The 57,671-nt window shown below is 38.0% G+C and carries 51 protein-coding genes (1 of these 51 running past the window's edge); 39 read left to right on the top strand and 12 right to left on the bottom strand.

Going from position 1 to position 57,671, the window contains the following annotated elements; genetic code table 11:
- The first annotated feature begins 197 nt into the window (after positions 1–197).
- The 6 genes from CD33_RS20655 to tsaD all read left to right on the top strand — a co-directional run bounded on the left by CD33_RS20655 (position 198) and on the right by tsaD (position 3,613).
- Positions 198–320 carry a hypothetical protein gene (locus CD33_RS20655; RefSeq protein WP_258516471.1) on the top strand — a complete coding sequence of 41 codons (123 nt, stop codon included), beginning with the start codon at positions 198–200 and terminating at the stop codon, positions 318–320.
- A gap of 163 nt (positions 321–483) precedes the next feature.
- On the top strand, positions 484–840 hold the full coding sequence (locus tag CD33_RS03230; RefSeq protein ID WP_052129948.1) for a hypothetical protein: 357 nt from the start codon (positions 484–486) through the stop codon (positions 838–840).
- Between the two features lie 161 nt (positions 841–1,001).
- On the top strand, positions 1,002–1,451 hold the full coding sequence (tsaE, locus tag CD33_RS03235; protein WP_036198171.1) for a tRNA (adenosine(37)-N6)-threonylcarbamoyltransferase complex ATPase subunit type 1 TsaE: 450 nt from the start codon (positions 1,002–1,004) through the stop codon (positions 1,449–1,451).
- Positions 1,451–2,152 (top strand): tRNA (adenosine(37)-N6)-threonylcarbamoyltransferase complex dimerization subunit type 1 TsaB, encoded by a 702-nt coding sequence (gene tsaB, locus CD33_RS03240; protein ID WP_036198173.1) that lies wholly within the window; start codon positions 1,451–1,453, stop codon positions 2,150–2,152. Before tsaE ends, tsaB begins: the two co-directional genes overlap by 1 nt.
- 2 nt (positions 2,153–2,154) lie before the next feature.
- Positions 2,155–2,604, top strand: a complete 450-nt coding sequence (gene rimI / locus CD33_RS03245; RefSeq protein ID WP_036198176.1) for a ribosomal protein S18-alanine N-acetyltransferase — start codon at positions 2,155–2,157, stop codon at positions 2,602–2,604.
- Positions 2,597–3,613, top strand: a complete 1,017-nt coding sequence (gene tsaD, locus CD33_RS03250) for a tRNA (adenosine(37)-N6)-threonylcarbamoyltransferase complex transferase subunit TsaD (RefSeq protein WP_036198179.1) — start codon at positions 2,597–2,599, stop codon at positions 3,611–3,613. Before rimI ends, tsaD begins: the two co-directional genes overlap by 8 nt.
- Positions 3,614–4,036: 423 nt before the next feature.
- On the opposite strand, the gene CD33_RS03255 is transcribed toward tsaD, so the two are convergent.
- On the bottom strand, positions 4,037–5,995 hold the full coding sequence (locus CD33_RS03255; protein ID WP_036198182.1) for an ABC-F family ATP-binding cassette domain-containing protein: 1,959 nt from the start codon (positions 5,993–5,995) through the stop codon (positions 4,037–4,039).
- A gap of 246 nt (positions 5,996–6,241) precedes the next feature.
- Here CD33_RS03255 and CD33_RS03260 point away from each other — a divergent pair, with 246 nt between their 5' ends.
- The 3 genes from CD33_RS03260 (at position 6,242) to tatC (ending at position 8,024) form a co-directional block, all read left to right on the top strand.
- Positions 6,242–6,874, top strand: a complete 633-nt coding sequence (locus CD33_RS03260; RefSeq protein ID WP_036198184.1) for a redox-sensing transcriptional repressor Rex — start codon at positions 6,242–6,244, stop codon at positions 6,872–6,874.
- 85 nt (positions 6,875–6,959) lie between these two features.
- Complete coding sequence (locus CD33_RS03265; protein ID WP_235863395.1) at positions 6,960–7,178, top strand: twin-arginine translocase TatA/TatE family subunit; 219 nt, start codon at positions 6,960–6,962, stop codon at positions 7,176–7,178.
- An 18-nt stretch (positions 7,179–7,196) separates the two neighbouring features.
- A complete protein-coding gene (tatC, locus tag CD33_RS03270; protein ID WP_036198192.1) occupies positions 7,197–8,024 on the top strand; it encodes a twin-arginine translocase subunit TatC in 828 nt (275 codons plus the stop codon).
- Positions 8,025–8,081: 57 nt separating this feature from the next.
- On the opposite strand, the gene CD33_RS03275 is transcribed toward tatC, so the two are convergent.
- Entirely contained in the window at positions 8,082–8,792 is a 711-nt protein-coding gene (locus CD33_RS03275) for a CPBP family intramembrane glutamic endopeptidase (protein ID WP_036198195.1), read from the bottom strand.
- Between the two features lie 302 nt (positions 8,793–9,094).
- On the opposite strand from CD33_RS03275, the gene groES reads away from it, so the two are divergent.
- The 6 genes from groES (at position 9,095) to CD33_RS03305 (ending at position 16,500) form a co-directional block, all read left to right on the top strand.
- Positions 9,095–9,379: a co-chaperone GroES gene (gene groES / locus CD33_RS03280; RefSeq protein WP_036198197.1), complete on the top strand. Its 285-nt coding sequence runs from the start codon at positions 9,095–9,097 to the stop codon at positions 9,377–9,379.
- A gap of 107 nt (positions 9,380–9,486) precedes the next feature.
- Entirely contained in the window at positions 9,487–11,118 is a 1,632-nt protein-coding gene (gene groL, locus CD33_RS03285; RefSeq protein ID WP_036198200.1) for a chaperonin GroEL, read from the top strand.
- A gap of 722 nt (positions 11,119–11,840) precedes the next feature.
- A complete protein-coding gene (locus CD33_RS03290) occupies positions 11,841–13,955 on the top strand; it encodes an MMPL family transporter (RefSeq protein WP_036198203.1) in 2,115 nt (704 codons plus the stop codon).
- Between the two features lie 68 nt (positions 13,956–14,023).
- On the top strand, positions 14,024–14,695 hold the full coding sequence (locus CD33_RS03295; protein WP_036198206.1) for a response regulator transcription factor: 672 nt from the start codon (positions 14,024–14,026) through the stop codon (positions 14,693–14,695).
- The gene (locus CD33_RS03300) at positions 14,692–16,089 is read left to right on the top strand and encodes a sensor histidine kinase (RefSeq protein WP_036198209.1); all 1,398 of its coding nucleotides are present in this window, start codon (positions 14,692–14,694) and stop codon (positions 16,087–16,089) included. The genes CD33_RS03295 and CD33_RS03300 overlap by 4 nt, the downstream gene beginning before the upstream one ends.
- A gap of 3 nt (positions 16,090–16,092) precedes the next feature.
- A complete protein-coding gene (locus CD33_RS03305) occupies positions 16,093–16,500 on the top strand; it encodes a hypothetical protein (protein ID WP_036198212.1) in 408 nt (135 codons plus the stop codon).
- A 774-nt stretch (positions 16,501–17,274) separates the two neighbouring features.
- On the opposite strand, the gene CD33_RS03310 is transcribed toward CD33_RS03305, so the two are convergent.
- Both CD33_RS03310 and CD33_RS03315 read right to left on the bottom strand, forming a co-directional pair.
- On the bottom strand, positions 17,275–18,474 hold the full coding sequence (locus tag CD33_RS03310) for a copper amine oxidase N-terminal domain-containing protein (RefSeq protein ID WP_036198214.1): 1,200 nt from the start codon (positions 18,472–18,474) through the stop codon (positions 17,275–17,277).
- 448 nt (positions 18,475–18,922) lie between these two features.
- Positions 18,923–21,181, bottom strand: coding sequence for a phosphatase PAP2 family protein (locus CD33_RS03315; protein WP_084591243.1), 2,259 nt, complete (start codon positions 21,179–21,181; stop codon positions 18,923–18,925).
- A gap of 449 nt (positions 21,182–21,630) precedes the next feature.
- Here CD33_RS03315 and CD33_RS03320 point away from each other — a divergent pair, with 449 nt between their 5' ends.
- From CD33_RS03320 to nikE, 9 genes are all read left to right on the top strand, one after another.
- Positions 21,631–22,212, top strand: a complete 582-nt coding sequence (locus CD33_RS03320) for a TetR/AcrR family transcriptional regulator (protein WP_036198216.1) — start codon at positions 21,631–21,633, stop codon at positions 22,210–22,212.
- 22 nt (positions 22,213–22,234) lie between these two features.
- Positions 22,235–22,657 carry a DUF3995 domain-containing protein gene (locus CD33_RS03325; protein WP_036198219.1) on the top strand — a complete coding sequence of 141 codons (423 nt, stop codon included), beginning with the start codon at positions 22,235–22,237 and terminating at the stop codon, positions 22,655–22,657.
- A gap of 76 nt (positions 22,658–22,733) precedes the next feature.
- Positions 22,734–23,879, top strand: coding sequence for an FAD-dependent monooxygenase (locus CD33_RS03330; protein WP_036198229.1), 1,146 nt, complete (start codon positions 22,734–22,736; stop codon positions 23,877–23,879).
- A gap of 307 nt (positions 23,880–24,186) precedes the next feature.
- Complete coding sequence (locus tag CD33_RS03335; RefSeq protein ID WP_309299183.1) at positions 24,187–24,939, top strand: YqcI/YcgG family protein; 753 nt, start codon at positions 24,187–24,189, stop codon at positions 24,937–24,939.
- A 470-nt stretch (positions 24,940–25,409) separates the two neighbouring features.
- Positions 25,410–27,035, top strand: a complete 1,626-nt coding sequence (gene nikA / locus CD33_RS03340; protein WP_036198232.1) for a nickel ABC transporter substrate-binding protein — start codon at positions 25,410–25,412, stop codon at positions 27,033–27,035.
- A gap of 22 nt (positions 27,036–27,057) precedes the next feature.
- On the top strand, positions 27,058–28,002 hold the full coding sequence (nikB, locus tag CD33_RS03345; protein ID WP_036198233.1) for a nickel ABC transporter permease subunit NikB: 945 nt from the start codon (positions 27,058–27,060) through the stop codon (positions 28,000–28,002).
- A complete protein-coding gene (gene nikC / locus CD33_RS03350; protein WP_036198234.1) occupies positions 27,999–28,829 on the top strand; it encodes a nickel ABC transporter permease subunit NikC in 831 nt (276 codons plus the stop codon). Before nikB ends, nikC begins: the two co-directional genes overlap by 4 nt.
- A gap of 19 nt (positions 28,830–28,848) precedes the next feature.
- Entirely contained in the window at positions 28,849–29,679 is an 831-nt protein-coding gene (gene nikD, locus CD33_RS03355; RefSeq protein ID WP_036198235.1) for a nickel import ATP-binding protein NikD, read from the top strand.
- 35 nt (positions 29,680–29,714) lie between these two features.
- The gene (nikE, locus tag CD33_RS03360) at positions 29,715–30,530 is read left to right on the top strand and encodes a nickel import ATP-binding protein NikE (RefSeq protein WP_036198236.1); all 816 of its coding nucleotides are present in this window, start codon (positions 29,715–29,717) and stop codon (positions 30,528–30,530) included.
- A 302-nt stretch (positions 30,531–30,832) separates the two neighbouring features.
- On the opposite strand, the gene CD33_RS19355 is transcribed toward nikE, so the two are convergent.
- Genes CD33_RS19355 through CD33_RS19360 form a run of 3 tightly spaced genes read right to left on the bottom strand, consistent with a single transcriptional unit; the run spans position 30,833 to position 32,153 of the window.
- A complete protein-coding gene (locus CD33_RS19355; protein ID WP_084591245.1) occupies positions 30,833–31,327 on the bottom strand; it encodes a GGDEF domain-containing protein in 495 nt (164 codons plus the stop codon).
- Positions 31,328–31,333: 6 nt separating this feature from the next.
- Complete coding sequence (locus CD33_RS20915; RefSeq protein ID WP_084591246.1) at positions 31,334–31,528, bottom strand: PAS domain-containing protein; 195 nt, start codon at positions 31,526–31,528, stop codon at positions 31,334–31,336.
- Positions 31,515–32,153: a PAS domain-containing protein gene (locus CD33_RS19360; protein ID WP_052129955.1), complete on the bottom strand. Its 639-nt coding sequence runs from the start codon at positions 32,151–32,153 to the stop codon at positions 31,515–31,517. The genes CD33_RS20915 and CD33_RS19360 overlap by 14 nt, the downstream gene beginning before the upstream one ends.
- Before the next feature lie 304 nt (positions 32,154–32,457).
- On the opposite strand from CD33_RS19360, the gene CD33_RS03370 reads away from it, so the two are divergent.
- Complete coding sequence (locus CD33_RS03370) at positions 32,458–33,066, top strand: TetR/AcrR family transcriptional regulator (RefSeq protein WP_052129957.1); 609 nt, start codon at positions 32,458–32,460, stop codon at positions 33,064–33,066.
- Positions 33,059–34,507 carry a DHA2 family efflux MFS transporter permease subunit gene (locus CD33_RS03375; RefSeq protein WP_036198246.1) on the top strand — a complete coding sequence of 483 codons (1,449 nt, stop codon included), beginning with the start codon at positions 33,059–33,061 and terminating at the stop codon, positions 34,505–34,507. Before CD33_RS03370 ends, CD33_RS03375 begins: the two co-directional genes overlap by 8 nt.
- Before the next feature lie 113 nt (positions 34,508–34,620).
- Here the strand turns inward: CD33_RS03375 and CD33_RS03380 are convergent, their stop codons facing one another.
- Both CD33_RS03380 and CD33_RS03385 read right to left on the bottom strand, forming a co-directional pair.
- Positions 34,621–35,856, bottom strand: coding sequence for a right-handed parallel beta-helix repeat-containing protein (locus CD33_RS03380; RefSeq protein WP_052129959.1), 1,236 nt, complete (start codon positions 35,854–35,856; stop codon positions 34,621–34,623).
- Positions 35,857–36,188: 332 nt separating this feature from the next.
- Positions 36,189–37,088 (bottom strand): TetR/AcrR family transcriptional regulator, encoded by a 900-nt coding sequence (locus tag CD33_RS03385; RefSeq protein ID WP_036198247.1) that lies wholly within the window; start codon positions 37,086–37,088, stop codon positions 36,189–36,191.
- 174 nt (positions 37,089–37,262) lie between these two features.
- On the opposite strand from CD33_RS03385, the gene CD33_RS03390 reads away from it, so the two are divergent.
- From CD33_RS03390 to CD33_RS03420, 7 genes are all read left to right on the top strand, one after another.
- Positions 37,263–38,804: a DHA2 family efflux MFS transporter permease subunit gene (locus tag CD33_RS03390; protein ID WP_052129961.1), complete on the top strand. Its 1,542-nt coding sequence runs from the start codon at positions 37,263–37,265 to the stop codon at positions 38,802–38,804.
- Between the two features lie 237 nt (positions 38,805–39,041).
- Positions 39,042–40,253, top strand: coding sequence for an EAL domain-containing protein (locus CD33_RS03395; RefSeq protein WP_036198249.1), 1,212 nt, complete (start codon positions 39,042–39,044; stop codon positions 40,251–40,253).
- Positions 40,254–40,679: 426 nt separating this feature from the next.
- Positions 40,680–41,900, top strand: a complete 1,221-nt coding sequence (locus CD33_RS03400) for a Fic family protein (RefSeq protein ID WP_036198251.1) — start codon at positions 40,680–40,682, stop codon at positions 41,898–41,900.
- 432 nt (positions 41,901–42,332) lie between these two features.
- Entirely contained in the window at positions 42,333–43,622 is a 1,290-nt protein-coding gene (locus CD33_RS03405; protein WP_036198262.1) for a glycoside hydrolase family 18 protein, read from the top strand.
- A 190-nt stretch (positions 43,623–43,812) separates the two neighbouring features.
- Positions 43,813–46,044, top strand: coding sequence for a YcdB/YcdC domain-containing protein (locus tag CD33_RS03410; RefSeq protein WP_036198265.1), 2,232 nt, complete (start codon positions 43,813–43,815; stop codon positions 46,042–46,044).
- A gap of 217 nt (positions 46,045–46,261) precedes the next feature.
- A complete protein-coding gene (locus CD33_RS03415; protein ID WP_036198268.1) occupies positions 46,262–46,738 on the top strand; it encodes a DUF2243 domain-containing protein in 477 nt (158 codons plus the stop codon).
- The gene (locus CD33_RS03420) at positions 46,739–47,629 is read left to right on the top strand and encodes a cytochrome c oxidase assembly protein (RefSeq protein ID WP_084591247.1); all 891 of its coding nucleotides are present in this window, start codon (positions 46,739–46,741) and stop codon (positions 47,627–47,629) included.
- 32 nt (positions 47,630–47,661) lie between these two features.
- On the opposite strand, the gene CD33_RS03425 is transcribed toward CD33_RS03420, so the two are convergent.
- The gene (locus tag CD33_RS03425; RefSeq protein ID WP_036198271.1) at positions 47,662–49,503 is read right to left on the bottom strand and encodes a DNA ligase D; all 1,842 of its coding nucleotides are present in this window, start codon (positions 49,501–49,503) and stop codon (positions 47,662–47,664) included.
- Between the two features lie 104 nt (positions 49,504–49,607).
- Between CD33_RS03425 and ku the strand changes: the two genes are divergently transcribed.
- The gene (gene ku / locus CD33_RS03430) at positions 49,608–50,450 is read left to right on the top strand and encodes a non-homologous end joining protein Ku (RefSeq protein WP_036198278.1); all 843 of its coding nucleotides are present in this window, start codon (positions 49,608–49,610) and stop codon (positions 50,448–50,450) included.
- A gap of 166 nt (positions 50,451–50,616) precedes the next feature.
- Here the strand turns inward: ku and CD33_RS03435 are convergent, their stop codons facing one another.
- Positions 50,617–51,654 carry a PTS sugar transporter subunit IIC gene (locus tag CD33_RS03435; protein ID WP_036198280.1) on the bottom strand — a complete coding sequence of 346 codons (1,038 nt, stop codon included), beginning with the start codon at positions 51,652–51,654 and terminating at the stop codon, positions 50,617–50,619.
- A 245-nt stretch (positions 51,655–51,899) separates the two neighbouring features.
- On the opposite strand from CD33_RS03435, the gene CD33_RS03440 reads away from it, so the two are divergent.
- Positions 51,900–52,271 carry a DUF423 domain-containing protein gene (locus tag CD33_RS03440; RefSeq protein ID WP_036198288.1) on the top strand — a complete coding sequence of 124 codons (372 nt, stop codon included), beginning with the start codon at positions 51,900–51,902 and terminating at the stop codon, positions 52,269–52,271.
- 238 nt (positions 52,272–52,509) lie between these two features.
- Complete coding sequence (locus CD33_RS03445; RefSeq protein ID WP_036198291.1) at positions 52,510–53,691, top strand: endonuclease Q family protein; 1,182 nt, start codon at positions 52,510–52,512, stop codon at positions 53,689–53,691.
- Between the two features lie 226 nt (positions 53,692–53,917).
- Here the strand turns inward: CD33_RS03445 and CD33_RS03450 are convergent, their stop codons facing one another.
- On the bottom strand, positions 53,918–54,691 hold the full coding sequence (locus CD33_RS03450) for an alpha/beta hydrolase (protein ID WP_036198294.1): 774 nt from the start codon (positions 54,689–54,691) through the stop codon (positions 53,918–53,920).
- A gap of 193 nt (positions 54,692–54,884) precedes the next feature.
- Between CD33_RS03450 and CD33_RS03455 the strand changes: the two genes are divergently transcribed.
- The 3 genes from CD33_RS03455 to hemG form a co-directional block, all read left to right on the top strand.
- The gene (locus tag CD33_RS03455; RefSeq protein WP_036198295.1) at positions 54,885–55,769 is read left to right on the top strand and encodes a LysR family transcriptional regulator; all 885 of its coding nucleotides are present in this window, start codon (positions 54,885–54,887) and stop codon (positions 55,767–55,769) included.
- A 42-nt stretch (positions 55,770–55,811) separates the two neighbouring features.
- Entirely contained in the window at positions 55,812–56,687 is an 876-nt protein-coding gene (locus CD33_RS03460) for a tetratricopeptide repeat protein (protein WP_052129963.1), read from the top strand.
- Between the two features lie 251 nt (positions 56,688–56,938).
- A protein-coding gene (hemG, locus tag CD33_RS03465) for a protoporphyrinogen oxidase (protein WP_036198296.1) crosses the window boundary here: on the top strand, positions 56,939–57,671 show its 5' portion. Its footprint extends 668 nt past the window's final position; the window shows 733 of its 1,401 coding nt (coding positions 1–733); its start codon is at positions 56,939–56,941; its stop codon lies beyond the right edge, outside the window.

Below are 57,671 nucleotides of genomic sequence, written 5' to 3' on the forward strand. Positions count from 1 at the left end.
CCCCTGTGAGAGTAGGACGTCGCTAGGCATACAGAAACCACTGAGTAGTCAGTGGTTTTTTTATCGTAAATAAGCCCGCAACTACTAAAAAACCGAAGGTTGATCGGCGCGGATAAGAAGCAAAAATAATAGCAGTAGAACAAACTCGAGAAGTGGGAGGACCGAGGCTAACAAGGAATCAAGCAGAACGAAGCGCAATGTACTTTGTACATGGCCATCGGCTCAACGCAGATGACGCTGTTAGCCGACGTGTCATCCCACTTCGTAGAATAGCGCCGATGGTAGATGGGGGCACCCCTGTGAGAGTAGGACGTCGCTAGGCCTACAGAAACCACTGAGTAGTCAGTGGTTTTTTATTGTGTTCGTAGATGATAAGATTAAATACATAAATACTAAACTAAAAATCTCTTTTTTCATTAATGTCACATGATAACGCTGGCACATAAATATAGTGGTAGTAAGTCTTTTCTTGGAGTGATGTTAATGAATAAAACACGATTAAGACGAAATATAATTGCCTTATTATTAATTACCATAGTTGCTACCATTGTGCTTATTTCAAAATGGTATTATGAAGTAAATAAATATCACGATATTACGGACATGAATTCATTTCGCTGGCAAATGAATATGAATAAAGAAGAATTCTCAAAACTTGAAAATGGGATGTCGTATCTAGAAGTGGTGGAAGTAGCAAAGGGAGAAGGGGAACTTGTTGAGGAAGGGGTATATGTTTGGAAAGATGAGTTATTGATGACTCAGATATACGAAGTACACTTCCAGGATGGAAAGCTGGAAGAAAAGAGGATAGTTGAAAAGCGGGGTTACTCAAAGCGATAATTCCTAGATCGAGAGTATAGTATATTCAGTTCTCAATTCGATAAAAATATAAATTTTGGAACGAGATTATGTTTATTTTTCGAATAGCAAGGTATAGACTTTGAACATTTAACGCCGTTTAGGTAAACTTATGGTAATGTGATTGCGAGAGGATAGTTAAAATGATATTAGAAAAGGAAGTTATGTCCTTAGAAGAAACACAAAGTTTGGCACAGCGGATGGCACACTTATTGGAAGCTCAAGATACAATTACGCTTGAGGGCGATTTAGGTGCCGGCAAAACGACATTTACACAGGCGCTTGCTAAGGGCCTTGGAATTACTAGAACAGTAAATAGTCCGACCTTTACTATTATGAAGCAATATGAGGGCAGACTACCTTTTAACCATTTAGATGTTTATCGATTGGCAGATAGTGATGAGGATCTCGGGTGGGAAGAGATTTTCTATGGCGATGCGGTAACTGTTGTAGAATGGGCCCATTTAATAGAAGAATATTTACCTAATGAACGGTTGGCAATTGAAATTCATCGAATCGATAACGATAAGCGGAAATTTATATTAAAGCCAATTGGTGTGCGATATGAACAGTTGTGTAAGGAGTTATTTTAATGATTTGGTTAGGAATTGAAACATCGAACTCACCCTTATCAATAGCCATTGTAGAAAATGGACAGATTGTAGAGGAGATCGTACAAAACGAAAAACTAACGCATTCGGTTACCGTGATGCCAACAATAGAAGAGCTTTTCCAAAAAGCTGATGTAAAACCTATAAATCTAGATGCAATTGCTGTCTCGGAAGGACCAGGGTCCTATACAGGATTACGTATTGGTGTAACGGTCGCTAAAACTTTGGCATGGACATTAAAAAAACCATTGGTCGGAGTTTCGAGCCTGCAAGTATTAGCCGCAAATGGACAAGGTTTTAATGGTGTAATTTGCTCGCTCTTTGATGCAAGAAGGCAAAATGTATATGCAGCAGCCTATGATGGCGAAACACTACAGCCATTGATTAAAGACCATCACACTTCGATCGTTGGCTTACTGGAACAATTACATGATTTAAATATGCCGGTATTATTTGTAGGTATTGATGTAGAGAACTTTAAGGAAGTAATTGCAGACCGATTGGGTGAACATGCGTTATTTGCAGATGCATCCCTTGCATTACCTAGGGGTTCCAAGCTTATAGAATTGGCACAAAAACAACCATTATCACAGATTGATGAAGTTCATGGCTTTGTTCCACAATACCATCGTATAACGGAGGCAGAAGCAAATTGGATTAAAGATCAGAAAAAGGGGCAGTAAAAATGGTACTATATCGTAAAATGACCCCAGAAGATGTAGAAGCAGTCCATGAAATTGAGTTAGCTTCTTTTCCAACCCCTTGGACATTAGACTCGTTTCATTATGAAATGAGAGAAAATAACTTTGCTTATTATATTGTTGCTGAAGATGATGATGGCAAGATTATCGGGTTTTGTGGAATGTGGCTAGTCATAGACTCGGCGCAAATAACAAATGTAGCCGTTGTTGAAACAGCAAGAGGTCTCGGCATCGGGGAAGGATTAATGAAAGAAGCAATGCACATCGCCAGAACACGTAATGTGGACGTTATGAGTTTAGAAGTGCGGGTTTCGAACTTTGTTGCTCAAAATCTCTACAGAAAACTTGGATTTTTAGATGGTGGAATCCGAAAAGGATATTATACAGATAATCAAGAAGATGCTCTTGTAATGTGGGTGAATTTAAATGAATGATCAATATATATTAGCAATTGAGACAAGTTGTGATGAAACAGCTGCTGCCATTATTCGTAATGGCACAGAAATAGTTTCCAATGTCGTTGCTTCACAAATCGAAAGCCAAAAGCGTTTCGGTGGAGTTGTCCCTGAAGTGGCTTCACGACACCATGTAGAACAAATTACTATCATTATAGAAGAAACGCTAGAAAAAGCGGAAATGAAGCCTTCCGAATTAACAGCAGTAGCTGTAACAGAAGGTCCGGGATTAGTAGGGGCACTATTAATAGGCATCAATGCGGCAAAAGCCTTTGCCTTTGCGCATAGCTTACCCCTGATTCCGGTGCACCATATTGCAGGACATATTTATGCCAATGCTTTAGTAGCGCCGATGCAATTTCCTTTATTGGCTTTAGTTGTTTCGGGCGGTCATACGGAGCTGGTCTTAATGAGGGAACATGGGAGCTTTGAAGTAATTGGAGAAACCCGTGACGATGCTGCGGGTGAAGCCTATGACAAGGTGGCGCGTGTCTTGAATATGCCTTATCCAGGCGGGCCACATATTGATCGCCTTGCGCATGAAGCGCAAGTTGGGGTTGATTTTCCACGAGCATGGTTAGAAGAGAATTCATATGACTTTAGCTTTAGTGGTTTAAAATCAGCGGTTATTAATTATAAGCATAATATGGACCAAAGAGGGGAAGAAATTGACCCTAAAAAGGTGGCTAAAGGTTTTCAGGATAGCGTAGTGGAAGTATTAACGACTAAAACGTTGCGTGCTGCCCGAGAATTCCAGGTAAATCAAGTGATTGCAGCCGGTGGGGTATCGGCGAATAAAGGTTTGAGAACAAGTTTGGAACAAGCTTTCGAAAAAGAATGTATCTCTTTCACTGTTCCACCATTAAAGCTCTGCACCGACAACGCGGCAATGATAGGGGCAGCTGCATCTTACATGTATAACGCAGGAGTACGTGGGGATCTTGCGATGAATGGTATCCCTGGCAAGGAATTAAAAAGCTGGATATAAATATGTGTACTGTTTCAAAGAAATTTGAAACAGTTTTTTTTAATTCCATATTTTTTGAGTGACTAGATTAGACATCTTTTTGTTAAATTTTTCTGAAAACTTATCCACAGGCTAAGAGCATTTTTTTAAAATTGTCAAGGCGAACATTCGTACTTATGCACAAATTGTGGATAACTTGGGGATAAGATGTGATGAAACTATATATAGTGTCAGTTTTTACACATTGAGATGTGGATTAATAAATTTGAAGTTGTGGATAATGTGGAAAAGTATGTTGATATGTTGATATCACTTAATTATAAGTGTGAATAAATTTGTGGAAATTTTTTATCGAAATTTGTCTATTGACCAAGATATATGTAAATTATTAAGTGATAATAAAAATACCATGTACGTGGGCACATGGTATTTAAGGAGTTTCAATTAAGAGGAAAGAATATTCTCAAGTTCATCATTCAGTTCGAGCCATTGTAATTCAAGTTCGTCATGCTTTGTTTTAATTGAATCAAGTTCTGTTTGGTACTTCATGACTTGTTCGTGGTCCTTGAAAATATCCGGTTCACACAGTTTAGCTTCAATACTTGAAATTTGTTCACTGTATTCCATCATTTTCGCCTCCAATTCCTCCACTGTGCGGCGGATTTGCCGTTCACGTTTTTTGGCATCCTTGTCAATTTGTGAAGTGGAGGCTTTTGATGCCATTGTTGCATCGGTTGTTTTTAAGGAAGTTCTTTGGGCAGCTGCTTTCATTTCCGCCAATTCTGCGAGTTCTTGTTTTTTCTCAAGATAATAATCATAATCACCTAGATATTCAAAAGAACCAGTTCCTGATAATTCGACAACCTTCGTAGCAATGCGATTTATAAAATAACGGTCATGGGAGACGAATAGTAATGTGCCGGGATAGTCAATCAGTGCATTTTCTAAAACTTCTTTGCTGTCCAAATCAAGATGGTTTGTCGGCTCATCCAATACAAGTAAATTGGCTTTTTGCATCATGAGTTTGGCGAGGGCGACACGAGCTTTCTCCCCGCCGGATAATGAACTGACAGGTTTTGTCACATCATCGCCACTAAATAAAAAGCGTCCCAATATTGTACGGATATCTTTCTCATTCAATAGAGGCCATTCATCCCACAGCTCTTGAAGAACAGATTTATTGCCGGTCAGCTTTGCCTGTTCCTGATCATAATATCCAATCTGCACGCTTGCACCATATCGAATATCGCCCGATTGGATCGGCAAATCTTTGACGATGGTTTTAAGTAAGGTTGACTTTCCTACACCATTTGGCCCAACCAGTGCGATACGGTCTTCACGGAATATGCGCAAGTTAATATTTTTCGATACACTTTTTTCTTCGTAGCCAATCATTAAATCGTCAACAGAGAGGACATCATTTCCGCTTTGACGTTCAATTGTAAAGCCGAAATTTGCCGAACGCTCATCGCCATCAGGGGAATCCATCCACTCGGTTCGTTCCAGAACCTTTCGGCGGCTTTGGGCCATTTTTGTTGTCGAAGCGCGGGCAATATTTTTTTGAATAAATGCTTCCAACTTGGCTTTTTCATCCTGCTGGCGTTCGAACATTTTTAGATCTCTTTCATAGTTTTTCGCCTTTCCATCCAAATAAGCACTATAGTTTCCCACATATTTTGTCACATGAGTTCTCGACACCTCATAAACAATCGATACAACCTGGTCCAGGAAGTAACGGTCATGGGATACGATTAAAATGGCACCTTCATAGCCCTTTAGATAGCTTTCCAACCAGCTCAATGTTTCAATATCAAGATGGTTGGTAGGCTCGTCCAGTATTAGTAGATCGGGCTTACTGAGCAAAAGTTTTGCTAATGCCAAACGCGTTCGTTGTCCACCGGAAAGGGAGAGAATCGGTTTTTCGTAATCCTCCGGGAAAAATTGCATGCCGTGAAGCACTGAACGAGTATCTGCTTCATATTGATACCCACCGGCATCCTTAAAGTCATGCTGCAATTGATCATACTCTGCCATTACCCGTGCATAGTTTTCAGCATTTTCGTAAACAGCTGGATCCGCCATGCGTTGTTCAAGAGAGCGTAGTTTTTTTTCTTGGCTTTTCAGTGAGTCGAATATTGTCATCATTTCGTCCCAAATCGATAAATTTGACTCAAGCCCTGCGTGTTGCTCTAGATAGCCAATTTTCACGTCTTTTGGAATGATAATTTCTCCGGAATCATACGACATTTGACCAGCAATAATTTTGAGCAATGTCGATTTTCCTGCACCGTTACGGCCTACTAATGCAACCCGATCTCTATGTTGAACTTCCAATTTTACTCCACTAAGTATTTCATCCGTCACAAAAGATTTATATAATTGATTTACTTGTAAAACAATCATCTTAACACCTCAGTTCTATCCTTAGTGTAATAGATGAAGAAACCTTGCGCAATGCGGATGCTTTACTTCTTTCTGCATGTTTAGTAAGATGAAAACGATTTTGAATTACATTCATTTCACAAGCGTTGACTCAAACCTGCTAAGGAATATTGACTTGGTGGGAGATTATATTAGAGATATAGACTATAATCATTTATACAGATGGGGGTAAACAATTAGTTTGGGAAATAGATTGGGGGATAATGTGTGAAGCAAGACATGAAGATTCCACAGGCAACGACTAAAAGACTTCCGCTCTATTATCGTTTTTTACAAAACTTCGCCAATGATGGAAAGCGAAGGATCTCATCGCAGGAATTGAGTGAAGCAATGAAAATTGACTCTGCAACCATACGAAGAGATTTTTCATATTTTGGCGCTCTCGGTAAAAAGGGATATGGATATGATGTTCTTTATTTGCTTGAATTTTTTAGACAAACACTCGATCAGGATGAAGGTGCAAATGTAGCATTGATTGGTGTGGGGAACTTAGGAAACGCTTTTTTAAAATACAATTTCCAAAAGAATCACAATACAAGAATCGTAGTGGCGTTTGACTCGAAAGCACCCCGAGAAGGGATGGAAGTTAACGGGATACCGGTTTATCATCCGGATCGTCTAGAGGAAATGTATCATGAATATAAAGCAGAGATGGCTATCTTGACTGTATCCTCGCGTTCCGCTCAAATTATGGCCGATCGGTTAGCTGCAATCGATGCAAAAGGGATTTTAAATTTCACACCGGTCCGGTTAAATGTACCGGATTCCATGAAGATGATGAATATCGATTTATCCGTTGAACTAGAAGCTTTAATCTATTTGATACGTAATAGTGATTGACACAAAGTATTAAAATTTATCCATTAGCAAATTGCGACAAGATGAGATAAAATGTACATATAATAGAGGAGGTGGCTACATGGTTATGCATTTAAATGCAATTTCACCATTTGCCGTAGTTATTATTTGTGTAGTAGCCCTGTTGGTTTTTGGACCAAAGAAATTGCCTGAACTAGGTAGAGCGATGGGAACAACGTTGCGTGAGTTCAAAAAGGGAACTAGTGGGTTATTGGATGATGAGGTAGAAAAGAAAAAAAACGCGAGTGTCATCGAACAAAAAGATCTAGAAAAAGAAAACAAGTAAGTTAAGGATGTCTATTTCATGAATCCAAAAGATCTCACTGTTATTGAACATATAGAGGAATTAAGAAAACGCCTATTTGTATGTGCTATTTTCTTTATTCTTTCCTTAATTGTGAGCTTTTATTTTGCAAAGCCGATTATTAAATATATTCAGTATAGCGAACAAGCAGAGCAATTGACTTTAAACGCTTTCAATGTAGGTGATCCACTTACTGTTTATTTGGAAGTTACATTTATTGTGGCGCTCATCTTCACATCGCCCATTCTTCTATACCAGCTTTGGGCGTTTATCACGCCTGGTCTCCATGAAACCGAGAGAAAAGCAACGTTAAAATACATTCCGTATGCATTCTTATTGTTTGTTGTAGGACTAGCATTTGGTTATTATGTTTTATTTCCGAACGTGATGAATTTCATGATGCATTTATCGCAAGATCTTGAAATTCAACAAACAATCGGGATAAATGAATATTTCGGATTCTTATTCAAATTGGTCGTACCATTCGGCATTATCTTCGAATTGCCGGTTGTGATGCTTTTCCTGGCACGCTTGGGAATTTTAGATCCCCAGCTTATGGTGAAAATACGTAAGTATGCTTACTTTGTTTTATTTGTACTCGCTGTACTCGTGGCACCACCAGATATTATTTCATATATTTTGATTTCAATCCCATTATTTGTCTTATATGAGATCAGTATTGTGATAGCACGGATTGGCTACAAAAAATACCGAGTGGCTGAAGAAATGCGTATTCAAGAAGAGAAAGAAATCGCCCAAAAAATCCAGATTGAAGAATTACTGGCTGAACAACGCCGTCAAATTGAAGAAATGACAAATCGACAATAAATTAAAAAGCCTATTTTCAGGAAGATGAACTGTTCCTGAAAATAGGCTTTTTTATTGTTACTGAAAGAGATGGGCATTCATCTGAACTATTGTCACAAAGCCATTCAGCAGCATATGTGCAATAATCGAAGTGAGTATCCGGTGTGTTTTATAATATAAAAACGCAAAAACAAATCCACTAATCGTATATAAAATAATATGTGTAAAGTCCAAGTGAATTAGAGCAAAAATAATCGAACTGATAATTCCTGCTACCCAGAAGTTTTGTGTTTGTACAATGGAACCAAAGATAACACGCCGAAAAACAAGCTCTTCCAAAAAAGGTCCTAAAAAAACTGTAGCCAGTATGATAATAGGGGCAACTTCCGTTAAAAGGATAATTGTTTTTGTATTCTCAGAACCTTGTTGAATGCCTAATCCCGTCTCAATCATCGCTCCTATCGTTTGACCGAGAAAAACTAGGAAAAATCCAATAATGCCCCAACCGATTGAAACAGGAATTGAAGCTTTTTCCCCTTTAAATATATTCCAAAAGTTCTTATTTCTAGAAATTAGGAATATACAAACTAAGAATGCAATTGCAAAAGAGATTGTATTCCACCATCCGGCAAGCGCAATTTCTCCATTTCCATCTTGTGAAAAAAATTGCAGGAAGAATGGCTTAACAAGTGGAATTGTAAATATAAAGCCGGATAAATGCATGACTATGTAAGTGATTAAAACATAAAAGGCCGTTTTTTGGGTCTGGATTTTTGTAGAAGTACTCAATAGTTTAATTCCCTCTTTCTTAATCTAATCTTTAAAGCTTTGTTCTTTCCTAGAGGTATACAGTCATAGTGAAGGCAACCCGCAAAATCAAAGGAGCTATACGATCAGCTTAAACTGCAATTTTTACGAATAATACACTCTATGCTTCTATTGTAGATGAATACAGAAAGAAAACAAAATTTTTTAGGCTTCTCACTTGCAAACGGAAAAATAATTCATTATTATAATAATTGTGTTAGCACTCTTATAGAGTGAGTGCTAATAAGATTATATAAATTATAACTTGTAGGAGGTTGTTTCACTTGTTAAGACCATTAGGTGATCGTATCATTATCGAACTAGTTGAGGTGGAAGAAATAACAGCATCAGGCCTTGTACTTCCAGATTCAGCAAAAGAAAAACCACAAGAAGGTAATGTAGTTGCTGTGGGAACTGGTCGTGTACTAGATAACGGCACACGTGTCGAGCTTGATGTAAAAATGGGAGACCGTATTATTTTCTCTAAATACTCAGGCACAGAAGTGAAATATGAAGGCAAAGAGTATTTAATTCTTCGCGAAAACGATGTATTAGCTATTATTGGCTAATAATTTGAAAGTTAATCTTAAAGCTCCGGGCGCCATACATAATCTTGACGGCGCTCCCATGCTACTTTTGATTTTGAATAGAATAATAAAATGTGGAGGTACGCAAAATGGCAAAAGATATTAAATTCTCTGAAGAAGCTCGTTCTTTAATGCTTCAAGGTGTTGATAAATTAGCAAACGCAGTAAAAGTAACATTAGGACCAAAAGGGCGCAATGTAGTACTTGAGAAAAAGTTCGGTTCTCCATTAATTACAAATGATGGTGTAACAATCGCAAAAGAAATCGAACTAGAAAACCCATACGAGAACATGGGTGCAAAACTAGTGGCAGAGGTTGCTTCCAAAACAAACGAGATCGCTGGTGATGGTACAACGACTGCAACAGTGTTGGCACAAGCAATGATCCGTGAAGGGCTTAAAAATGTAACAGCGGGAGCTAACCCTGTTGGAATCCGTAAAGGGATGGACAAAGCGGTTGCTGCTGCACTTGAAGAATTACAAGCTATCTCTCGTCCAGTAGAAAACAAGGAGGCAATTGCTCAGGTTGCTGCAATTTCTGCTGCTGATGAAGAAGTGGGTGAATTCATCGCCGATGCAATGGAACGTGTTGGTACTGATGGTGTCATCACAATTGAAGAATCTAAAGGGTTCACTACGGAATTAGATGTAGTGGAAGGTATGCAATTCGACCGTGGCTATGTATCTCACTACATGGTAACAGATACTGACAAAATGGAAGCAGTATTAGACAACCCTTATATCTTGGTTACAGATAAAAAGATTTCAAACATCCAAGAAATCTTGCCTCTACTTGAGCAAGTGATCCAACAAAGCCGTCCATTGTTAATTATCGCGGAAGACGTTGAAGGGGAAGCACTTACAACATTAATTTTAAATAAATTACGTGGTACATTTAACGTGGTGGCTGTTAAAGCTCCAGGCTTCGGTGATCGCCGTAAAGCAATGTTGGAGGATATCGCTGTATTAACTGGCGGCCAAGTCATTACTTCAGACCTTGGCTTGGAATTAAAAACAGCGGATGTATCAACATTAGGCCGTGCTGGTAAAGTGGTAGTATCCAAAGACAATACGACAATCGTTGAAGGTGCTGGAAATGCAGATGAGATCGAAGTTCGCGTAAACCAAATCCGTTCTCAAATTGCAGAGACTACTTCTGAGTTTGATAAAGAGAAATTACAAGAACGTCTTGCTAAATTAGCTGGTGGTGTAGCAGTAATCAAAGTTGGTGCTGCAACAGAAACTGAGTTGAAAGAACGTAAACTGCGTATCGAAGACGCACTAAACTCAACTCGTGCCGCTGTTGAAGAAGGAATTGTATCAGGTGGTGGTACGGCTCTATTAAACGTATACGCTGCTGTAGAAAAAGTTACTGAAACAGTAGAGGGCGACGTAGCAACTGGTGTACGTATTGTATTGCGTGCTCTTGAAGAACCTGTACGTCAAATTGCAAATAACGCAGGTCTTGAAGGTTCAATCATCGTGGACCGCTTAAAACGCGAAGAAATCGGCGTAGGATTCAATGCTGCCAATGGCGAATGGGTAAACATGATTGAAGCGGGAGTTGTTGACCCAGCAAAAGTTACTCGTTCTGCATTACAAAACGCTGCATCTGTAGCTGCTCTATTCTTAACAACTGAAGCGGTAGTAGCGGACATCCCTGAACCAGCTGGCGCTGGCGGCGGAATGCCAGATATGAGCGGAATGGGCGGCATGATGTAATCTGACCATTGAACCCTTGATATATAAGGGTTTTGAAGTGGTTTGTTAACAAAATGCTAACATAATTAAAAATAAAAGGAGCTTCTTAAGTAGTTATTAAAACTAACTATTGGGAGGCTTCTTTTTTCATTTCTGTGTAGTATGGCGATAAACTTTTTTTCGTAATTTTAACAGATGAATGTCCAAATCTGTCAATAAGGTACATTATTTCTACAATTGAATTTGGAGGATTTTAACAATTTTATCGAAGTATGTTTATAGAAAGCAAAATGAGAGAGAGTATGAGTTAAACTGCAAAATTAGCTCTGGATTCTCTATATAACAAGTATAAATGGTAGTGATTTTATTGGAGGTGCAAAATGTCTAGTATAACAATTTTACGAATGGACGCACAGATTCTTACTATCAACAAGGTGATTTGCCGTCACATAGACAGCCTTGCCACTACGTCAAGAGGCGTAGTTTTGCAAGACATCCTGTCTCAATTTCGTAACTTTGTTCAGCATGTATGTTCGCCGAATTCTCTCAGATGACAAGGTACCCAAAATGATTCTGGGCACAGTGAAATGGTATCTCCTATGACTGACAATAAAATGTTGGATGATACATACATTCGATAAGCAAAAAATTAGTTTCTAGACAAATGTAAACAAAAGTTGATATTAAATTTATCTTCTATTAGTAGGATTACCCTTGAGAGATACTAAAGGAGGTTTACTTTTTTGAGAAAATTGCTATTTCCTATTACAGATTGGGTTTCAACTAAACGGGGAGTGTGGATTACGATTATTGCTTGGCTGGTCCTGATGGTTGGGTTAAGTGCGGGGCCAAAGCTTGGTGAATATAAGGTAACGAATTTTCAATCGCTTCCGGATGAAGCGCAATCGATTATCGCTGAGAAAAAAGCTGAAGAGCTATTTCCAAATAAGCAAGGGACAGTAGGAATCCTAGTATTCCATAATGAAAAAGGTAACATTAATCCTGATGAGGTTACACAAACACTTACTGCTATCTTAGAAGAAGGTATTAAAGGAATTGAAACGATTATTAATATTAGCGAACTTCCTCCTCCAGCGTTAAAGGGGTTTATTTCTGAGGATGGTTCAACGATGATTGTTCCGATGGAATTAGAACAGGGCATTGGTAATAGTGAATATGCCGAAATTAATGATAAGGTTTCTAAAATAGGAAACAAAGCTGCAAATGAGTTTGAAAATGTTTCCTTTTATATAACGGGTCCGGTTGGTATTGCTGGGGATACACTCAAGCTTTTTGAACAAGCGGACTTTGTGTTATTAATTGCTAGCATTGGAATTATTTTAGTATTACTGATTGCGATTTACCGCTCACCGTTACTAGCATTCATCCCTTTATTTGCAACCGTTATTGTCTATCAGGTTGTGAATCAAAGTGTAGCCTTGCTAGGTGCAGGCGGGTTAGAGATCAATAACTCCACCACTTCGATTATGAGTATTTTGCTTTTTGCTGCCGTAATTGATTATTCACTATTTGTTTTCTCCCGTTTCCGTGAGGAGCTTAATAAGGTAGAAAGCAAATATGAAGCCATGAAACAGGCGATGCGTGCCACAGGGGAACCTTTATTTTTTGCTGGCGGCACGGTGTTAGCAGCTATGTTAATCTTATTCTTCGCTAGTTTCCGTGACTATCAAAACTTTGCACCGATCTTTGGTCTTGCCATGTTCATTATTATATTAGCATCGGTTACGTTGGTGCCTGCGTTATTTACTCTATTTGGCCGCAGAGCATTTTGGCCGAGAGTGCCGAAGTACGGTCAAGAAAAAGAAATTAAACATGGAATTTGGGCACCTATTGCGAAGTTTGTGGTGAACAAGCCCGGTATATCCGGAGGAATCGTAGGGATTTTTCTTTTGATCACTGCTTTAAATGTATTTAATCTTCAGTTTGAGTTTGACACGGTTAAAAAGTTTCCTAAGGATTTACCGTCTAGCGTTGGGTATGAAATCGTAGAGTCACGATATGACAAAGGGGAACTAGCTCCTACAACACTGTTAATTGAAAGTGATGAAACGTTGGCAGAAACAGACGTAACTGCGATTACCGAAAAACTAAAAGAATATGATGGGATTGCATCCGTCCGAATGACTGCTCAATCAGAAGACGCTAAGGCTGTAAAGCTTAGTGTGGTACTAGACATGAATCCATATTCTACGGAAGCGATGGATCTGTTACAAGATTTACGTGAAGATTCACCGAATCTATTAAAAGAATCTTCTCTATCCGGCGAAGTACACTTTAGTGGTGTGACTGCAAAGCTGGTAGATGAACGAGAAGTGAATAATAAGGATATCTTTACGATTGTATCACTAGAAACATTACTCATTCTCGTTCTTTTATTCGCCCTGACACGTTCTATTAAAATGCCTATTTATATGATGGCGACCATTTTGCTTTCCTATGTTTCTGCTTTAGGTCTTGGCATATTTCTAGTGGATGTCTTGTTTGATTATGAAGCATTGAGTACGCGTGTACCTGTCTATGCTTTCATCTTCTTAGTGGCTTTAGGGATTGATTATAATATTATCCTTGCCTCTCGATTTATGGAAGAACGGAAAAAACACCGAGTGAAAGAGGCTCTTGAAATCGCCATCCGAAATACCGGTGGTGTCATTTCATCAGCAGGAATCATTCTAGCTGCAACGTTTGCTGCGTTAACCACGATGCCAATTGCTGACCTTTTCGTATTTGGCTTTATGGTGGCCATTGGAATTCTGATTGATACCTTCCTCGTTCGGGGAATGCTGCTGCCAGCTTTAATCCTGCTATTTGAAAAAGACAAGCAAGTCTCTCATAATTAATAGGTAGTAAAAAAAGGATACAAAGGACTTCTTGTCATTTGTATTCTCCCTTTTAGGAGGTTCTGCAAATGAAGATTCTGGTTGTAGATGATGATGTTTACATTCAACAGCTTGTATCGATCCACTTAAGCCGAGAAGGCTACCAAGTATATCGAGCGAACCATGCTGAAGAAGCGTTGCATGTGTTGGAAGAAAAGAGTGTTGATTTAGCCATTGTTGATGTAATGATGCCAGGAATGAATGGTTTTGAATTAACAAAGACATTATCAGCTGATTATGATCTTCCTGTTATCCTCCTGACGGCCAAAGGGCAGATGGATGACAAAGAGCAAGGCTTCTTAGCTGGCTCTGAGGACTATATCGTGAAGCCATTTGAGGTAAAGGAGCTTCTCTTTCGTGTTGCCGTCGTGTTAAGACGCTTCGAACGTGTGATGGAAACGATCATCAAAGTAGGGAATCTTACGATTGATCGGAAGAACTTTGAATTAATAATCAACCAAGAAACCGTCCTTCCACCTCTAAAGGAATTTGAAGTATTAAGTTTATTAGCTTCACGCGCCAATAAGATTACACCTAGAGCCTTTTTAGTGGAACAAGTATGGGGTGTTGATTATGAAGGCGGAGAACAAACGCTCAATACACATATTAACCGAATCCGGGATCGTTTAAAAAAATATGATGCAACCGTGGAAATTCAAACGGTTCGAGGGATTGGCTATAAGCTTGAGGTCACCAAATGAGAACGTTATATCAAAAGTTCATTGCTGCCACCCTGATAATTTTAATTATAAGTGTCGCGATTGGGTTGATCGTAGCCAATTTTATTTATATGTCTTCTACGAAACAGAAGATGGACCAGCAAAATGTAGAAATTGCTCAAACCATTACAGCCAATCTCGAGAATATGCATTCGGGTCATTCTTCATTGGAGCCATTTTTAGAATCGATTGGAAATCTTGGCTATCAAATCTATGTGGTCAACGAATCCGGGGAAGATGCTTACTTTGGTAAAGCTTTTACAAAGAAAGCCCTTTCTGTGGAAGCCAAGAAGGTCGTCATGGAAAAAGAAATCTATCATGGTATGAGCACCTTTTCTAGTAAATTTTTAATGATGGGCCATTTTTCAAATGATGTCCAAAATACGGTAGGTGTGCCCTTTACTATGAATGGGGAGCAATATGGGTTATTTTTGCGGCCCAATAATAAACTGCTCTTTACTGATATTCATATGATTTTAGCGTGGTTCTTTGTAGCCGTAACGGTTGTTAGCATTAGCGGGGTTATCCTGTTTGCCAAGCATCTCATCCAGCCGATTACAAAGTTAACGGAAGCGACGAGAGAAATTACACGCGAGAACTTTCTTTATCCGTTAAAAATTAATCGGAATGATGAGCTTGGTCAATTATCAGAAAGCTTTAACAACATGCAGAAGCAGTTACAGCACAATGATGAAGCCCGTAAATCCTTTATTAATAATGTGTCACATGACTTTCAATCACCCCTCATGAATATTCAGGGCTATTCCGAGTTATTGTTGTCACAACAGGTAAGTGACAAGGAATTAAAAGAGTACCTACAGGTGATTGATCATGAATCAAAGCGGCTTTCCAATCTTACCAAGCAGCTATTAGTATTAACTTCGCTTGATCAGAAAGCGTATCCGATGAAAATCTCAGAGGTCCAATTGGATGAACAAATCAAGCAAACCATCCGCAGCTATCAATGGCGGCTACAGGAGAAGGAAATTGAAGTTTCTTATAAACTGTTACCGGTTAGGATGTTGGTCGATGTTGAATTGATTAGCAATGTCTGGGATAACTTGATATCGAATGCGATTAAGTATAATGCTCATGGAGGGAATATTTGGATTGTTTTATCTAAAAGTGATGACTGCATCAAGATTATGGTGAAAGACACCGGAATTGGGATGTCTAAGAAAGACGTGGCCCAAATATTCGACCGTTTTTATCGTGTAGATTCAGCAAGAAAAAGTGGCGGTACAGGGCTGGGCTTATCAATTGTGAAACAGATTATTGATCTGCATGGAGGAGAAATAAAGGTTGATAGCGAGGCTGGCGTGGGAACAACCTTCACGATCATCCTACCAAATAAAGAGAGGAAATTGGAGGGATAACTAATGGAACAAACTTGGAGTTTAAGGCTCATTCGTTTTGCAGCAATCTTCGGAATCATCGGTACGTTTGTTGGCTCTCAAATGTCAGGAAGTATGGATTATTCCTTGAGACCCATTCATGCCCATATTTTATTAGTAGGATGGCTGTCGGTATTTGCTTGGGGAATTTTTTATAAGGTATATAAAATTAAATACAAAAAACTGGTTTCTATTCACAGCATCCTAGGAATGCTTGGGGCTGCAGGATTGACGGTAGGAATGTGGATGTACAATCTGAACCCTTTCAATCTGAATGAAACCTTTGTCATGGTTTTCTTTATCGTCGGCGGAACCTTACTTTTACTAGCTTTCTTATTATTCGTCCTAATCACCTTTCTTGTTGATAAACAGGAGAACATGGATTGCGATTAATCCGGAATTCCAAGGGAAAGGGCAGGTACGGAGTTTGTAAAACGAATTGAATAAGTCTGTAACGAACATGTATAACTAGCAATTTGTCGAAATAGTATTACTAATTATTGGAATTGCTCTGTTTTTTGAGCAAAGAGTTAAGGTTATCGATCTAAAGATCGTGAAATTCAGTTTATCCATAAAAAAGCCACAGTTTTATTAAATTCATTAATAAAATGCTAACATTTTGCTAACGTATTCTAGTGAAAAATGATTAATTCCTGTTAAAGATGTTACAGTAAGAAATTAACAAAACCTTGATTTACCGCACCTTTATCACACGGAGTGTAAGATATTACACACTCTCACCATAGGGGCGGCATGATGTACGGCTTTGGGCCACATCTGACCTTCCAAAAATGAATGATTAAAAAGCGAAACTTTTCACTCTTGTGAGAAGTTGTGATGGCAATAACTTTTTACAAAGCCAATAACCACTTCACAGAATTTATCTGTGCGGTGGTTTTTTGTTGCTTAAATATGCATTTCAAGATTTTTTAGATGACAGGCGCTTTATTCTCTTTATGGATTATCCCTTTCGCAAGTTTTGTCATAGCTATCTTTTCGTTTAATAAAAAAATAATCCACCCTTGACTTGACGTCATAGGTGGATTTATTCCTTCAAATAGCAGGCCCCATTGCGAGAATCGTCTATTGCCGGACTGGCCATGTTGGAGAATGCTGGTCTTTTTTAATTATTTTGCATTAACTCTATTTTGTGAAATTGGTACGACACTATTTTGACGCACGGTCATAAGTTAATTTCTTAGGCTCATCCTTGCCGTCAATTGGACTATCATAATAGAAATACAGCTCGGTCTCATTATTTGACGCTCCAGAGAATCTTAGTTCATCTCCGCGATAGGGGACCTCATTGGTTTTTGCATATTCTAAATCCTTGCCAGATAATAATTTTTCGTGTAGTTCCACGACAGAATTATTTTTAAAGTCAATCAGTGTCAAGAATCCAGTAATATTAGGTCGAACAATCAAATATTCGTTAGAAGCTCCTAATACTGCAAAGCTTTCATCTTTTCCTGTCAATTCGGGGAGATTATATTCTTTCACTTTTTCACCATTTTTGTTGTAAATCGATACCATTTTTCCATCTGTTAGTAAACTGTGAGTGTTATATAAATTTGTTTTTGGATCTAGGAAATGATAGTAGGTCACGTTACCTTCATAGCGCTTGAAATAGCTTGCTTTCTTCTGGTCTATGATTTTGCTGCCGTTGATTAGAAAATTATATGCATCATATCCGACACGAGGTTCTCCAAAATTGTCCAAGATCGTAATAATGAAATTCTTGCTATCGATAGTATTAAACTCAAATGATAGGCTGCCTTTAAAATCATTATTCATCTTTCCTGCGAGAACAGGTACTTGTTCAAATGGATAAGCAAAGTAAAATTCTCCAGTATTTCGGTTCAGCCAAGAGGTTATATTGACATCGGTCGCTTTAACAAAATTATCACTTTTTTGTGTAATGCTCACTGTTTTGGAAGTATTATTCCAATCGACAGATGCCCCAGTAGACTCCGAAAGAAAACGCAAAGGAATAAAAATTCGACTATTCACATTTTGAAGTGGCGCCGTCAAATTCACCGTTTTCCCATTAACTTTTGCATTCATCGAACCGTATGTAAGCTGAACGGTCAGTTTAGGGTATGTCATTGTTACTGTTTTATTGGAAGAATTCCAGAAAACAACAGTACCAAGCAGTTCCCCAATATCCCGTAATGGCAAATAAACAGTGCCGTTCTTAATAAAAGGGGCAGATTCTGGCTGAAATGTGTTTCCATTCATATTGATTGTAATAGGATTAGTTTTTGCGGGCATTGCTGCCTCTGTGCTGGAAATAGGGCCGGCTAAGGTGATGCCAAGGGCAAAAGCAACAACGCTAATTAGGTGAGTCAAGCGTGATTTAAGTAACATGTGTGTAGCCTCCTGTTTTTTATTAATTGAACAACAAACCTTTTGGAAATGATTGGTTAAATCTAATGGTATCACAATATTAAAATCTATTTAATTAAAATTTCGATTTTACTGATTTCCTTAACCAGTACTTAATTAATGCTTACACATACAAAAATCCGTTTCTTATTAGTCTAAAATATAGGCTAGGAAACGGACTCATAATTAACTTAACATGTCTTCTTTTCCTGTAAAAACTCTCCTTGTAATACAGCTTTCATTAGATGCTCACTCTCTAATCTTGTTTGTTGGATGTTTGACTCTAATTCATAAAAGACATGAGTTGTTTAAGTTTTTCGATGATTTACTTTTTGTTCATTAAATTGAAGAAGAATGAATGATTATCTTTCAAAAAGAAAAAACCATTTTCCTTCTTTTGGGAAAATGGTTTTTCGGCTTATGATTGCTATTATTTTGCTTTGATATGTGCAACGATACTATTGTTTCTGTAAGTGACCGTTACGTTGTAACCGTCAGCAGTTACATTATCAAATTCACCTACCACCTTGTCGGCAGACATTAACGTAATGTTGGCAGCTTTCTTTATTTCATAATTCGCAAGATCCAAGTTAAGGTCCCCACCATCGAGGTAGAGTAGTCCATCAACATTAAGCTGGCTGTAATCTTTATCCATTGCAATCGCCAATTTTCCAGCTTCCATTGTTAAATTGCCATTTATTTTTAAAGGTCCGTCTACATTAACCAATACAGTGCCATTTTCTACATATAGATCGCCTTTGCCGAAAGCAGTCGGAGAGGTAGCTTCCAGCGTTCCTCCTCGCAGCAGTGTGCCTCCTGAATAACTATTATTTCCAGTTAACGTAAGCGTTCCTGTCCCTTGCTTGGTAAGCATACCACTGCCAGTAATATCATTCCTCCACCAATCATGGGCATTGAATCTTCCTTTTGAAGCATCCATATCGACCGTTACATTACTTAAAAATGCACCATATCCATCAGATGCTGTCACCAAATCAAGTCTTCCCCAGCCATTTGACTCATCTATTAAAGGGTAGCCTGATTCGATTTCTGTAGTATACAATACTTCTCTACGTTGTTGATCTGTCAAATAAGGCTGGCGAGTTTCCAATAAGACTTCCGCCCCTTTAGGTACGACAGGATCTAAACCTTTCACCCCTGTTTGCGGCAATCCGTAAGTAAGTTTTTCCCGATAGAAAGCTTTATTTGCTTCATGATCTTCCCATTTTTTTTCGTCATACGCACTTTCAAAATTATAGTCTTCTGTTACTATATGGGCATATTCGTATAAGCTCATATTTTTTGACTGTGCGACTTCACCAAAAACTTCTCCAGCGTTTTTGTAAGCCTTGTCTAAAATCTCTTTGTTTTCTGGAAGATTGTATGCGTAAGCAGTCATTGCGGTAGATTGTATTCTTGCACCTATAACATCAAGAGGGGAGTGCATCCCGCTTACTATTCGATTTTCTCCCATTTGGGCTGCTCTTGTTAAAAACTCAGCATATCTTTCCGGAGTTGCGTATGCAAATCCGAATGTCGACAAGTAAGCTGCACTTGTATGCCCGCTTGGAAAAGCTCCGTCTTTGCCTCTTCCGTCTTCAGCTTCTCTTTTTACGTATTCTAATGCTGGAATCACTTCCACATTCGTTTCATATTGCTCGTAATGTCTTTCACCCGTTTCTTTTTTGCCACCTGAAGGTAATTCTTCTGTTTTACTTTCACCACTCCCGATTGTTTCCCATACAGGCAATCCGTTCTTATCAACCAGTTCTTTCACTTCTCCGTTGGAATTCATTCTGTATGGTCTTGGAGAAGAGAAGAAGTACTTAGAAGGGTTTGACGAAGAAGGATTTCTAAATCTAACTAAATCAACTAAATTCATTGCATCTGATAGTTCAGAGTCCTTCCATTGTCCCATTCCTTGGCTTTCGTCTTCAACAGTCGCTTCTGCCAATATTTTATTCATGTCCTCTGTTGATCTAACCACACTTGTTACCGGCTTCACGATATCAACGTAGGTATTCGCCAAAGGCCCGTAAGCTTCCATCATACTGTATATCTTATCTCTTTGATCATCATAATAGGCGGCCAAAGCTTCATCATCAGTTCTGTTTTGAGTGACATCTTCTACATATTTTATATTAGCTTCCCAAGTCGCTGCATCTCTGATTTCTTCGTTAGCAAATGTTTTCTTATCTGCGACTATTTTTGTTTTATCATTTTTATAACCATCAAAATAAACGGTAGGACCGTCACCGTAGTTTGCAATTTCACCATTTGCACCCGGTTTAGTTAGGGCCGTTCCGTCTCTCCAATCAGATTGATTTATCGACCAGATTTTATCAAATCCATCTAAAATATTAATAAAAGGATTCGTGGCAGCAATGTTCTTTAAAATCGGATCATTGGCGTTTCCGCCATAATCAACTGCCGATAAAGATTGCTCCACTTCAGGAGCATATGTATTCAACTTTCCAGTATTCCCCTGTGGCTTTGATGGTTTTAGGAGATTTACCTCTTTAAGGGCATCATTTGATGTACCAACCGCTTCTGTAACAAGTCGATAAGCATTTCCCTTGATTGAGCCGTTATCATTCCCGGTTTGAATGGCAGCCTGAGCCGGAAGAGCTGAAGATGCCATAGTCAACGCAGCAAGTAGTATGATTGATTTCTTTTTCACAGATTTCATAACTATCTCCTTTTCTATTAGTATTTTTTCAAACTCTTAAACGAAATATAAAAGCTTGAATACTTATTAATCACATAAGTTTTACTATAAGGAGCGTATGTTGTTTAAATATAGTAAAACTGTAAAAGTAATGTGAACTTTATGTTGAAAAAATAGAGAAGATTTACAAAAAATTTAAATTGTTTAACTTCCACAGATTAATAATGGCTTTTTAAAAAAAGTAGTTATATAAAGAAACTCCAAGTTGGAGAATTATTCAACCAATCATAAAAAAGGTTACCTTCCCATTAGTTAATCAAATTTTTGGGAGGGCTTTTGCTGCGTTAAAGCTAATGAATATGAATTTGAAAAAAACGTGTTGAATTACTTTGTAAAAAAATGGTTGTAATGTTAAAATGACCGTAGTCACAAAATGACTGCGGTCATTATTGGTGGAGGAAGGGGAATATATGTTAAGAGAAGAACGAAAAAGACAATTAAAAAGACTAATATTTTTTAAATCAATCGAACTATTTAAAGAGTATGGGTATGACAATGTCACTGTCGAAACAATTGCAACATCTTGTGGGATTGCCAAGGGTACATTCTTTAATTATTTTCCGAAGAAGGAACACGTATTGTTATATTTAGGCAATTCACAAAATGATCATCTACAAGAGATTACACAAAAATATAAGGATGTAAAAATTAAGCAAAAACTACTTCTTCTCTTCAAGGAGCTCTTATTCGTTTACATGGAAAATTCAGATCTTCTAAAACTTGCACTGTCAGAAACCATCCGATCTGCACTAAAGGATGAATCAAAAAACATAGACTTGTTTAAAGAAAGCATAGCTTTATTGATTGATGAAGCCAAAACAAATAAATCGATACAATCCCGATTTGACTCAGAAACGATCGCTTCAGTTCTGGTGGGAATCTATTTTAATACCCTAATTGGTTGGTCTATGGGCCAAGATGAGAGTGCGTCTATTGTCGCTATATTTGAAAGGCAGTATGAAGTGGTTTGGGAAGGTATTGAACAACACTAACGTTAAGTGTGGAGGTATTGAGATGCAACAATTATTCACTTATTTGTCGGCGATTTTATTAATCTTAATAAGCATGCTACATTTTTATTGGATATTTGGTGGCAGAAGGGGACTGCAATCCTCGTTGCCTCAAAGAGTGGATGGCGGGGTTGCAGCTAATCCGGGATGGATTGTAACATTCATTGTTGCAATGGGATTAATGGGTATGGCTTTTATATTATTAGCTCAAAACAATCTAATTCCCTATGTCACACCGAATTTCTTTACGAAGTGGTCATGTCTCATAATTACCTTCATTTTTCTGCTTAGAGCAATTGGGGACTTCAAATATATGGGGTTATCGAAGAAGATCAAAAATACTGATTTTTCTAAGTACGATACAAAACTTTACACGCCTCTATGCTTATTTTTAGGATGGATATTTATGTTTTCCTGGTCATTTTAAGCTCCATTTTTTATGTGTTGAACCATTGCATAAAGCCAATGAACAATGAACCACTTTCAGGGAACGAGGAGATATTATGAATAAGAGTGTCCTTATCATCGGTGCAGGGATCAGTGGATTAGCATGTGCCCTTATGCTTGAAAAAATTGGTTATACACCAGTGATCTATGAAAAATCAAATTGTCTCCGAAATGGCGGAGGTGGATTAACACTTTGGTCGAATGCAACAGATGCCATTCAATCGATGGGGCTATTAGAAGAAATCTATCAAAACAGCAAAATCATAAGTGAATCAACCATTCAAACATCGTCAGGAAAAACACTGGCGAAAATGCCGCTAAACGATCTAGCCACTCAATATGGTACTCACACGGTCGGTATTTTAAGGGCCAATCTTCATCATTTATTGTCTAGTAAATTGAAACAGACAGAAATTAAGTTTGGCTATGAGCTAGTCGACCTGGAAAAAACTAATAAAGAAGTAATTGCACGTTTTGCAAATGGGCATGTAGATACAGGCGAATTTTTAGTAGGAGCGGACGGGTCAAATTCAGCAGTGAGGAAAAAAATATTTCCTATTAATACTTTACGCTTTAGTGGATATGAAGCTTGGAGAGGCATCTCCACTTATACCAATCATAATACGAAGTGCGGGAAAGCGTTTGAAGCATGGGGTAATGGGAGGCGATTTGGGGTCATTCCGGTGTCGGATTCATTGGTTTATTGGTTCGCGACAAGGAATACGACGGAAAATCGGGATGAAGGTGAGGTATCTAAAGAACAGTTGATAGATATTTTTAGAGAATTTGCCGAACCTGTTCCATCCATCATTAAATTTACAGAAGAAAAAGACATTACTAGAAAAGTGATTTACGATCTAAAGCCATTGCAGAATTGGTCAAAAGGAAGAGTGATGCTAATTGGCGATGCAGCCCATGCAACAACGCCTAATTTGGGGCAGGGTGCATGTATGGCGCTGGAGGATGCCGTGATTCTTGCGCAAACACTAGCAGAAAACAAATCAGTTTCCCAAAGTTTCAAGATATTTGAAGAAACGCGTATGGATAGAGTCAAGTTTATCGTAAATCGTTCTTGGCTCTTGGGGCGGTTTGTACAAATTGAAAGTAAGTTGTTTTGCGAAGTTCGGAACATCTTGGTAAGGCTAAGTCCATCAATACAAAGAAACAGTAGCTTTGAGCGGATTATTGGCCATAAAATTTGATAATTGGTGATTTAAGTAGTCTGCTTGTGTGATAGAGAATAGCACGCCATTGTATAGTATCTAAAGGAATACAGAGTCTGACTGTGACAACCTGTGGTTAACTTCTTTTGCTCTGTTTGAAGAAGGGGTGGATCAAATATCTACTAGGTTAAACCGAATAAGGGATCCTGTTATGGGGTAATCAGGATGTCCGAAGAAGATCATAGAAATTGTTTTTAAAGTATGGTCGGCTGTTCCTTTTGACCATGGACATCTCTCATTTGTTTAGGCCTTTGAATATACTGATGTGATATTTGGAGGTGAACATGTGAGCGAATTATTTATGGATACCCCCCCACACCGCAAATTGCTCAAACCTTGGGAAAGGAATGTACTCGAAAAGTTTGCAGCAAAAATGAATGATAAACGCGAACCATTCCCGTGCATTCCGGCAACTATTGGTTATTTAAAGAACCAATTATGTTATGGATTTATTGGAGATCCACGTAAAAAGAATAGCGTGTTTGAGCTGGGAGAACTACTTAGCCAGTTCACCAGCGAATCCAGAAATTTCGGTCCCTACACTTCGTTAATTGTTTTTTTTCAAGCATTTAAGGATGGAGAGGACACCTATACAGTGGAGGATTATGAACAGTTATTTTGGAAACAACTTTGCGGCTTGGCGGCAATCGATTCTTCTGTATGGCCCGAGGATATCCCGATGGATCCTCACAATCCGATTTGGGAGTTTTGTTTTAATGGGGAAAGATACTTTATGTATTGTGCAACCCCTGCCAATGTTCATAGAAAGAGCCGGCATTTTGATGTCATGATGCTGGCCATTACTCCTCGGTGGGTGCTAGAAGAGTTCAACAAGCAGGAGTTTTTTGCGCGAAATATTAAAGCACGAATCCGCAATAGATTGGCCAACTACGATGAGGTTCCTATTCACCCCGACTTGAACAGTTATGGTGCCGAGGATAACTTTGAATGGAGACAATATTTTTTACGGGATGATGACACCTCATTATCAAAATGTCCTTTTCATCGCATGCCGGGCATTCTAAAGCTAGAAAAATAAAAAGTTGCTATTTATGTTTGCCTCCATGCCGTGCTTCTTTAATCAAGCATCGTAGTCTGCTAAAGCTTCTCAGATGGAATAACATATGGGAAGCTTTTTTTCATTTCGTTTGTTTTGATAAAGTTAAATATCTTTGGAGCTTTGATTATCTGAATCCCTAAATTTAACCGTACCAGTTCCAGTACTCCACCGGCCATGCAAGAAACAATGAATGGACTGTCGTAAATCAATGGGAATTAATTCTAAATTTAAGTTTGAAGGATCAAGTAACCCCATCATCCCAGGGTGTACCTACTATTAAATTTTTTTGTGAGCCTCCAAATTTCAGTGCAGTCAGTATAGGGCATCAACTTATTAATTTTTTGAATTCGAGCTTGTATTATCGAGCAATTTGAAATTATATTGACAATAACATTCCTAGAATCTATATTGATAATAGTTATCATTATCAGTTGGAAAGGGAGCAGTCAATGTCAAATATCATTAATAAAAAACAATATATATATATTTCTCTAATGATTCTAGTTTTTTTCTTGTCCTTATATGGTTGTTCGGATAAATCATCAGAAAATTCCAAAGGTGATTCAAATGAGAGCAGCAATATACTAACTTTTGCCTGGCCAAGAGATATAGGTGATTTAAACCCACATCTCTATAATCCATCGCAATTATTTGCTCAGTCCATGGTTTTTGAACCATTGGTAAGCTATCAAGATGGAGGGGAGCTAAAACCACATTTAGCAGAATCGTGGGAGATTTCCAAAGATGGAAAAGAGTATTTATTCCACTTGCGTCAAGATGTAAAGTTTTCGGATGGGACTAATTTTAATGCAGAGATTGTGAAGAAGAATTTTGATGTAGTATTGAAAAATCTAGATTTGCATAGCTGGTTAGGATTTATCCCAAAGGTTTCCAAAACAGAAGTTGTTGATGAATTTACGTTTAAATTAGTATTAAAAGAAGTGTATTATCCTACCATTCAAGAATTAGCAGTAGTACGTCCGGTCCGATTCCTGGGAGAAGCCGGATTCCCAAAGGATGGGGATACTTCCAAGGGAATTGCAAAGCCGGTCGGAACCGGTCCTTGGGTATTGGATGAATATAAAGTGGATGAATATGCTACATTCAAACGGAATGAGAATTATTGGGGTGAACTCCCTGACGTAGAAAAAATTAAAGTGAAGATTATTCCTGATGCTGAAACACGGGTACTTGCCTTTGAAAAGGGTGAACTTGACTTAATATATGATGAGGGTGTTATCAGTTTAGATTCTTTTAAACAACTTGAGTCCACAGGGTCCTATCAAAGTAGTGTTTCTGAACCCGTTGCTACTAGACAATTAGTTATGAATACGAATAAAGAACAACTTTCAGATATTCGTGTTCGTCAAGCGCTAAATTATGGTTTTAATAAACAGGCAATGGTTGAGGGAGTGACTTCCGGTGTAGAAGAGCAAGCTGACTATATCTTGCCGACAAACTTCCCTTATACTTCAGATGTTGAAGCCACGAAAGTGGAGTACAATGCAGAGAAAGCAGCACGACTATTGGATGAAGCAGGCTGGAAGTTGGCGAAAGGAACCGGTATCCGTGAAAAAGACGGAAAACCACTAGAGATCGAGTTAATGTTCAACTCTGCTGAATCCATTCAAAAAACAATGGCTGAAACATTACAGTCCGAGTGGGCGGCAATAGGTGTGAAGCTAAATATTGTAGGAGTCGAGCTTACCACTCAAGTTGAAAGATTCAAAGCTAACCAGTTCGATATGAATTTCTTTAGTAACTATGGTGCACCGTATGATCCACATACTTTCGTTAATATAGTTGCGACAGAGGGATTTGGCTTTAGGGAAGCTATTTCAGCATATCCTAATAAGGAAGAATTACTGAACCAAATAGGTAAAGTGCAACAAACAACCGATGAAGCCGAGCGTCAACAACTATACACAGAAATTTTAGGCTCACTTCAAGAGCAAGGTGCTATTGTTCCAATATCTTATATAAAGAAGATAGCAATTTATCAAAAAGATGTTTCTAATTTTAAATTCCCTGCTAATCGGGACGAGCATCCATTCACAGGAATTAGTGTAGAATAAGTAAGCAACAGGAGAGGGGATTATGGGTACTTATATCTTGAAACGAATCATAACGATCATTCCTATATTTCTTATAGCTACTCTATTGACATTTGGAATGATTAATCTATCACCAGTGGATCCAGCCGAAGCATACTTGGCTGCTGCACATATTCAACCAACCGAAGAGATATTGGCCCAAAAAAGACATGAGTTTGGTTTAGATCAACCTCTCTTTGTTCAATATGTAAATTCTATCGTTAAGATATGCCAACTAGATTTTGGCACATCTTATGTTACGAATAAACCTGTTTGGGAAGAGATTTCCTCTCGATTGCCAGCAACGATTCAACTAACAATAGGTAGCATCATCATATCAATCCTTGTAAGCATCCCTCTCGGATTCTTATCTGGTATAAAGAAGAACAGTGGAATTGACCATTTTAGTCGATTCCTCTCTTTTTTAGGCGCATCCATACCTTCCTTTTGGCTAGGATATTTATTAATATTTTTCTTTTCAGTAAAACTAGATCTTTTTCCAGTGGAAGGTACAGGAACTTTGAAACATTTAATATTGCCTTCAGTTACTTTGGCTCTACCGCTAATCGCGTTGTATACTCGACTGTTACGTGGGAGTGTTATCGAAAATTTACAAGAGCCGTATGTACTTTTTGCGCGTACGAGAGGAATCCATGAAAAAGCCATATTAGGGAAGCATGTTTTAAGAATTGCCATATCCCCGATGATTACTGGACTTGGAATGAATTTGGGGAAATTGATGACTGGAGCGATAATTGTAGAGGCAGTCTTTTCTTGGCCGGGATTTGGGCGATATTTTATAGATGCAGTTTTTAATCGGGATGTTCCAGTCATTCAGTGTTATGTACTTTTAGCTGCGGGACTATTCCTTTTAAGCAACTTAATTGTAGATATTGTACAAATGTATATTGACCCACGTATTTCTAGAAAAGGAAGGCAGTATCCATGATGGCACAGTTTCGTGAAATCTTAAAAAGTCAGACAGTGATTGTCATTTGTTCTGTAGTACTTTGCTTGTTGTTTCTTATGACCATCCTAGCTCCGTGGATTGCACCTAATGATCCCGTTGCCGTGAATCTAGCGCATAAACTCCAGTCACCTTCAATGAATTACCCATTAGGGACAGATCATTTAGGCAGATGTACATTATCCCGTATCCTATATGGTGCTCGAACTTCACTAGGTTTTGCAATGCTGATCTTTATATCTTCTTTAAGTATAGGATTGATTATTGGTATTATTGCTGGATACAAAGGCGGATGGATCGATCAATTATTAATGAGGATCGGTGAGGGGGTTATGGCAGTCCCGAATCTTTTGCTAGTTCTTGGTTTTGTTGGTATCTGGGGTGCGGGCCTAAAACAAGTGATTTTGGCATTAATTCTCGTTCAATGGGTGTATTACGCAAGGATCATCCGGGGAATGGTGCTAAGCCTAAAAGAACAGAACTATATTACTGCAGCCAAAATAAGCGGTTCGTCTCAATGGAAAATCATAAAGAAGCATATTCTTCCAAACGTTCTTCCGCCACTAGCGGTTATGGGAACATTAGAAATGGGATGGGCTATTATGGATTTATCCTCTATGTCATTTTTGGGCTTAGGTATACAACCACCCACACCGGAGTGGGGGGCAATGATTCATGAGGGAAAATCTTATATTAGAACAAACCCAGCATTAATGATTTATCCAGGTTTAATGATCATGCTGATCGTAGTCAGCTTTAATTTATTAGGAGAAGCATTATCAGAACGTTTTGGGATAAAACGCCGCTAATAAAAAGGAATGTTGCATCATGGAACAAAATGACCAAAGTATTCTACAGGTAAGAAACCTACATGTAGAAGTAAAAACCAAAGAAGGTTTATCCACTTTAGTTCAAGACATTAATTTTGGAATTGAAAAAGGGAAGATATTGGGTATTGTTGGTGAAAGCGGTAGTGGGAAGACTGTTACCAGTATGTCTATCTTACAGCTTCATGATAAGAAAAGCATGAATATCAGCGGCAGTATCACACTACATGGCAGGGAATTGAATGGTTTGGATAGCAAAGAAATGCGTTCGATCCGAGGGAAGGATATTGCTTTTATTATGCAAAATCCGATGAATGCTTTTACTCCGGTATTTACCATTGGCCATCAATTCGTTGAAACGATTAAATCGCATTCCTCACTGACAAATAAGGAAGCAAAGGAACTTGCGATTAATGTAATGAGAAGTGTTAATTTGCCAGAGCCTGATAAATTATTGAAGAAATACCCTTTCCAATTGAGTGGAGGCATGCTGCAAAGGGTGATGATAGCTATGGCTGCATGCTTAAATCCATCCGTAATTATTGCCGATGAGCCCACTACAGCACTCGATCCTTATAACCAATTATCAGTACTCCGACTATTAGATAAAATTCGTCGTGAATATGGTACCTCGATTTTGCTCATCTCTCATGATCTAGGCGTTATTGCGGAAATGGCAGATGAAGTTATCGTGATGCAGCAGGGGAGAATTATAGAGGCAGCAAATGTGTTTGGCATCTTTGATAATCCACAACATGATTACACAAAAAAATTGTTAAGGACAAGGCCGTCCTTATATTTTCAAAAACAACCATATACCTATAAGTTATAATAGTTTGGTGAATTTATCAAAAGGTGGTACAACCAGTGGGTTTATTAGAGGTAAAGCAAATTAATCATAGTTATCATTCTGGCAAGCTATTTAAATGGAACGTACAATCAAATAAGGTGCTTAATGATATTTCTTTTACGATTGAAGAAGGAACATGTTTAGGCTTAGTTGGTACAAGTGGTGCAGGAAAGAGTACTTTGGGGAAGGTCATTCTGGGCATTCAACCCCCACAGCAAGGGCAGATCTTATTTCAAGGATATGATATTTATAGAGCTGATAAAATGACCCAACGAAAAATTCGTCGCAATCTACAAGTAGTTTTCCAGGATTCCTACTCATCTGTTAACCCCCGATTGACAGCGGAAAGTATTATAAGCGAACCTCTAGAAAACTATGAAAGACTTACGGTAGCCGAACTAAAAAGTACGGTTATTTCATTACTGGAACGAGTAGGTCTTAGTGAAAAGGATTTAAACAAGTATCCACACCAATTCAGTGGTGGTCAATTACAGAGGATTAATATTGCTAGAGCCATTTCTCTTAAACCTAAGCTAATCGTTCTTGATGAATCGGTAAGCAGTTTAGATATGGTTACTCAAAGTCTAATCTTAGAATTGTTAAAAGAGTTAAAACAAGACTTTGGCCTTTCCTATCTATTTATAACTCATGATATAAAAGCAGCTTTTTCAATTTCAGATCGATTGGGTGTGCTGGAAAAAGGAGAGTTAATTGAACTATACGAGTCAAAGGAGCAGTTTTTTTACTCAAAGAATCCTGTCGTATTACAAATGAGAGACTCCATTCTCGCTGAACATCCACGTTTTCGTTCAATTACAAAAAGAGAAATTTAAAATTTTGGAATAGGGAACATTTAAGATGGTAAGTGAAATAACAAAAAGACAGTAGCTGCGACGCGATTTGAATTATAGTGTCTTGCTCCGTCAGAAAAGTAAATTAAAAATATAAAAGGCTTCCCATTATTTGGACATGTGGGAAGCATTTTTTGTTAATTCTCTTCAGTTATATATTTCATGCCATCAGTCGTGAAATGATGCAATAAATTATAGAAAGTAATTTATTATATAGCAAAAATAATACTGAAGCATTAAATGTACACTAGTTACAAAGAATTAGAGGGGATTAAGATTAACACTTAACTATAGAATTGCACATTTGCTCTACCTTTGGCTTTAGCTTTATAAAGTGATTCATCAGCCTTCTGAATCAATTCTTGTGTACATGTACAATCCTTCGGGAAAATGGAGATACCGATTGACGAAGTTGTTTGAAAGACTTTATCTTCTATTTGCCAAGGGTTTTTTAGAGCATTTACTATTTTTTCTCCCATTATCTTTGCTTCTTCATCATTTATCAATTTAGGAAGTATGATAGCAAATTCATCTCCGCCAATTCTGGAAAACACCCCCTTTTTATTAATCGATTGCTGAACACGGTTTGAAAACTGAATGAGCAGTTGGTCCCCAATATCATGCCCCATAGTGTCATTTATATTTTTAAAGTGATCGATATCTAAATACATTAAAGCAAATCTTTGATTCCATTTATTTGCTTTGTCTACTTCGGACGAAAGGCTATCCATGAAAGATCGGCGATTTGGTATACCTGTCAAATGGTCATGGTATGCCATTTTTTTTTATTGATTTTGGTATTTTTTACGTTCAATAATATCTCTGGCTACTAATACTAATCTGACGAATTGTCCCTTCTCGTTATAAACCGTATTTATATTTGCTTCCAACCAAATATATTGTCCGTTTTTATTTAAAAGTCGATATTCATAATGACTATTGAAGTTTTTTCCGGCAAATATGGATTCATGATAAGGTATTTTTCACAAAATCCTGATCCTCTGGATGAATATAATCAAAAAATGCGAGGGCATTCTGATTAAGAAAATCTTTCATAGCGTAACCAGTTAGCTTCTCAAAAGAAGGGGATAAATAAGTGATGGTTCCGTTATGATCGAGGGTGATAATCATGTCCCTCATATTTTCAGCAATTAAGCGATAGTGTAATTCACTGATTCTTAATGCCTCTTCTGCTTTTTTTCGACTTGTGATTTCTCTACTAACGATCACTAAATGACTGCGATTACCGGCTTTATTAAAAATTGGTGTTTTGAAGACTTCCCAAGTACGTGTGATTCCATCAGGTGTTTGAAATGATTTCTCGATATGAATTGTTTCAGTTTCTTTCCAAGCCATTTCATCGGTTTCGACATTAAACCTAAACGCTTCTAGATGGGAAGGGAAAACTTCGGCAAGTTCCATATCAGTTTTTCCCTGGTAAGGATAGTTCTCTCCCATATTATAAGAGTTGAGTACCAATTTATTGGTGACGAGCCATTTGCCTTCTCCATCTTTTAAGACGATAAACTCAGGTATCATATCTATCAGCAACCGAAGTTGCGGTTCATAAGCACTTAAGGTAGATAGATGTTTGATAAATTCCATATGTCCCCCATCTTATATTTATTAAAAATTGCTTTGCTATCCAATAGATATTTATAGCAATACGCGAGTGTATTGCTATAAATATTATGACACTAGCATTGAGTAATTAATACCTATCTGGGTCTGTCGTTAAAAGAATGAGGTTTTGCACATGCAGACTTTACACTTAAACAGTCGCATGTCAGATTTCTTTCCATTTCATTGTAAAAGTTTAATTAATTTAAAGTCGTTCTTATTGACTCCTTAAACAAATTTCGTTAACATACTCTAGACCGGTTGGTATAATTTTGGGGGTTATCTTTGGATGAAGGAAAAACACAATACAAGGGAAGTCATCTTGCAAACAGCAACTCGCCTATTTCAACGACAAGGTTATAACGGAACAGGTCTCAATCAAATCATAGAAGAAAGTGGCGCTCCTAAAGGATCGATTTACTACCATTTCCCAAATGGAAAGGAAGAAATAGCCATAGAAGCAATATCAATGATGAGAAAGCTTGTGCTGGAAGGAGCCGAAAAAGATTTAACCGGGAAAGATTCAGCTGCAGAAGCATTCGAATATTATCTTAATAATGTGGCCGCTATATTTGATTTGAAAAGTTGTATAGACGGGTTATCAATAGGATTAATTGCATCAGAAACCGCCTTTACTCATGAGCAGCTTCGCTATTCATGTGAAATGGTTTTCAAGGATTTGCAGTCTCAACATGCTCAAATCCTTATGCAGTATGGGTTTGATAGAGAACAAGCGGAGGAATTGGGGATAACCATCACGGCGATGATAGAAGGTGCATGCATTTTATCTATTACATACCAGGATGGCAATCCATTGAGAAGGATTGCAAAGCAGTTATCCTTGCTTTTAAAAAGAAGTCAAGAAACACAAGGGGAGAAACAAAATGGAAATGAGTAATACACAGCAAGTTAAATCGGGAGAGATCAATATTGGTGATTTACGAGTTGTCCCAATCATCATCTCGTTTGTAGTTGCTGGATTTATTGGCTTGTTCAGTGAAACAGCCCTGAATATGGCATTAACAAACCTTATACAAGATTTTGGCATACATGAAACAACGGCTCAGTGGTTAACCACGGGCTACCTGCTTACATTGGGGATACTTGTACCAGTGTCTGGACTTATTATGCAATGGTTTACTACAAGGCAGTTATTTATTACATCGCTGATTGCTTCAATTATAGGAACATTGATTGCAGCTATTGCGCCGACATTTGCCGTTTTAATGATTGCGCGTGTTGTGCAGGCAATTGGAACAGCTTTATTGCTGCCATTAATGTTCAATACAATTCTGCTTATTATCCCACCACATAAACGCGGACGCATCATGGGTATTATTGGACTTGTAATCATGTTTGCACCAGCGGTTGGACCGACGATATCAGGTATTATCATTAATAATTTGACGTGGCACTGGATTTTTTGGGTTTCGCTTCCACTGCTAATCGGTGCTCTAATTTTCGGTTCATTCTTTATGCAAAATGTTGGAACACCAACCAAGCCCAAAATCGATTTTCTGTCTATTATTTTATCCACTCTTGGATTCGGAGGAATCGTATTTGGATTCAGCAGCGCAGGAGAAGGCGGCGGCTGGGGAAATCCGACTGTTATTATCTCCATTATTGTCGGTGTCGTATCTTTGGTACTCTTTTCAATTCGACAAACGAAAATGCAGCAGCCTATGCTTAATTTAAGGGCATTTAAATATCCAATGTTTACAATTGGTCTTTTATTAGTACTTGTATGTATGATGGTATTGTTGTCTACGATGATTCTATTGCCGCTATACCTACAAACGTCACTTGCACTTACAACGTTTGCTGCTGGTCTTCTACTATTGCCGGGCGGAATCATCAACGGGATCTTGTCACCGGTCATGGGTGGATTGTTTGATAAGTACGGACCGAAATGGCTCGTTAGGATTGGTATCGCCATCTTACTCGGAGCGATGTTTGGCTTCTCAACTATAACAATCGAGACGAGCACGGCTTTCATCATTATTCTGCACATCATTACAATGGTAGGTGTATCGATGATCATGATGCCGGCACAGACAAATGGCTTGAATCAGCTGCCGCGTGAGCTGTATCCTGACGGCACGGCCATCATGAATACGTTGCAGCAGGTTGCTGGAGCTATTGGGACAGCTATCGCCATCTCAATTATGTCATCCGGATTAGAATCATTTGCGCCAGAAGACCCAGCCAATCCGCTAAATCCTTTGCTTGCTTTTACAGCAGGTGTTCAGGACGCATTCATCTTTGGTATTATCATGGCGATATTAGGTTTTGTCATTTCGTTGTTTGTTAAACGGGTAAAGGTGGAGCATCAAATGTAATTTAGTAAAACAGCCTTGCTATCAATAGATGGTAAGGCTGTTTTTCTTTTGTTCGATTAAAAGATAATGTTACATATTGGCCTGATGTTGCATTTATCCGAATTGGAAGGAGGCTATATCTCTCTTCCGATAAAACTCGGGATTATTGTTTGCACGGGGATAAACTCAATACTTTCTTTATCAACTAACGCCGATGCCGGGTTAATTCGGATAAAATTTTCTTGAGAATGAAAGATGCTATTTGTAATAAGCGCGTTTTTATTTTCTTTACTTAATTCATTAAATGTTGCATCGTATTCAGAACCAGAGTCACTATTTTTCCAAGCCATGAATTGCATTGGGCATGGTACATTTTCAAATGTATTATTTTGGAAAGTTGGATTGATGGCGCCACTTGCCAGAATGCCGCTGTTGGCATTGTATTTACCGGAATCGATATTTTTTATTAGATTGTTTTCTATCACCGCATTACTCCAGTTCAATACGCGAATGGCATCCTCACGCATTTTTTCAATTTTGTTATTCCTGATTATAATGTTGTCATGATATTGACCACCGGAGTACTTATGTGTGCCGACAGCCCTGTCCAGGTCGAAGAAAATATTGTTTTCTATTGTTATGTTTGAGTTGGGTGTTTTGTCGAATTTGCTCCACTTCGAACTCCAACCATTTGTCAGCTTGTCCGGCGTATCGATATTGATGGCTTCTTTAATTCTAGTTGGCGAAGGTTTTGAATTCATAAATTTATTATTGGCTATGACAGCGTTTTTTGTTGCGTCTATCTCGATGAAATGGCCGGAATACATGTTAAGGAAATTAATATTTTCAATCCGAATGTTTTGATTATGGCCGGCAATAATAGCAATCCCATCCTTCTCGAAATTCAAGTCAATTGTCGCGTTGCCAGATCCGATGATGGAGATATTTTTTTCACCCTCGTACTCCCCATAGACACCATCTTTTTTTCCAAGGGAAGGGCGGATGAATTGAAAAATGGATTTATTCGCATCCACGTTAGATGTACCTGTCTCATTGTCATTTACAATCTTTGCGCCATCTTCTAATTTAATCGTTACGTTTGAGGGTACGAACAATACGTTGGACACCGTATAAGTTCCCTTTTTCAAGATAAGTGTCCCTCCACCAGATTCCTCGAGTTGCTCAAGATATGAACGGATTAAAAAATAATGTTTTGTATACTTATTGTAATTTGGATGGGCCTCAAAATTTCCATTATATGTTTCGCTGTTCGGCGAAATTGAATATGCTTCTGTTTTAGCTTCGATTGAATCTGCAGGATAGAAAACCCACAAGGTTAACGCAACTAAAGTCAGTAAAATTTTCTGCATACTGTCATTACTCCTTTTGATAATGCTCTTTAAGGTGAAATATGTAAATTTTGGTTGAGTGACCGAGGTTTAATTTTCTCGATATATAAGGAGAGATTTACTCCCTATACTACCTACCCAAAATAACAAAAAAAAAACAGTCGGAAATTTAATGATAAATGATTTGATTTATAGGAAGGAGCAGTTCGTGTGAAATTGTGGAAACAATTGTGAAGAAGTCTTAGACATATTTAGAGAGTTTCTGGGAAAATAGGTGAAAAAAACATCAAATTTCCGGTACTTTAGAAATCTGATGTTTATTTAGCTTAACTATAATTAATACAGAGGAAGGATTATTCTTTTCTTTCTTCATTTTTTATTTGTAGATAGCGCCATAGTGAGATGGATATTTCGTTTGCTTCTGCTTCGTGGGAAGTGTCTTTGAAGGCATTATTAAATGCGGGCAATACGGCTTCCAAAACATACGTATTTTCTTTTTCGCTCTGTAGTTCATTCTGTAAATAGTTTGCGTACTCTACTCCGCTTTCTGGATCTTCAGGGGTTAGCTTATCAGTAAAACCGTATAGCTGGTCAAGCAACATGCTTCTCGTAATTTTAGTTTCCTCGGCTTTTTGATGGAGGGCTTGGAAGATATCCGAAGTAATCAAAACGCTGTTTGTTTTCTGTAGGTGAACCAGGATTCCTTCAACGTGATTCAATGCATTTTGTACAACGTCTTCTGGAGTAGCCAATTGCTTGGTAACCATGGCAATAATGCGGAAAGAATGTTGCATCATTGCGATCGCTTGTACGGCACACTCATATGAAAATTTACGGATTTGTTCCCCATAAATATCGACTAACCTGGAAGCAAGCCATTCAATTTCGTGAATCAGATGCTTTTCCAATATTTGTTTTAATTCCGGATCTTTATTGCTTGAGACGGCTTCAAATATTTGCATTATGTTTCGCTTACGATGGACATATGCTATTAAAGCCATTTGTTTTAGTAGAACATTTTTATCATCCGGTTTCGTATTCAACGCCACCTCCAATCGGGTACTAATAATCTCTTCTCTTGTTTCATCAAGGATGGCTATCAAACATTGCGTTTTCGAAGTAAAGTGATTATAAAATGTCCCTTTAGATACATTGGCGGAAGAAATGATGTCAATAATAGATGTATCATTAAAACCTTTTTCTAAAAAAAGTTGGCGTGCTGCGTGTATAATTTGTCGTTTCCTTTTGTTCATAACCTCACCTGACTATCCCTTTTGTTAATGATTTTATACCGTAAGTATAGTTTGTAAACACTTTCATTTCAACATTTTGTACAATAATAATTTTTTTGTTGAAAAAAATAGACTAACGGTATAGAATGTATTTCGAGGCATGAAATGATAAAGAGAGAGAGTGGAAATATAAATATGAATAATAATTTTCAAACACTTGAAAAGCCCCCATATTTAATGATAGCAGTTCTATTTGTGGGCGCTTTTGTAGCGTTTTTGAATAATACTCTACTAAATGTTGCATTGCCAACCATTATGGTGGACTTGGATGTGACTTATGCTACTGTTCAATGGTTGGCTACAGGGTATATGTTGGTGAGTGGGGTTTTAATTCCTGCGTCGGCTTTTTTGATTACACGATTTAAGACAAGACCATTATTTATTTTTGCGATGTCCGTTTTCGTTTTAGGTACATTGGTTGCAGCAATTGCTCCAAGTTTTGGAGTATTGTTGACTGGCCGTATGATCCAAGCAGTGGGATCCTCTGTAATGGCTCCAATACTAATGAACGTTATGTTAATTAGCTTCCCCGTGGAAAAGCGTGGAGCTGCCATGGGTATGTTCGGATTGGTAATGATCGCGGCCCCTGCAATAGGTCCAACACTTTCTGGCTGGATTGTTGAACATTATGACTGGCGCGTCCTTTTTGAAATGATTTTGCCAATTGCCGTAATAAGCTTGTTATTTAGTATTTGGAAGTTGGAAAATGTACTTCCAAATAGAAAAGTTACTTTGGATTACTTCTCGCTCGTTCTTTCAACTGTAGGGTTCGGGGGAATACTTTACGGATTCAGTACCGCTGGGAATGATGGCTGGACAGATCCAATCGTATTAACAACAATCATTGTTGGTGTGATCGGTGTAGCGCTCTTCGTACTACGACAACTGAAAATCGAAACACCAGTATTAAGTATGGAAATTTTCAAATCACCTTTGTTCGCATTGTCGTCCATTATTAGTGCGGTACTATCAATGGCAATGATGGGTGGTATGATTTTAACACCGGCTTATGTACAAAATGTACGTGGTATCGAACCATTCGAGTCAGGGTTGATGATGTTGCCGGGTGCGATTGTCATGGCTTTGATGTCTCCTATTACAGGTCGTTTATTTGATAAAGTAGGTCCAAGAATCTTGGCGGTTACTGGGCTGATCATAACTTCTATATCGACATATTTCTTACACAAGCTAGAAATTGATTCTACGTACTTATTTATTATAAGTATTTATACAATCCGTATGGTTGGTATTTCAATGGTTATGATGCCGATCATGACAAACGGCTTAAACTCGTTGCCAGCACGTTTAAACCCGCATGGTACAGCATCCAACAACACAATCCAACAAGTTGCAGGGTCTATCGGTACTGCATTATTAATTGCGATTATGAATGCTAGAACGACTGCTACTGGGGAAGATTTGGCCGCACAAGCACAGGCGAATGCAACTGGTCCGATGACTGAAGAGCAAATCGCAACAATGAAAGCGCAAATTACGCAACAAGCATTACTTGAGGGGATTCAATTCTCATTCTTGATTGCAACAGGTATTACTATTGTTGCCTTAGTTCTATCATTCTTCCTGCGAAGAGCAACAAGTCCTGATAATGCCCCAAAGACTGATGCACCGCAAAATAATTCAAAAGGTGCACCAGCTCCGGCAACTCTAAATAAATAAAAACGTTATATATTACACCTATCACTGTGTACTTTATATAGAACAAAGCCATTCCAACAGGGAGTGGCTTTTTTTGTACCTTTTTTCATACTTTGGAAAGTTTTGAAACAAACCTTTTAGGAATATAATGATACTGTAGTTTCAATTAAAATTTATTCATCCTAGGTATTCTAATTTAATATTGTGATTGGTGTATAATGGGATTATGAAAAGTAGTTAGTCATGGGGGTTGTGTGGATGGATGTGCTTGATTTTTTAGATAAGTTAGATGATATCACTGTTTTATTCGAACCAATTTATAGTGCGGATGAACATGTCATCGTTGCATACGAAGTAATCGGGCAGCTTAAAGTAAATGAGGAATCGCTTAATGTGCTTGATTTTACATATGATGAAGCCATACCAATCGATATCCGAACGGATGTCGAGCATGCCCTTGTCAAAAAAGCGATTCAACTAGCAAAAGAAAATATTTCCCGAAATCATGTCAGACTTTATCTTCCGTGCAATCCTAATTTATTAATGGAGGATTTTGGCGATCGGTACTTCCAAATGTTAAAGGATATTTTGGGCGAAGAGTTATTGCGATATATCTACCTTGTCATTCCTGAACATAAATTTCAAGGGGAGATAGAACAGCTGCAGCACCCGATCCGCTATATCAAAACTTACGGGGTTAAAGTCGCGTTAGATCAAATAGGGTCTGAAAGTAATCTAGATCAAATTTTAATGTTCGAACCGGCTACATTAAAAATTAATGTAAGCCAATTAAACTATAATGCATGGGGAGCACAAAACCATGTCTTTACAACAATTCAATCGTTGGCAGTGAAAATTGGTGCAGCTTTGATGTTCGACAACATCCAGACAGATTATCAGCTACACCATGCCTGGAAAAGCGGGGCAAGATTTTTTAAAGGGGTATACCTACAAAAACCGGCGGCTGACTTCATTCCCAAAGATACATTGAAGGATCGTTTTCGAAATGAATGTAAGCAATTTATTGCTGCTGAGAAAAGATTGCTTGAAAGTAAATTTGCAGAAATGAAGAGTTTGGGCAAGAAAATTACCTCCATAGTGGAAATTACCAAGCCAGATGCCAATAATATCGATAAACTCCTTCAATTGGCCAATCATCTAAAAGATTTTGCCTTCCGTTTTTATATTTGCAATGAAGAGGGCTTTCAAATTTCCCCCAATATTGTTCGGCATAAAGGAAAGTGGGATGTTGAAGAGTGTGCGGTAGGGAAAAACTGGAGTTGGAGACCATATTTCTTGTTCAACATTATCAAAATACGAAATACCGAAAAAGGAAATTTGTCAGATGTCTATAGTGATATTGAAACCGGCGAGCTGACTCGAACTTTTTCGATGGCATTAAAGGATCACGAATACCTATTTGTGGACATTAACTACGATTACTTATATGAGCATAATATTGTGAATTGATTTTGAAAAGTTAGTTAGAGCAAGGTTTCCAGGGTACGCAATTTTTTGTGTACCTCATTTTTTATCCCAAAAATCGAGAGCATATGAGATTTACTGAAGCTGCTGGTATTTTGAGCTTGAGTGAATTGGAACGCATACATTACATAAGACATACGGCTATCAGGTATATTAATCTACATTGGAATAGTAAAAGACGATTTAAATGCATATCAAGGCAAAATAGGATTCGTTTTTTAAAGATAAGGGAAAATTTAATGGATTATATAATAAAAATGATCTAACTGAAAAAAGACATGTAAGAATTGAAAATAAATATCAATTATTATGATTAATTATATACTTTGTGATTATAATTGTAGTATTGTATAGAAAATAAACATATATTATGATAAATTTTGATGAAAATATAAAAGTGGTGGTGGTAATATGGATCATTTATATAAAGTCTTTAGAAAATTGGATGGTGCAAATTATGAAAAAGAATATGTAAATCGAATTCAATTTCCAACTACTGTAAATGTGAATCTTAAGATAAAACCGATGAATAATAATAATCAATATGAACTTTACTATCTTCCAAGTAAAAAAATTCATACTTTAATAGCGAACATTTATCAAAATGATAATGAAATTAAGTCTTATATTGAAAAACTCCCGGAAGTAGCAAAACAAAAGTTTATTTTGGAAACTATTGCAGATGAGTTGCTAAATACGAATGAAATCGAAGGGGTACGCAGTACTAGAGAAGAAATTGTTAGAAGTGTTAAAAATATCGCTTCACAAACACCCACTAAAGATCGTTTCAGTAGTATGGTACATTCTTATATGAAATTAAGTTACGACGAGTTAACAAAATTAAAAGACGCACCTGATGTAAGAAAAATATACGACTTACTATTAGAAGAAGAAATTAATAATGAGGATTTACCTGATGGAGAAATATTCAGGGCGGAAAATTGTGAGGTATTAAGAAAAAGTGGTACACAAAAGGTCATTCATAAAGGAGTATTTCCTGAAAGTAAAATTATCGAAAAAATTAATGAATTGATAGTGTACCTAAATAATGAAACGGATGAAAGTCTGCTAATAAGAGTTGCAATAACTCATTATTATTTTGGATATATCCATCCTTTTTATGACGGAAACGGAAGATGCTCACGTTTTATAAGTAGTATGTACTTAAAAGAAGAATTTTCATCCTTAACAGCTGTTTCTCTTTCAAAAGGATGTAATGCCCAAAAAAATAAGTATCTTGAAGCCTTTGATGTAACTAATAAAGTAATTAACAGAGGAGAACTGAATTTCTTTATTGAAACTTTCTTAGAAATACTTAAGGAATCCCAAGAAGATGTAATCGCACAACTTAAAGAGAAAGAATATATTTTGGATAATTTCTACGAATTATTGATTAATGATAAATATTTCGACGGAAAACAAAAATACGTTTTGGATATTTTCTTTGTTTTGGGTCAGGATACTTTATTTTCATCCGAAAAAGGGTTATCAGTATCGGATTTATCTAAAATATTTAAGTTAAGTGAACAAACTATTAGGAAAGTATTGAAAGATTTAGAAGCTCATGATAAAATTGACGATTACGGAAAGAAACCCAAACTGTATTTTATCAGCGACAAATATTTTGAATAATTAGCCTTTCTTTAAAGAAATTTGATGGACTTCAAGCAGAACGCAAATAATGCGTTTTGTTTGAAGTCCTTTTCATTTTTTTGAAAGAATTTGTATGTTTCATGAAACAAGGAAACAATAAAGTGGAAGTACCTTATCCTCTTTTGCCTTTGCCTCGGCTTTCGCTTGTGCCTCAGCTTTATCAGCTTCACGTGACCCCTTTTCCTCTGGGCTTCAGCTATGGATAGGAATCTTTTTCATCTTAATGAGCTTACATGTTGAATTAATGAGTTGCCGAATTCAGCAAGCTGTGCCATGGAAGTTATTGTTAAAGTGTGAAGGCCCGCCCACATATTTGAAAAACTAATTTTTTCAAAAGTATGTTATGTAAAGAGTAATAGAAACATAAAATACTAGGTGTAATTACCATGAACGAAAAAGGGAGGAAATGAGATTCAAATACATGTGGTCCAGCCTGGACAGTCTCTTTTTGGTATCGCACAAGCCTATAGCACAACAACCGAAAGAATCATCGAAGCGAACCAAATTGAAAATCCGCAGCGTTTAGTCATTGGGCAAGCATTAGTGATTCCGATTACTGGTAGTTTTTATTGGGTGCAACAAGGAGACACGCTCTCCGCTATTGCTCAACGTTTCGGGTTAAGCGCAAACACGTTAGCCCAAATCAATGGCATTAATACCAACTCACCGTTAGCTGTGGGCACAAGGCTCTACATCCCGCCGATGCAAAAACGTAATGCAGAAGTAAATATTTATATCGAACCAACGGGTAATTCCGTTAGTCAGGAATTATTGGATGAAGCAAGGAATGTAGGGCGATATTTAACGTATTTGGCACCTTTTAGCTATGAAGCAAGAAGAGATGGAAGTCTTGACCCGCTTCCAGTCGAAGGGATACCTGAAGTGGCAGAGCAAGCAGGGGTATCTTTAATGATGGTAGTGTCCAATCTAGAAAATGGCCAATTCAGTGGTGAATTAGGTAGAGCTATTTTGCAAAGCACGGCTGTCCAGGATGTATTGCTTGAAAACATTGTAGAGGAAGCGCGAAGGATTGGCAGTGTATCAGATATTCACTTTGATTTTGAATTTCTTCCTGGGGACCAAAGGCAAGCCTACAATAACTTCTTAAGAAGAGCTGTCAATTATTTGCACGGAGAAGATTTCCTCGTATCGACAGCACTCGCGCCAAAAACAAGCGCCGAGCAGGCCGGACAATGGTATGAAGCGCATGATTATAGAGCGCACGGAGAAATAGTTGATTTTTCTGTACTGATGACATATGAGTGGGGTTACTCAGGGGGGCCGCCAATGCCGGTATCGCCAATACCGCAGGTTGAAGAGGTGATTCAATATGCCTTAACAGAAATGCCTGCAAATAAAATAATGATGGGTCAAAACTTATATGGCTACGATTGGACGCTTCCGTTTGTTCAGGGGGGGCAATATGCAAGAGCTGTCAGTCCTCAAAGGGCGATTGAGATTGCCCAAACAAATAACGCCGTGATTGAATATGACTATACGGCACAGGCCCCACATTTTAACTATGTTGATAATGAAGGAAAAGCACATAAAGTATGGTTTGAGGATGCAAGGTCGATTCAGGCGAAATTTAATCTGATGAAAAGATTGAACTTGCGGGGGATCAGTTACTGGAAGCTTGGATTCCCATTCCCGCAAAACTGGCTGTTGATTGGTGAGAATTTCAATGTGGTGAAGCATTAATATAAAGTTACTGAAATTATAAATATAATAAATAGACTATATGAAAAGGGCGGTTTAGCAAAATAAGCTGCCCTTTTTTATGTAAAAGGTCATTTTCCGATGAAAAAAGCGAAGGAAAAAAATATTTTCTATTTTTTATTTCCAATATTTATCATACAATATTTGGTATAAGTAAGATAGGAGGGATATTTTGGTAAAGTTTAATAAGGTTGGGATTCCCATTTTAACGGTTGCGATGTCCTTAGGAATCATGTCTGTTGGGAATGCTCAAACAATGGAAAAACCAACGGCGGATAATTTACAAATTGAAGTAGCAAAAACGGACAATGTCATTTCAAAAAACGAAGTGGTAAAAAAGTTTAAGGAACTTTTCCCGAATAAATTTGATGTCCTCACAACGGATGACTTTTATTTGAGTACTGGCCGTTATTATCCGGAAGATGAGACCGTTCGATACGATCTAAGCTTTACAAAATTGGTGCAAGGCAAAGAATTATACGGAAGTGCCACTTTTAAAGGGGACAACCTGGAATTAGAAAGCTTCCATTTTGAACCCGTTAACAAAACAGATGCACTTTTCCCGGCTAAAATAACGAAGGAAGATGCGCAAAAAATTGCACAGGAATTTATAAAGAAATATTCGGGGTCAAAACAATTCCACTTGGATAAGAGTAACAATCTCTATTACTACTACTATTCAAATCAGTTATTAACAGAGCCTATCCAATATTATTTCTCGTTTATCGGCACAGAAAATAATATCGAGATAGCCGACCAAAGAATAGAAGTAGTCGTCCTTGGGAATGGGGATGTTGTTCAATATAATCAATATCAAGCAAGCGGCTGGAAAGGTTCATTTGAAAAAGCGGAGAATCTATTAAGTGAAAAAGAGGTTTTGAGTAAAATAAAGGAAAACATAAATTTGCAATTACAATATCAAGTAAATTACGATTTCCGAACAGACAAACCTGACGTACAACTCGTCTATGCACCTGTAACCCAATATTCCGGTGTCAATGCAAAAAATGGGTTATGGTATACGAATAATGGCTTTAAGGACAATCTGCCGAACAACGAAAAGGTGGAAAGAATAGTACAACAACCATTAAAACCGAGGCATGATTCCATTACTGTCGAAGATGCAAAAGAAATCGCTAAAAAATTGCTGACAATTGATTCGGAAGAGATTAAATTGAGATTTGATAGTATAGAAGAGAGAACTAATTATGATGGGAAAGCCGTTATCAGCGTTAACTATTCCTATGAATATGGGAATAGCGGTTATGGGACAAGCATTGAGCTAGATAAACAAACAGGGGAAATTATTCAATACCACAATTTGAAAAATGAAGTTTTAAGGCAACTTGGGCAAAAACCCGATGATGCCAAGAAATTAACCAGTGATGAAGCTTTGGTGAAGGCCCTTGGTTACTTAAAAGAATGGCTGCCTTCTTCTTTGCATAATTATAGCAAGCCTATTTCACAACCATATTCAGATGAAGATTCCGGTGTATATAACTTCACATTCCCCAAAATCGTTAATGGAATTGTTGTAGCAGGAAGCGATACTAGTGTGGGCATTAATTTTGATGGGTCATTAAATAGTGTTAATGTCAATGCGCCACAAATAGAGGAATGGCCAACGACAGATGGAATTCTATCGAAGGAAGAAGCGGAAAAGATGTTTGCAGCTTCTCTTAGCCTGAAGCTTCAGTATGTAAAAGAGAACGTTTCAGAGGAAACGGATCATTACTCGCTAGTCTATAATCCGGTTTATAATGAGAAGTCCTCCACTTCGATAGACGCAACTAGCGGCGAGTGGACAAGCATGTTTGGTGGGAGGGAATATCCTATCGTTACAGATGATACAGCAGAGGAAGAGTTAAACTACTTAATCCAAAATAATATACTAGAAATTGATGAAAGTACCTTTAATGCCGATTCGCCAGTAACGAGAGGGGAAGCACTGAAAGTCCTTCTTAAATCAATCTCCTATATTTATGAAAGGGACTACCCTCAACAAGAAGAGTCTCACCAAACTTTCGAGGATGTTGGCCGCGATCATCAATATTACCATATAGTGGAGCGTGCCGTGAAAATGGGTATTTTGGATACCGGGAACAATAAATTTATGTCTTCTGAAAGCATTACCCGTGAAGAGTTGGCCGTATGGTATATAAGAGCTCTTGGCCTGGAACAAGCTGCAAAACATCGTGATGCTTATCAACTAAAAGGCATAAAAGATGCAGAGGATGTAACTTATACGGGCTATGTTGCACTTGCAGATGCCATTGGTATTTTGCCTTCACAAAATGGGTTATTCAATCCAAAAAAAGCGGTAACTTATTCTGAACTTGCAGTATCAACGATTCAATTAGCGCATAAAGTCTACGAAAATGGTAACGCATATAGATATTATTGATTTAAAATCCGGAGCTGGCATATTGGGTTATGTCAGCCCTTTTCCATGTTCCCGAAAAATTTTGCATGCATTCCATAAAAATATCACCATCATTTTTAAATAACTTAACAAAAATTGGGTACATGAAGAACGGTACCTTTTTAATTTAGTGCAACTTATAGTTCTTACCATATGTGGATAAAATAAGACGGATAGAATAAATTTGAGGGTGAATATAATGAAAAATAGAAGAAGCAGCCAAGATGAGCCATTTAATTTTTGGTCCGGCATATTGTTTGGAATAGGTTTAGTTACGTTTATTGATGAAGTTATATTTCATCAACTTCTGCATTGGCACCATTTCTATGATAAATCAACAACAAGTATGGGACTTATTTCGGACGGAGTTCTTCACGCCTTTAGTTGGTTTGCCACTGTTTTAGCACTTTTTATGTTGGCAGACATTCGAAAAAGGAATGTCTGGGATAAAAGAAGTTGGGTAGGAGCCTTGATCTTAGGTGCAGGAGCATTCCAGTTATTTGATGGCATCATAAACCATAAACTTCTTCGTGTGCATCAAATACGTTATGATGTGGACGTTTTACCCTACGATATCGTATGGAATGTCACTGCAGGACTCATGATTGTCATTGGATTGGCTATTTTAGTAAAGAAAAAGTCCAGTGAGCCAATGAAAAAAGCGGGTGAACTATAATTGCATAATCACGAAGTCGAAGTTGGCATTAGCAGTTTTCTCAATCTGTTGCTATTTGCCGTCCCGCCAGTTCTCATTATCGGTTATATGGCGATGGTATATCGTACGAATAAAAAATACAGGAAATGGCCAGGAATTCGGATTACTTTTTGGGTAATCGGTGTGCTGACTGTCGCCTTGGCAGTCGCGGGGCCGATTGCTGAACAAGCACATGCGAGTTTTACAGCTCATATGGCGATCCATCTGTTGTTAGGGATGTTAGGGCCGTTATTTTTAGTTCTTTCCACCCCAATGAAACTTCTCTTAAGAAGTGTTCCGATTGCGATGGGAAGATTTATCGGAAAAATATTGAAAAACACTTATATCAGGTGGATTACTCATCCAATTATCGCAGCATTATTAAATTTTGGGGGACTGTGGATTCTTTATGGAACCAATTTATATATTTTGATGCATTCATCCAGTCTGCTTTACTTCTTCGTACATGTCCATGTATTTCTGGCAGGGTATGTGTTTACTCTTTCCATGATTTATATGGAAGTGACCGTTCACCGGACGAGCTTTCGGCTCAGGGCTATCGTATTAATCTTGGCAATGGCGTCCCACAGTATTTTATCGAAATGGATATATGCAAATCCACCAACCGGCGTTGAAACTTCCGATGCACAGCGTGGTGGGATGCTCATGTATTACGGTGGGGACGCGATTGATTTGATTCTTGTCATTATATTATGTTATCAATATTTCAGTGGAAGAAATAATCTGCAGGAAGTATGGAAGCATGAAGCTAAAAATGCAAGTAAAAGTACAAGCATAGCAAAAACAATTCTATTCCCAAATAACAAAGCAATGGCAAATAATCAATTCACCAACAAGAATCCCCACAAATAAAAATAGGGAGGCAAGACTTTCAGCTACACTCCCTATCTTTTCTTCGTTAATTCCATTAAGGATTTAAGAACAGGTTCGAAAGGTTGTTTTTCTCCGACCTTATAAAAATCTTTAAACAAATCCCCCTTATTTTTGAGACGTTCCAGTACAGCCGGTATCGGGAAATTCTTTGGACTCAACCCGCTATTAACCTCATGCCATTCCAATGGAGTCGCAATTAGACCGGATTCGTTTCCTCTAGGTGAATAGGGGCTAACAATCGTCTTACCTTCAGCATGCTGGATATAATCCAAATATAATCGGTTTTCTCGGTTCTTTTTCATTCGTTCGATTGTAAATGATTTTGGATTTTGTTCAACTAGAAACCTGCACACAAACTCTGTAAAAACTCTTGTTTCTTCAAACGTAAACGTGTCCTTCGGCAGCGGAATATAAATCTGCAATCCCTTGCCACCGGATGTTTTGACAAAAGAGTGTAAATTGAATTTATCAAATATTGCTTTCATGCTCAATGCGGCTTCAATAGCTAATGAAAAATCATCAACAGAAGGCGGATCTAAATCAAATACAATTTCTGTAGGGTAAATTGTATCAATAGTTTTAAAGGGGATATGGTATTCAATTGCAAGTTGGTTTCCTAACCATAACAACGTCTTCATATCATTGCATACAATATATTCAATATCTTCTTCAACACTAGTTTTGATAAAACTTGGGGTGTAATCCGGTGCATTTTTTTGATAAAAGCTTTCCCCTGGCACTCCGTGCGGAAAGCGGATTGTTGTTAGTAAACGATTTTGCAAAAAAGGCAATAGGAAAGGTGCCACCTCTTGGAGATAGTAAATATAATCATCCTTTACTAAACCGACCGCTGGCCAAATAGGCTTATCGGGATGAGTAATTGCGACTTTGTCAGGTACTGAATTCAGCGCACGCAACATTCTTTTCCAGGTTGCCTCTTTTGGGGGTACATCAAATCGAAAAGCTTCAAAACGCGGTTCCCGAAGCTTCTTCCCATCGAAGTCAATACAAGCTACATCAATACAAATGGAGGGGGGGAGTGTCCAGGTAGTAGTCGAGGTTTTCATTCCGTTGGCTTGAAAGAAAGCTGAAAGTGTTTGGAGCTCTTCATCTTCCAGACCATGACGGAAAGTAGTAACCTCTATTAGTTCATCTTCAGCGTAGACCGCTCCATTAAAATAACCGTTCATTTGATCGAAAAGCGTTAGAATTATTGTTACAATACGCCAATTTTTCACCTTTAGCCAATGGTTTGTTCTTTTCCCGCCCTCCCAAATACTGTTTTTCCTTTTGGCAATCATCCCCTCAGCATTCCATTCCGTAATCTTTTCCCAAAGTCGTTCACTGTCATTAAACACCTTTATCATTTGAATCGTGCCCTTATCTTTATAGGAAGGGGAAAGTGGGAAATCCAGAGTTTTAAACAAGGAATGTATTTTGTTTTTACGAGTTTCGAGTGTTGATTGCGTAATATTTTCGCCATTTAACTGCAATAAATCAAATGCAATGAAATTACAGGGGAACTTGTCTCCGGATTCAAGTATCGTCTTTTTAGTTCGCATTCTTCCACGGGACTGAACTATTGAAAAATTACTTTTAAAATCATTTTGCAAGTAGACAAGTTCACCATCTAGAACAATTGGTAAATGGGGATTCATTCTATTCTGCATGACATCGCAAAACTCGACGATTTCTGGAAAGTACTCTGTTAAATCTTTATCATTGCGACTAGTTAATGTCACCCTATCTGTATCCCATCTTAAAATGCATCGAAAGCCATCATACTTTACTTCGTATATCCAATCGTTACTTGTCGGGACAGTGGCGGCCGAAGTTAGGAGCATTGGTTTCATGTTTGGAACCTCTTTTTTTTAGAGTTAGTTTTCAACTTATTTGAATGGTTATACATAGTTGAAGGTTGGAATCATCATAATAAAGAAAAAGCAGGTGAACGAAATTGCATACAGTTTGGAAAGGTAGTATCAGCTTTGGACTTGTCAATATACCAGTAAAACTTCATACAGCAACTGAAAATAAAGATATTAAACTGAGGCAGCTCCACAAAGAATGCAACAGCCCGATTAATTATCAAAAGGTCTGTTCGGTTTGTGAGAAGGAAGTAAAAAGTGAAGACATCGTCAAAGCTTATGAATACTCCAAAAATAAATTTGTTGTGTTGGATGATGACGAGCTTGAAAAACTCCGCAAGGAAAATGAGGAAAAAGCGGTAGAGATTATTGAGTTTGTAAAGCTTGAAGAAATCGACCCTATCTATTTTGAGAGAAGTTATTTTATGGCCCCGGATACTGGAGGGGGGAAGGCATATGCACTTTTACGGAAGGCACTGGGCGATTCGGGGAAAATTGGTGTTGCGAAAATTACAATCCGTTCGAAGGAACAACTAGCCATTGTTCGTGTTTATGGGGAAACATTAATCATGGAGACAATCCACTTTCCTGATGAAGTGCGAAGTACAGAGGAGGTCCCCAACATTCCAAGCGAAGAAAAAGTCACTGAAAAGGAACTTGATACCGCGTTAATGTTGATTGAACAATTGACTGCCCAATTTGAACCTGATAAATACCAGGATGATTACCGGACAGCGTTGCTTGAATTGATCGAACAGAAGAAAAATGGTGAGTTGACGGTTACGGTGAGCGAAAAAGAGACGGTTATACCATCCGATATGACGGATTTGATGGCGGCTTTACAAGCATCCCTCGATAAAACATCAACTACAAAAAAGAAAACGACTACAAGAAAACGGAAGACAACAGCAGCAGAGAAAAAAGAGGCTTAGTTCATTTCCGAATTCCGAAACAAAGGATATTCCACAGAGTAATCTTCTAATCCAGACTCAACGAATATGTAGGATGAGCTTCAAATTTGGGCAACTTCGGCTTATAAATTACACTTGAAAAAAACACAACTCTCCTGAATCCAGGACCCGAGTTGTGTTTTTAATATCATTCAAAATCCAGCTTGTAATCTTCATCCTTAATAAGTTTCAGTTTCTTTTTAAATATATAGATAAAGATCAAGTTTAGAATGAGCGGGAGGATAAAGAACATGCTTAGCATGATGGCGATGTTCGGTGCGGACCAGCCGCCGTCTGCCAAATTTATATAATTTAACGGACCAACCAATCCAGATAAACCAAATCCGGCACTATATGGTGTGCCTTGCACATTAAAGACGCCTGCAAGGCCACCGAGTATGGCAGCGGATATTAACATGGGAATTGCAATGGTTGGCTTCATAAAGAAGTTTCGCATTTGGATTTTAGGTGAACCCAAAACGTGCGCCAATGCAGTGCCTAATGAATTTGCTTTCAGACTGGCCAGGAATAAGCCCATACCGACTGCAACAATGCCTAAATTTGCAGCTCCTGATCCGATGCCCGACAGCATAATAACAGTAGCGATTCCAACAGTAGAGATAGGAGAAATAATTACAATTCCAAATATGACAGCAAGCAATGCGCCCATCAGGATAGGCTGTAGCCCAGTCAGATAAGCAACTACTTCACCTACCAGACCAGCACCTGTTTTAACGTAAGGTAAAATCATGTACCCTATCATCCCCGGTATAACTACTGATAACATCGGCATTAAGAGAATGGAGTATTCTTTCAGTTTTTCGCCGACAAGTTTTACAAAAAGTACGGCAAGAGCAGCTGTTAATCCTGAGTTAAGTGTTACACCAATACCGTTTAGTGTAAACAGACCTTCAGCGGTTTTCATAATTGCCCCACTTCCTATTACAGTGGCGATACCGACACACGCCGTTTGAATCTGTGTTAATTTAAACTGCATACCTACCAAAATACCCGTTAGCAGTGGAAGCATACTCATGATAACAACAGTTGCATCAAACAGATGCTGCAGTGCTGGCACAGAAGGTATGATTAATTTCAGTATTTCACCAAGTAAGGCATTGGGAATCAGAGCGACTACGATGGCGATACTCATCCCATTTAGGAGTTTGCTGAAGAAATCCTTCATATGTAATAACCTCTTTCTAGAATCATTATTTGTTTTATTATGTATCGAGTTTTAGTTTAGCGCTTCAACGCGTTGAATTATTGAATTGTAGTTAGTTTATCTCAAATCTTTAAACTTGTAAACACAAATATGATCAAGGATAATAATTAGGCTTGATTTTCCTATTTATTCGCCTTTTTTATAGTCTTAAGTATAATGGAAACTATATAGTAAAATTGTTAAATACATAGAAGGAGCATTTATATATGAACATCTTATTATTGATTGGTGCAATTTTGGCATTTGTAGGAGTAGTTCTTGGTGCGTTTGGGGCGCATGCGTTAAAAGATAAGTTTCCCGAGCCGCGTTATGAACAAATTTGGAACACAGCAGTTCAATATCAAATGTACCATGGATTAGGTTTAATCTTGTTGGGCATTCTTTCAATGGATGCGTTATTAGGAAGCTCGAGTTTATTATCCTGGGCTGGATACCTAATGTTTGCGGGTATTGTGTTTTTTTCTGGAAGTTTGTATGTCTTGTCCGTAACGGGAGTTAAGAAATTAGGTGCAATTACACCGATTGGCGGTCTCCTATTTTTAGCAGCTTGGATGTTGGTAATTATAGAAGTGCTTTGAATGTTGTAAGGAGTGGTCCAGTGATGCCGGGCCACTTCTTTTTTCAGTTTTGAAGCATTCGTGCCCTTGAACGAGCAAAGATATTAAGCGCAAGTTTTAATGCAATATCCTCAAAGTGAAAAGTAACGCATAACTATTAAAAATAAAAGAAACATATTTGATGCCACAGTACATTGAAACAAACTATAGCTTTTGGGGTATTCTTCTTGTATAGAGAACTATATGAGGAGTGTTCATAATGCTAAAAGAGATTTACGCTGATTTACATATCCATATTGGACGTACTGAAAAGGGAAGAGCGGTTAAAATTACAGGCAGTAGAAATTTGACGCTAAAGAATATATTGGAAACGGCTACTTCCAGGAAGGGGTTAGATTTAATCGGCATTATTGACTGCCACTCACCGGAAGTCATCGAAGAAATGGAACAACTAATTCGAGACGGGAAAGCAAGAGAACTCCCAGGTGGCGGAATCCGATACGAAAATACAACATTGATTCCAGGTTCGGAGATAGAAATTTATGATGAAAATTGCCACGGGCCCATTCATGTCCTGGCATATTTCAAGACGATTGAAAAGATGCGGGAATTCTCATTATGGATGAGCACAAAGCAAAAAAATATTCACCTCAGCTCACAGCGTATCTACTGTGATGGCCGAACATTGCAGCAAAGGGTAAGCGATTTGGATGGGCTTTTCATCCCGGCCCATGTTTTCACTCCTTTTAAAAGTCTCTTCGGTAGGGGGGTGGAGAAAAGCTTAAGGGAAGTATTTGACCCACACTTGATAGACGGAATTGAATTGGGTTTAAGTTCGGACACAGATATGGTTAAAGGGATGAGCGATCTTGCACCTTATACATTTGTTACAAATTCGGACGCCCATTCACTTGGAAAGCTTGCTCGTGAATATCAAAAAATCAGAGTGGAGGATGCAAGTTTTGATGAGCTGAAAAAAGCACTCCATCAACAAGAAGGAAGAACAATTAGCGCAAATTACGGCTTAAATCCGCTGCTTGGGAAATATCATGAAACGGTATGCGCAGACTGTGGTGAGCAAATAGATGAAGAAGGGCAAACCCGCTGCCCCTATTGTGGAAAAGAACATTTAATCAAAGGCGTAGCTAAAAGGATTGCTGAATTAACGGATGCACCTTTGCAAGTAATAGAAAGACCACCTTATATCCACCAAGTGCCATTAGATTTTATCCCTGGAATTGGACCGAAAACGATAACGAAACTGTTAGATGCTTTTGGAACGGAAATGAACATACTGCATGAAGCCTCAATAGAAGATTTAAAGAAAGTGATACCAGAAAAATTGGCCAATAGCATACACTTGGCAAGAACAGGGAGATTGGGAATAAAAGTTGGCGGGGGAGGAGTATACGGCAAGGTTGATGCCACCGCATCCGAATAAATGCTTTGAAGCAAATGAATTTAAAGGATAATGACGGTTTATATAGAAAGTAAAAAAACAAGCTACTTTGTTTAAGACGGGGAATCTTAAACGTAGCTTGTTTTAAAGGGATGTATGTCACTTGGACATATATTTATAGCAAATTGGGGAATTTGTGGTTTTGGGTTACCACAAAAATTTGCTAGGGGATACGTTAATAATATAACCAGGTTTCTCAAATTTTATATCATGATATTTGAGAAATATTTAATTTTTCTTCATTCCATTTCAGTCCTTCAAAGAAACGATAGATTTCTTCGAAAACGAGCTCCTTTTCCTGGTCAAGCGTCAAAATATGGCCAGAATTGATAAAGCTTTTAACTGATTTAATGCGAGATTTGACGGAATTATATATTAGATCTGCACTTTCGCAGTAATAATCATCATCACGAAGTCCACGTAAAATATGAACCGGTGTTTGAATCGTTTCAAGTTTTTCGCTAGTTTCGTTGATCATGCCTTGTAAATACTCCAATGCAGGCATACGGTATTTTTCGGCAATTTCTTTGGGCTGGTCGGATTGTTCGTCGAATGTGCCAGCTAATTTTTTATATTTAATCGTGTAGTCAATAATACGCTCTTGTAAGCTATCGATACTTTTTGCTAATGCAGGAGCGGACATTGCAACGATTGCTTTTGTTGGACGTTCTTCACCAAGTTTTAATGAGAAAATTCCACCAAGTGAAACACCTGCAACAGCGATTTCATCATAACCTCTATTTTTTAGCTCATCATAACCTTCGAGAACACTGTTCCACCATTCAATTGGATTTGTTTGAATAAGTGTCACAGGGTCGCCACCATGACCTTTGTATAATGGTGCATGTACTGTGTAGTTGCGATCTGCTAAATATCTACCCAGACGTTTAACGTCGTTTGTATTTCCAGTAAAACCATGAAGTAATAGAACGGCACGATTACCTTTTTCAATCATAAATGGTTTCGGAGGAATGATTTTCATTTTTATTTGGCTCCTTTAATTAATTAGATGTGACAAATATTCGAAATTTTTATATGAAGTATTGTTTTTATTATTTATATTTGATATGCAAACTTAATATCTAAGCTTATTATAGTGTTAACAATACATAAGTACAATTTATTGTTTTTATCATTTTCATTCCAAATAGTTATCAATTAAAGAGGGGGATAAAATGGAAATCCAACAGCTTGAATATTTTAAAATCGTTGCAGAAATGCAGCATATGACACATGCAGCTGAACAGTTAAATATTTCACAGCCAGCCCTTAGCAAGTCGATTTCCAATATTGAGCTGGAAATCGGTGTTCCATTATTCGATAGGCAAGGGAGATCGATTAGCCTCAATCGTTACGGCAAACTCTTTTTAGCAAGTGCCAATGCAATTTTACATGAATATGAAAAGGCGAAAGCGGAAATCAGCAGTCTTGTCAAGCCTGGATACGGTGATGTGGCTTTTGGCTTTATTCATACTCTTGGGATGGAAGTGGTTCCCGAATTAATGGCCCATGTTCCCGAAAAATATCCCAATATGAAGTTTACACTAACTCAAGCTGCTTCCTATAACCTTTTAAAATGGCTTGAGGAAGGACAGGTTGATTTATGTTTATCCCAACGCATCGAGTCAAAAACAATCAATATCGAATGGATTGAGCTATGGAGCGAGGAGTTATTTGTGATTGTTCCAAAGAATCACCGTTTTGCCGATCGTGAAACAATCAAACTCGAAGAAATAAAGGACGAACCTTTTATTTCGATCAAACGGGGAAATGCTTTGCGTCAAATTGTGGATAAATTTTTTAAGGAAGCCGGAATAACAACAAATATTACATTTGCCGGTGAAGAAATGCATACCGTTGCCGGTTTCGTTGGAGCGGGGCTGGGTGTTTCTCTTATTCCCAATATTAAGGGATTGAATGAGTATAATGTTTGCAAAATTCGTGTAAGTGAGCCGATTTGCGAAAGGAAGATAGGTGTTTCGTGGGCTGGGGGCCGATATTTATCACCTGCTGCCGTCCAGTTTAAAGAGTATTTAGTGGAGTACTTTAAGGAAAAATAAAAATATATTTTTTAAAAAAACATTGTAAAAGGTGAAGAGGCCATGCTTTACGACCGTGAGTTATTTAAGAAATTACTGAATGACCATACTGAAACTTTTAATGCCGAAGAAATGGATGAAGCATTAAATCTGTTTAACCTTGCTTTAGATGGCAATGATCGAGCCATGCTTGAAATTGCCTACTTATATAGGGCGATGGAAAATTATAATGATTCTGTGCATTGGTTGAAGGAAGCTGTACATCGAGGAAATAATGCTGCCATGTTCGAATTGGGTAATTGTTATTTTGAAGGGCTCGGGATAGATGAAAACTATGAACAAGCACTTCTTTACTATAAAAAGGCGGCAGAAAACGGTCATGCTGATAGTGCCAATAACTTGGCAGACATGTACTTGAATGGTGAGGGAGTGACCTTTGATGCAAAGACAGCCCTTTATTGGTTCAAGATTGCCGCCTCTCAAAATGTAGTGGAAGCGATGTTTACCCTGGGCATCATGTGTGAGCAAGGAATCGGCATGGAACCTGATGAAGAAAGTGCCTTCCGCTATTACTTGCAATCCGCAAACGGTGGGTACGAGGATGCACAATATCGAGTGGGGACAATTTTTCTGGATGGGCTGCTTGGACAAGAAAGGAATATCGGGCATGCTTTACAGTGGTTTGAAAAAGCAGCACAAAGGCATCATATCGACTCTATTTATAATCTGGGCTTTTTATATGAGAATGGATTGGGTATCCCCCGTAACGGGAAGAAGGCGCTCCATTATTACAAAAGGGCGGCGCTGCTTGGCGATTACCAATCAAAATTGAACATTGCCAGTATTTATGAGCTTGGTATCGACGTTCCGAAAAATCGAAAAGAAGCAGCAAAATGGCGTAATGTAGCAATGCACCAAATGCAACCAATGGAGGAATAGAACTGTTTCCTCATCAAGCGTCCTACAAATAGTGATACAAGGCTCCTTTTCTTTCTATTAGAAAAAGAGCCTTTTTTATGGTCTATGTGCAATTTAAAAAACCCCAATGAATGGAAGGAGTATTATTTAGCTTTCTGTTACGAAGCAATGCATCATTGTTGTACGAATTTTGTAATAGAACTGACAGGTACTTTTACAGAAAAAAGTTTATACTAGAGAGGCAGATAGAATGAACGGTTAGGAGTGTCTTTATGAAAACAGTAGTTGTCGTAGGTGGGGGAATAACAGGATTATGCACCCTGCATTATTTGAAACGTCAAGCACCGGGCGATGAGCCCGTTAGATACATATTAGCAGAAAAAAACGGGTACCTCGGCGGTAAAATGCACACAGTCAATGCATCGGGCTTTATTATGGAAACAGGGGCCGATTCCATAGTTGCACGTCATCCAAATGTTCTGGAATTGGTAAGAGAACTCGACTTCGAACAGGAATTAGTTTATAACGAAACGGGTATTTCTTATATCCATACGAATAATCAATTGCATGCGATTCCAGCGGGATCTACATTTGGCATCCCAATGAACGTGGAATCATTGCAGGCAAGCACTCTGATTTCCGAAGAAGGTAAACAGCGTGTATTGGAAGATGCGCAAATCCCCAATGATCGGTTTACAAAGAATAGCTCGATAGGCGACTTCTTGGAGTACTTTTTAGGGAAAGAGATTGTTCAAAAGCAAATCGCCCCAGTCCTTGCAGGGGTATACTCAGGCGACTTATACCAGTTATCTTTGGCATCCACCCTCCCTTACCTGGTGGATTATAAAAATGATTATGGCAGCATCATGAAAGGATTTGAAGCAAATAAGGAGCAATTTGATAAGGCAGCCAATAAAAAATTTATTTCATTTCGAAATGGACTTTCTGCCCTGATAAATCGTCTTGAGGAGCTTCTACCGGATATTGAATTTTACAAAAATACCG

Origin of the sequence: Ureibacillus sinduriensis BLB-1 = JCM 15800 (assembly GCF_000772955.1) — a bacterium.
Lineage (GTDB): Bacteria > Bacillota > Bacilli > Bacillales_A > Planococcaceae > Ureibacillus > Ureibacillus sinduriensis.

Excerpts from the sequence above, each read along its gene's own strand:
- tsaD (WP_036198179.1), top strand. The coding sequence starts at position 2,597 with ATGAATGATCAATATATATTAGCAATTGAGACAAGTTGTGATGAAACA.
- CD33_RS03315 (WP_084591243.1), bottom strand. The coding sequence starts at position 21,181 with ATGAAATCTGTGAAAAAGAAATCAATCATACTACTTGCTGCGTTGACT.
- CD33_RS03400 (WP_036198251.1), top strand. The coding sequence starts at position 40,680 with ATGGATCATTTATATAAAGTCTTTAGAAAATTGGATGGTGCAAATTAT.
- tsaB (WP_036198173.1), top strand. The coding sequence starts at position 1,451 with ATGATTTGGTTAGGAATTGAAACATCGAACTCACCCTTATCAATAGCC.
- CD33_RS03255 (WP_036198182.1), bottom strand. The coding sequence starts at position 5,995 with ATGATTGTTTTACAAGTAAATCAATTATATAAATCTTTTGTGACGGAT.
- CD33_RS03390 (WP_052129961.1), top strand. The coding sequence starts at position 37,263 with ATGAATAATAATTTTCAAACACTTGAAAAGCCCCCATATTTAATGATA.
- CD33_RS03395 (WP_036198249.1), top strand. The coding sequence starts at position 39,042 with ATGGATGTGCTTGATTTTTTAGATAAGTTAGATGATATCACTGTTTTA.
- CD33_RS03265 (WP_235863395.1), top strand. The coding sequence starts at position 6,960 with ATGCATTTAAATGCAATTTCACCATTTGCCGTAGTTATTATTTGTGTA.
- rimI (WP_036198176.1), top strand. The coding sequence starts at position 2,155 with ATGGTACTATATCGTAAAATGACCCCAGAAGATGTAGAAGCAGTCCAT.
- CD33_RS03325 (WP_036198219.1), top strand. The coding sequence starts at position 22,235 with ATGCAACAATTATTCACTTATTTGTCGGCGATTTTATTAATCTTAATA.
- CD33_RS03330 (WP_036198229.1), top strand. The coding sequence starts at position 22,734 with ATGAATAAGAGTGTCCTTATCATCGGTGCAGGGATCAGTGGATTAGCA.
- CD33_RS03450 (WP_036198294.1), bottom strand. The coding sequence starts at position 54,691 with ATGAAAATCATTCCTCCGAAACCATTTATGATTGAAAAAGGTAATCGT.
- CD33_RS03415 (WP_036198268.1), top strand. The coding sequence starts at position 46,262 with ATGAAAAATAGAAGAAGCAGCCAAGATGAGCCATTTAATTTTTGGTCC.
- tsaE (WP_036198171.1), top strand. The coding sequence starts at position 1,002 with ATGATATTAGAAAAGGAAGTTATGTCCTTAGAAGAAACACAAAGTTTG.
- CD33_RS03435 (WP_036198280.1), bottom strand. The coding sequence starts at position 51,654 with ATGAAGGATTTCTTCAGCAAACTCCTAAATGGGATGAGTATCGCCATC.
- CD33_RS03385 (WP_036198247.1), bottom strand. The coding sequence starts at position 37,088 with ATGAACAAAAGGAAACGACAAATTATACACGCAGCACGCCAACTTTTT.
- CD33_RS03375 (WP_036198246.1), top strand. The coding sequence starts at position 33,059 with ATGAGTAATACACAGCAAGTTAAATCGGGAGAGATCAATATTGGTGAT.
- CD33_RS03445 (WP_036198291.1), top strand. The coding sequence starts at position 52,510 with ATGCTAAAAGAGATTTACGCTGATTTACATATCCATATTGGACGTACT.
- CD33_RS19360 (WP_052129955.1), bottom strand. The coding sequence starts at position 32,153 with ATGGAATTTATCAAACATCTATCTACCTTAAGTGCTTATGAACCGCAA.
- CD33_RS03305 (WP_036198212.1), top strand. The coding sequence starts at position 16,093 with ATGGAACAAACTTGGAGTTTAAGGCTCATTCGTTTTGCAGCAATCTTC.
- nikA (WP_036198232.1), top strand. The coding sequence starts at position 25,410 with ATGTCAAATATCATTAATAAAAAACAATATATATATATTTCTCTAATG.
- nikD (WP_036198235.1), top strand. The coding sequence starts at position 28,849 with ATGGAACAAAATGACCAAAGTATTCTACAGGTAAGAAACCTACATGTA.
- CD33_RS03370 (WP_052129957.1), top strand. The coding sequence starts at position 32,458 with ATGAAGGAAAAACACAATACAAGGGAAGTCATCTTGCAAACAGCAACT.
- tatC (WP_036198192.1), top strand. The coding sequence starts at position 7,197 with ATGAATCCAAAAGATCTCACTGTTATTGAACATATAGAGGAATTAAGA.
- groL (WP_036198200.1), top strand. The coding sequence starts at position 9,487 with ATGGCAAAAGATATTAAATTCTCTGAAGAAGCTCGTTCTTTAATGCTT.
- nikB (WP_036198233.1), top strand. The coding sequence starts at position 27,058 with ATGGGTACTTATATCTTGAAACGAATCATAACGATCATTCCTATATTT.
- CD33_RS03230 (WP_052129948.1), top strand. The coding sequence starts at position 484 with ATGAATAAAACACGATTAAGACGAAATATAATTGCCTTATTATTAATT.
- CD33_RS03300 (WP_036198209.1), top strand. The coding sequence starts at position 14,692 with ATGAGAACGTTATATCAAAAGTTCATTGCTGCCACCCTGATAATTTTA.
- CD33_RS03440 (WP_036198288.1), top strand. The coding sequence starts at position 51,900 with ATGAACATCTTATTATTGATTGGTGCAATTTTGGCATTTGTAGGAGTA.
- CD33_RS03380 (WP_052129959.1), bottom strand. The coding sequence starts at position 35,856 with ATGCAGAAAATTTTACTGACTTTAGTTGCGTTAACCTTGTGGGTTTTC.
- CD33_RS03295 (WP_036198206.1), top strand. The coding sequence starts at position 14,024 with ATGAAGATTCTGGTTGTAGATGATGATGTTTACATTCAACAGCTTGTA.
- CD33_RS03320 (WP_036198216.1), top strand. The coding sequence starts at position 21,631 with ATGTTAAGAGAAGAACGAAAAAGACAATTAAAAAGACTAATATTTTTT.
- CD33_RS03460 (WP_052129963.1), top strand. The coding sequence starts at position 55,812 with ATGCTTTACGACCGTGAGTTATTTAAGAAATTACTGAATGACCATACT.
- nikC (WP_036198234.1), top strand. The coding sequence starts at position 27,999 with ATGATGGCACAGTTTCGTGAAATCTTAAAAAGTCAGACAGTGATTGTC.
- CD33_RS03425 (WP_036198271.1), bottom strand. The coding sequence starts at position 49,503 with ATGAAACCAATGCTCCTAACTTCGGCCGCCACTGTCCCGACAAGTAAC.
- CD33_RS03455 (WP_036198295.1), top strand. The coding sequence starts at position 54,885 with ATGGAAATCCAACAGCTTGAATATTTTAAAATCGTTGCAGAAATGCAG.
- CD33_RS20655 (WP_258516471.1), top strand. The coding sequence starts at position 198 with ATGTACTTTGTACATGGCCATCGGCTCAACGCAGATGACGCTGTTAGC.
- CD33_RS19355 (WP_084591245.1), bottom strand. The coding sequence starts at position 31,327 with ATGGCATACCATGACCATTTGACAGGTATACCAAATCGCCGATCTTTC.
- CD33_RS03310 (WP_036198214.1), bottom strand. The coding sequence starts at position 18,474 with ATGTTACTTAAATCACGCTTGACTCACCTAATTAGCGTTGTTGCTTTT.